56 protein-coding genes and 1 pseudogene (2 of these 57 only partly in view) are annotated in these 55,353 nt (G+C 64.3%); 24 read left to right on the forward strand and 33 right to left on the reverse strand.

What is annotated here, in order from left to right; translation table 11 throughout:
- Nucleotides 1-794 carry the 3' portion of a methyl-accepting chemotaxis protein gene (locus tag F6X40_RS16355; protein WP_187628530.1) on the forward strand. The gene continues 766 nt to the left of window position 1, outside the view, so the window shows 794 of its 1,560 coding nt (coding positions 767-1,560); the start codon falls outside the window, past its left edge; its stop codon occupies nt 792-794.
- 125 nt (nt 795-919) lie between these two features.
- Here F6X40_RS16355 and galE read toward each other — a convergent pair whose 3' ends face one another.
- From galE to F6X40_RS16375, 4 genes are all read right to left on the reverse strand, one after another.
- Nucleotides 920-1,942, reverse strand: coding sequence for a UDP-glucose 4-epimerase GalE (gene galE / locus F6X40_RS16360; RefSeq protein WP_184020893.1), 1,023 nt, complete (start codon nt 1,940-1,942; stop codon nt 920-922).
- 13 nt (nt 1,943-1,955) lie between these two features.
- The gene (locus tag F6X40_RS16365) at nt 1,956-3,104 is read right to left on the reverse strand and encodes a glycosyltransferase family 4 protein (RefSeq protein ID WP_187628531.1); all 1,149 of its coding nucleotides are present in this window, start codon (nt 3,102-3,104) and stop codon (nt 1,956-1,958) included.
- Nucleotides 3,105-3,259: 155 nt separating this feature from the next.
- Nucleotides 3,260-4,090 carry a glycosyltransferase gene (locus F6X40_RS16370; protein ID WP_187628532.1) on the reverse strand — a complete coding sequence of 277 codons (831 nt, stop codon included), beginning with the start codon at nt 4,088-4,090 and terminating at the stop codon, nt 3,260-3,262.
- Nucleotides 4,087-5,349: an oligosaccharide flippase family protein gene (locus tag F6X40_RS16375; protein ID WP_187628533.1), complete on the reverse strand. Its 1,263-nt coding sequence runs from the start codon at nt 5,347-5,349 to the stop codon at nt 4,087-4,089. Before F6X40_RS16375 ends, F6X40_RS16370 begins: the two co-directional genes overlap by 4 nt.
- Nucleotides 5,350-5,691: 342 nt before the next feature.
- Here F6X40_RS16375 and F6X40_RS16380 point away from each other — a divergent pair, with 342 nt between their 5' ends.
- The 4 genes from F6X40_RS16380 to waaA all read left to right on the forward strand — a co-directional run bounded on the left by F6X40_RS16380 (nt 5,692) and on the right by waaA (nt 10,630).
- On the forward strand, nt 5,692-7,086 hold the full coding sequence (locus F6X40_RS16380; protein WP_187628534.1) for a phosphomannomutase/phosphoglucomutase: 1,395 nt from the start codon (nt 5,692-5,694) through the stop codon (nt 7,084-7,086).
- A gap of 175 nt (nt 7,087-7,261) precedes the next feature.
- Nucleotides 7,262-8,263 carry a lipopolysaccharide heptosyltransferase I gene (gene waaC, locus F6X40_RS16385; protein WP_187628535.1) on the forward strand — a complete coding sequence of 334 codons (1,002 nt, stop codon included), beginning with the start codon at nt 7,262-7,264 and terminating at the stop codon, nt 8,261-8,263.
- A gap of 80 nt (nt 8,264-8,343) precedes the next feature.
- Entirely contained in the window at nt 8,344-9,228 is an 885-nt protein-coding gene (locus F6X40_RS16390; RefSeq protein ID WP_184020906.1) for a Kdo hydroxylase family protein, read from the forward strand.
- Between the two features lie 88 nt (nt 9,229-9,316).
- Nucleotides 9,317-10,630, forward strand: a complete 1,314-nt coding sequence (waaA, locus tag F6X40_RS16395) for a lipid IV(A) 3-deoxy-D-manno-octulosonic acid transferase (RefSeq protein WP_187628536.1) — start codon at nt 9,317-9,319, stop codon at nt 10,628-10,630.
- A 345-nt stretch (nt 10,631-10,975) separates the two neighbouring features.
- On the opposite strand, the gene F6X40_RS16400 is transcribed toward waaA, so the two are convergent.
- Complete coding sequence (locus tag F6X40_RS16400) at nt 10,976-11,212, reverse strand: hypothetical protein (protein ID WP_187628537.1); 237 nt, start codon at nt 11,210-11,212, stop codon at nt 10,976-10,978.
- Between the two features lie 181 nt (nt 11,213-11,393).
- Between F6X40_RS16400 and F6X40_RS16405 the strand changes: the two genes are divergently transcribed.
- The 4 genes and pseudogenes from F6X40_RS16405 to F6X40_RS16425 all read left to right on the forward strand — a co-directional run bounded on the left by F6X40_RS16405 (nt 11,394) and on the right by F6X40_RS16425 (nt 14,386).
- On the forward strand, nt 11,394-12,212 hold the full coding sequence (locus tag F6X40_RS16405; RefSeq protein WP_262421471.1) for a hypothetical protein: 819 nt from the start codon (nt 11,394-11,396) through the stop codon (nt 12,210-12,212).
- A pseudogene (locus F6X40_RS43535) lies at nt 12,157-12,683 on the forward strand (N-acetylmuramidase domain-containing protein). The gene F6X40_RS16405 and the pseudogene F6X40_RS43535 overlap by 56 nt, the downstream one beginning before the upstream one ends.
- Complete coding sequence (locus tag F6X40_RS16420; RefSeq protein ID WP_187628581.1) at nt 12,640-12,837, forward strand: hypothetical protein; 198 nt, start codon at nt 12,640-12,642, stop codon at nt 12,835-12,837. The pseudogene F6X40_RS43535 and the gene F6X40_RS16420 overlap by 44 nt, the downstream one beginning before the upstream one ends.
- 739 nt (nt 12,838-13,576) lie before the next feature.
- A complete protein-coding gene (locus F6X40_RS16425; protein ID WP_187628540.1) occupies nt 13,577-14,386 on the forward strand; it encodes a hypothetical protein in 810 nt (269 codons plus the stop codon).
- A gap of 55 nt (nt 14,387-14,441) precedes the next feature.
- On the opposite strand, the gene ureG is transcribed toward F6X40_RS16425, so the two are convergent.
- From ureG to F6X40_RS16520, 19 genes are all read right to left on the reverse strand, one after another.
- Nucleotides 14,442-15,104, reverse strand: a complete 663-nt coding sequence (gene ureG, locus F6X40_RS16430; protein WP_187628541.1) for an urease accessory protein UreG — start codon at nt 15,102-15,104, stop codon at nt 14,442-14,444.
- 20 nt (nt 15,105-15,124) lie between these two features.
- The gene (locus F6X40_RS16435; protein ID WP_187628578.1) at nt 15,125-15,805 is read right to left on the reverse strand and encodes an urease accessory protein UreF; all 681 of its coding nucleotides are present in this window, start codon (nt 15,803-15,805) and stop codon (nt 15,125-15,127) included.
- Nucleotides 15,792-16,427 carry an urease accessory protein UreE gene (ureE, locus tag F6X40_RS16440; protein ID WP_187628542.1) on the reverse strand — a complete coding sequence of 212 codons (636 nt, stop codon included), beginning with the start codon at nt 16,425-16,427 and terminating at the stop codon, nt 15,792-15,794. The genes F6X40_RS16435 and ureE overlap by 14 nt, the downstream gene beginning before the upstream one ends.
- 2 nt (nt 16,428-16,429) lie before the next feature.
- Nucleotides 16,430-18,136: an urease subunit alpha gene (ureC, locus tag F6X40_RS16445; protein ID WP_187628543.1), complete on the reverse strand. Its 1,707-nt coding sequence runs from the start codon at nt 18,134-18,136 to the stop codon at nt 16,430-16,432.
- Between the two features lie 87 nt (nt 18,137-18,223).
- Nucleotides 18,224-18,529, reverse strand: a complete 306-nt coding sequence (locus tag F6X40_RS16450; RefSeq protein ID WP_018419648.1) for an urease subunit beta — start codon at nt 18,527-18,529, stop codon at nt 18,224-18,226.
- Nucleotides 18,530-18,554: 25 nt separating this feature from the next.
- Entirely contained in the window at nt 18,555-18,857 is a 303-nt protein-coding gene (gene ureA, locus F6X40_RS16455; RefSeq protein WP_008923043.1) for an urease subunit gamma, read from the reverse strand.
- A 161-nt stretch (nt 18,858-19,018) separates the two neighbouring features.
- On the reverse strand, nt 19,019-19,831 hold the full coding sequence (locus tag F6X40_RS16460) for a transporter substrate-binding domain-containing protein (protein WP_090803364.1): 813 nt from the start codon (nt 19,829-19,831) through the stop codon (nt 19,019-19,021).
- Nucleotides 19,832-20,045: 214 nt separating this feature from the next.
- Nucleotides 20,046-20,915 carry an urease accessory protein UreD gene (locus F6X40_RS16465; RefSeq protein WP_187628544.1) on the reverse strand — a complete coding sequence of 290 codons (870 nt, stop codon included), beginning with the start codon at nt 20,913-20,915 and terminating at the stop codon, nt 20,046-20,048.
- 71 nt (nt 20,916-20,986) lie between these two features.
- A complete protein-coding gene (locus tag F6X40_RS16470) occupies nt 20,987-21,184 on the reverse strand; it encodes a hypothetical protein (protein WP_187628545.1) in 198 nt (65 codons plus the stop codon).
- A gap of 58 nt (nt 21,185-21,242) precedes the next feature.
- Nucleotides 21,243-21,602, reverse strand: coding sequence for a hypothetical protein (locus F6X40_RS16475; RefSeq protein ID WP_262421472.1), 360 nt, complete (start codon nt 21,600-21,602; stop codon nt 21,243-21,245).
- A gap of 75 nt (nt 21,603-21,677) precedes the next feature.
- Complete coding sequence (urtE, locus tag F6X40_RS16480; RefSeq protein WP_184065223.1) at nt 21,678-22,370, reverse strand: urea ABC transporter ATP-binding subunit UrtE; 693 nt, start codon at nt 22,368-22,370, stop codon at nt 21,678-21,680.
- A 50-nt stretch (nt 22,371-22,420) separates the two neighbouring features.
- On the reverse strand, nt 22,421-23,284 hold the full coding sequence (urtD, locus tag F6X40_RS16485; RefSeq protein WP_184065225.1) for an urea ABC transporter ATP-binding protein UrtD: 864 nt from the start codon (nt 23,282-23,284) through the stop codon (nt 22,421-22,423).
- The gene (urtC, locus tag F6X40_RS16490; protein WP_187628546.1) at nt 23,284-24,483 is read right to left on the reverse strand and encodes an urea ABC transporter permease subunit UrtC; all 1,200 of its coding nucleotides are present in this window, start codon (nt 24,481-24,483) and stop codon (nt 23,284-23,286) included. Before urtC ends, urtD begins: the two co-directional genes overlap by 1 nt.
- Before the next feature lies 1 nt (nt 24,484).
- A complete protein-coding gene (urtB, locus tag F6X40_RS16495; protein WP_187628547.1) occupies nt 24,485-26,119 on the reverse strand; it encodes an urea ABC transporter permease subunit UrtB in 1,635 nt (544 codons plus the stop codon).
- A gap of 291 nt (nt 26,120-26,410) precedes the next feature.
- On the reverse strand, nt 26,411-27,709 hold the full coding sequence (urtA, locus tag F6X40_RS16500) for an urea ABC transporter substrate-binding protein (protein ID WP_184065234.1): 1,299 nt from the start codon (nt 27,707-27,709) through the stop codon (nt 26,411-26,413).
- A gap of 471 nt (nt 27,710-28,180) precedes the next feature.
- A complete protein-coding gene (locus F6X40_RS16505; protein WP_184020941.1) occupies nt 28,181-28,408 on the reverse strand; it encodes a hypothetical protein in 228 nt (75 codons plus the stop codon).
- A 10-nt stretch (nt 28,409-28,418) separates the two neighbouring features.
- Complete coding sequence (locus tag F6X40_RS16510) at nt 28,419-29,300, reverse strand: hypothetical protein (RefSeq protein ID WP_187628548.1); 882 nt, start codon at nt 29,298-29,300, stop codon at nt 28,419-28,421.
- Between the two features lie 334 nt (nt 29,301-29,634).
- Nucleotides 29,635-29,958, reverse strand: coding sequence for a rhodanese-like domain-containing protein (locus tag F6X40_RS16515; protein ID WP_018419659.1), 324 nt, complete (start codon nt 29,956-29,958; stop codon nt 29,635-29,637).
- A gap of 89 nt (nt 29,959-30,047) precedes the next feature.
- Nucleotides 30,048-30,701: a protein-L-isoaspartate O-methyltransferase family protein gene (locus F6X40_RS16520; protein WP_184065240.1), complete on the reverse strand. Its 654-nt coding sequence runs from the start codon at nt 30,699-30,701 to the stop codon at nt 30,048-30,050.
- A gap of 289 nt (nt 30,702-30,990) precedes the next feature.
- Here F6X40_RS16520 and F6X40_RS16525 point away from each other — a divergent pair, with 289 nt between their 5' ends.
- The 6 genes from F6X40_RS16525 (at nt 30,991) to F6X40_RS16550 (ending at nt 37,988) form a co-directional block, all read left to right on the forward strand.
- Nucleotides 30,991-32,079 (forward strand): LacI family DNA-binding transcriptional regulator, encoded by a 1,089-nt coding sequence (locus tag F6X40_RS16525; protein WP_187628549.1) that lies wholly within the window; start codon nt 30,991-30,993, stop codon nt 32,077-32,079.
- Nucleotides 32,080-32,082: 3 nt separating this feature from the next.
- Nucleotides 32,083-33,570 carry a sugar ABC transporter ATP-binding protein gene (locus F6X40_RS16530; RefSeq protein ID WP_187628550.1) on the forward strand — a complete coding sequence of 496 codons (1,488 nt, stop codon included), beginning with the start codon at nt 32,083-32,085 and terminating at the stop codon, nt 33,568-33,570.
- The gene (locus F6X40_RS16535; protein WP_184045512.1) at nt 33,551-34,564 is read left to right on the forward strand and encodes an ABC transporter permease; all 1,014 of its coding nucleotides are present in this window, start codon (nt 33,551-33,553) and stop codon (nt 34,562-34,564) included. The genes F6X40_RS16530 and F6X40_RS16535 overlap by 20 nt, the downstream gene beginning before the upstream one ends.
- Nucleotides 34,565-34,712: 148 nt before the next feature.
- Entirely contained in the window at nt 34,713-35,675 is a 963-nt protein-coding gene (locus tag F6X40_RS16540; RefSeq protein ID WP_018419664.1) for a substrate-binding domain-containing protein, read from the forward strand.
- A 67-nt stretch (nt 35,676-35,742) separates the two neighbouring features.
- Complete coding sequence (locus tag F6X40_RS16545; RefSeq protein WP_187628551.1) at nt 35,743-36,792, forward strand: sugar phosphate isomerase/epimerase family protein; 1,050 nt, start codon at nt 35,743-35,745, stop codon at nt 36,790-36,792.
- Between the two features lie 44 nt (nt 36,793-36,836).
- Entirely contained in the window at nt 36,837-37,988 is a 1,152-nt protein-coding gene (locus F6X40_RS16550; RefSeq protein WP_187628552.1) for a Gfo/Idh/MocA family protein, read from the forward strand.
- 42 nt (nt 37,989-38,030) lie between these two features.
- Here F6X40_RS16550 and F6X40_RS16555 read toward each other — a convergent pair whose 3' ends face one another.
- The 6 genes from F6X40_RS16555 to F6X40_RS16580 form a co-directional block, all read right to left on the reverse strand.
- Nucleotides 38,031-38,291 (reverse strand): hypothetical protein, encoded by a 261-nt coding sequence (locus F6X40_RS16555; protein ID WP_184045518.1) that lies wholly within the window; start codon nt 38,289-38,291, stop codon nt 38,031-38,033.
- Nucleotides 38,292-38,412: 121 nt separating this feature from the next.
- Entirely contained in the window at nt 38,413-39,213 is an 801-nt protein-coding gene (locus F6X40_RS16560; protein ID WP_187628553.1) for a ParA family protein, read from the reverse strand.
- Nucleotides 39,214-39,303: 90 nt separating this feature from the next.
- Nucleotides 39,304-40,302, reverse strand: a complete 999-nt coding sequence (locus F6X40_RS16565) for a zinc-dependent alcohol dehydrogenase family protein (protein ID WP_187628554.1) — start codon at nt 40,300-40,302, stop codon at nt 39,304-39,306.
- A 23-nt stretch (nt 40,303-40,325) separates the two neighbouring features.
- The gene (locus F6X40_RS16570; RefSeq protein ID WP_260336303.1) at nt 40,326-40,832 is read right to left on the reverse strand and encodes a DUF302 domain-containing protein; all 507 of its coding nucleotides are present in this window, start codon (nt 40,830-40,832) and stop codon (nt 40,326-40,328) included.
- A 201-nt stretch (nt 40,833-41,033) separates the two neighbouring features.
- Entirely contained in the window at nt 41,034-42,203 is a 1,170-nt protein-coding gene (locus tag F6X40_RS16575) for an ABC transporter substrate-binding protein (RefSeq protein WP_187628555.1), read from the reverse strand.
- 39 nt (nt 42,204-42,242) lie between these two features.
- Nucleotides 42,243-43,184: a CysB family HTH-type transcriptional regulator gene (locus F6X40_RS16580; RefSeq protein ID WP_184065266.1), complete on the reverse strand. Its 942-nt coding sequence runs from the start codon at nt 43,182-43,184 to the stop codon at nt 42,243-42,245.
- Between the two features lie 226 nt (nt 43,185-43,410).
- Between F6X40_RS16580 and F6X40_RS16585 the strand changes: the two genes are divergently transcribed.
- The 6 genes from F6X40_RS16585 (at nt 43,411) to cobA (ending at nt 49,685) form a co-directional block, all read left to right on the forward strand.
- Complete coding sequence (locus tag F6X40_RS16585) at nt 43,411-45,090, forward strand: nitrite/sulfite reductase (RefSeq protein WP_187628556.1); 1,680 nt, start codon at nt 43,411-43,413, stop codon at nt 45,088-45,090.
- 21 nt (nt 45,091-45,111) lie between these two features.
- Nucleotides 45,112-45,654 (forward strand): DUF934 domain-containing protein, encoded by a 543-nt coding sequence (locus F6X40_RS16590; protein WP_187628557.1) that lies wholly within the window; start codon nt 45,112-45,114, stop codon nt 45,652-45,654.
- Nucleotides 45,651-46,397, forward strand: a complete 747-nt coding sequence (locus F6X40_RS16595) for a phosphoadenylyl-sulfate reductase (RefSeq protein WP_090803400.1) — start codon at nt 45,651-45,653, stop codon at nt 46,395-46,397. The genes F6X40_RS16590 and F6X40_RS16595 overlap by 4 nt, the downstream gene beginning before the upstream one ends.
- 101 nt (nt 46,398-46,498) lie before the next feature.
- Nucleotides 46,499-47,461, forward strand: coding sequence for a sulfate adenylyltransferase subunit CysD (cysD, locus tag F6X40_RS16600; RefSeq protein WP_184065278.1), 963 nt, complete (start codon nt 46,499-46,501; stop codon nt 47,459-47,461).
- Nucleotides 47,462-47,526: 65 nt separating this feature from the next.
- Nucleotides 47,527-48,843, forward strand: a complete 1,317-nt coding sequence (locus F6X40_RS16605; protein ID WP_187628558.1) for a sulfate adenylyltransferase subunit 1 — start codon at nt 47,527-47,529, stop codon at nt 48,841-48,843.
- 86 nt (nt 48,844-48,929) lie between these two features.
- Nucleotides 48,930-49,685 carry a uroporphyrinogen-III C-methyltransferase gene (gene cobA / locus F6X40_RS16610; RefSeq protein WP_090803404.1) on the forward strand — a complete coding sequence of 252 codons (756 nt, stop codon included), beginning with the start codon at nt 48,930-48,932 and terminating at the stop codon, nt 49,683-49,685.
- A 57-nt stretch (nt 49,686-49,742) separates the two neighbouring features.
- On the opposite strand, the gene F6X40_RS16615 is transcribed toward cobA, so the two are convergent.
- The 3 genes from F6X40_RS16615 to lptF are packed head-to-tail and all read right to left on the reverse strand — an operon-like array spanning nt 49,743 to nt 52,411.
- Nucleotides 49,743-50,123: a sirohydrochlorin chelatase gene (locus tag F6X40_RS16615; protein WP_184065284.1), complete on the reverse strand. Its 381-nt coding sequence runs from the start codon at nt 50,121-50,123 to the stop codon at nt 49,743-49,745.
- A gap of 38 nt (nt 50,124-50,161) precedes the next feature.
- Nucleotides 50,162-51,310 carry an LPS export ABC transporter permease LptG gene (gene lptG, locus F6X40_RS16620; RefSeq protein ID WP_184065287.1) on the reverse strand — a complete coding sequence of 383 codons (1,149 nt, stop codon included), beginning with the start codon at nt 51,308-51,310 and terminating at the stop codon, nt 50,162-50,164.
- A 3-nt stretch (nt 51,311-51,313) separates the two neighbouring features.
- Nucleotides 51,314-52,411: an LPS export ABC transporter permease LptF gene (gene lptF, locus F6X40_RS16625; protein ID WP_184065290.1), complete on the reverse strand. Its 1,098-nt coding sequence runs from the start codon at nt 52,409-52,411 to the stop codon at nt 51,314-51,316.
- A 139-nt stretch (nt 52,412-52,550) separates the two neighbouring features.
- On the opposite strand from lptF, the gene F6X40_RS16630 reads away from it, so the two are divergent.
- The 3 genes from F6X40_RS16630 to F6X40_RS16640 all read left to right on the forward strand — a co-directional run.
- Complete coding sequence (locus F6X40_RS16630) at nt 52,551-54,062, forward strand: leucyl aminopeptidase (protein ID WP_184021029.1); 1,512 nt, start codon at nt 52,551-52,553, stop codon at nt 54,060-54,062.
- Nucleotides 54,063-54,114: 52 nt separating this feature from the next.
- A complete protein-coding gene (locus F6X40_RS16635) occupies nt 54,115-54,531 on the forward strand; it encodes a DNA polymerase III subunit chi (RefSeq protein ID WP_187628559.1) in 417 nt (138 codons plus the stop codon).
- A gap of 84 nt (nt 54,532-54,615) precedes the next feature.
- Nucleotides 54,616-55,353, forward strand: partial view of a DUF2486 family protein gene (locus tag F6X40_RS16640; protein WP_187628560.1) — the 5' portion only. Its footprint extends 45 nt past the window's final position; the window shows 738 of its 783 coding nt (coding positions 1-738); the start codon lies at nt 54,616-54,618; the stop codon falls past the right edge of the window.

A 55,353-nucleotide genomic window follows, 5' to 3' on the forward strand; every position in this document is an offset into this window, starting at 1 on the left:
TGCGCGACGGCCTCGTGGAAACGGTCGGCAAGGTGCGCGGCAGCACGAGCGCGATCACGCAGGGCGCGAACGAAATCGCGTCGGGCAATGCCGATCTGTCGGCGCGCACCGAGCAGCAGGCGGCCGCGCTGCAGCAGACCGCGGCGAGCATGGAGCAGCTGTCGGCGACCGTGAAACAGAACGCCGACAACGCCAGGCAGGCGAACCGCCTCGCGCACGGCGCGCTCGATACGGTCACGCGCGGCGGCAAGGTGGTGTCGCGCGTGACCGAGACGATGGACGGCATCAGCGAGTCGTCGCGCAAGGTCACGGAGATCATCGGCATGATCGAGGGGATCGCGTTTCAGACCAACATTCTCGCGTTGAACGCGGCCGTCGAAGCGGCGCGCGCGGGCGAGCAGGGACGCGGCTTCGCGGTGGTCGCCTCGGAAGTGCGCAGCCTCGCGCAGCGCTCGGGCGCGGCGGCCAAGGAGATCAAGGAGCTGATCGGCGAGTCGGCGGCGAAGGTCGAGGAGGGTGCCTCGCTGGTGTCGGATGCGCAGAAGACGATTCAGGAAGCGCTGAAGGCCGTCGAGCGCGTGACCGGCGTGATGAGCGAGATCGAGGCGTCGGCGCTCGAACAGAGCGACGGCATCGAGCAGGTCAACAAGGCGGTGTCGCAGATCGACGAGGTCACGCAGCACAACGCGGCGCTCGTCGAGCAGGCGGCGGCCGCGGCGAAGTCGCTGGAAGAGCATGCGATGGCGTTGCGTGATGCGGTCGCGGTGTTCCAGCTGGAAGGGGCAACGGCGTAACGCGTTCAGCAGCCGCGGCGCTCACCGTTCTGACGAGGTGAGCGCCAAAGCAAACGGCGGCGGCATCCGCGCTACGCGAATGCCGCCGCCATTTTTTTAACGGGATGCGCTGGTGCCGAAGCGCTTTATGCAAACCCCTGCGGATTCGTCGACTGCCAGCGCCAGTGGTCCGCGCACATGCGCTCGATGCCGAACTGCGCGCGCCAGCCGATGATTTTCTCGGCCGCGCTCGGGTCCGCGAAACACTGCGCGACGTCGCCCGGGCGGCGCGCGACGATCTCGTACGGCACCGGCCGCCCCGACGCCTTCTCGAACGAGCGCACCACGTCGAGCACGCTATAGCCCTGGCCCGTGCCGAGATTGACGACGAAGCTCGCATCGCGCTCGACGAGCGCATCGAGCGCGGCGAGATGCCCGCGCGCGAGATCGACCACGTGGATGTAGTCGCGCACGCCGGTGCCGTCGGGCGTCTCGTAGTCGCCGCCGAACACGCGCAGCTTGTCGAGCTTGCCGACCGCGACCTGTGCGACGTACGGCATCAGGTTGTTCGGAATGCCGGCCGGATCTTCGCCGATCAGGCCACTTTCATGCGCGCCGACCGGATTGAAGTAGCGCAGCGTCGCGATGCGCCACGATGGGTCCGACACTTCGAGATCGCGCAGGATCTGCTCGGCGATCAGCTTCGATTGACCATACGGATTGGTCGCCGACAGCGGGAACGATTCGTCGATAGGCGAGCTCTTCGGCACGCCGTACACCGTTGCCGACGAACTGAACACGAACTGCTTGACGTTGCGATCGCGCATCACGCCGAGCAGCGTCAGCAGGCTGCCGACGTTGTTCGCGTAGTACTCGATCGGCTTCGCGACCGACTCGCCGACCGCTTTCAGCGCCGCGAAATGGATCGCGCCGGTGATCGGATGCGCATCGAAAATCCGCTGCAGCGCGGCCGCGTCGCGCGCGTCGTCGTCATAGAAGCTCACCGCACGGCCGGTTATTTTCTCGATGCGCCGCAACGATTCGCGCTTGCTGTTCACGAGGTTGTCGATCACCACGACGTCGTAGCCGCCGTTCAGCAGTTCGACGCAGGTGTGCGAGCCGATGAAGCCCGCGCCGCCCGTTACCAGAATCGTGCCCTTCGTGGTCATGCTGTTGCTCCCATTAAAGTAAAACACCCGTGATTTTTTGCACCAGGTCTTTGTACGTTTCGACGACCATGCGTTCGTCGAATTCGGTTGCGACTTTCTGCCGGCCGCGTTCCGCCATCGTGCGCCGCTCCGCGCCGCTCATGTCGAGCATGCGCGCGAGACTCGCGGCGAGGCTCTGCGCATTGCGCGCTTCGCACAACAAGCCGTTGACGCCGTCGGCCACCACCTCGCGGCAGCCGGGCACGTCGGTCGCGACGATCGGCCGGCCCATCGCCGACGCTTCCATCAGCGTGCGCGGCACGCCTTCGCGATACGACGGCAGCACCACGCAATCGGCATCGGCGATGAACGGCCGCACGTCGTGCGCCTCGCCCAGATATTCGATCACGCCTTCCTGTTCCCACGCGGCGACTTCGTCGCGCGTGATCGCGCTCGGATTGTCGACGCCGACCGGCCCGAGCAGCTGAAAGCGCGCGTGGCGGTAGCGCGCGCGCAATTGCCGCGCGGCCTCGACGTATTCGCCGACACCTTTGTCCCACAGCAGCCGCCCGATCAGCACGAAGCGAAACTGCGCGCGCTCGCGCAGCGGCGTGAACGCGAACTGATCGAGATCGACGCCCTCGCCGTGCAACAGCCGCGCGCGCTCCGGATGCACGAGCAGCTTGCCGTCGATGAACGCGGCCTGATCGTCGCGATTCAGGAACCACACTTCACGCGGAAAGCGGAACGCAAAACGATACAGCCTTTTGGCGATCTGCGCGGCGCGGCTGTGCTGGATGAACACGTAGCCGAGCCCGGTGGTGACCGCCACCGACTGCACGCCAGCCAGCTTCGCCGCGATCGAGCCGTAGATGTTCGGCTTGATCGTGTAGTGAAACACGACATGCGGACGGATGGTCCTGTACTGCCGATACAGCGCGACGAGCGTGCGCAGATCTTCGCCCGGACTCGTGCCTTTCGACGCCATCGGCAGCTCGATGCAACGGCAGCCCATCGCGGCGAGCAACTCGAACGTGCGGTCGCGCGGCGCGAGCACCGTCACGTCGACGCCGCGCCCGATCAGCGTGCGGATCAGCCCTTGCCGATATGTATAGATTGCCCAGGCCGTGTTGCAAACGAGTGTAATGCGTAGCGCGGGCGTCGACTTGAAAGAGGGCTTCATGCGAAGAAATGCCGGGCGTTGAATGAAGTGTGGACCATTGATACGAAGACAGCACCCTACGATGCGGCGCGAACCTCAGCGAATGAAGCGACAGCGACAGCGGCAACGACAGCGACAGCGACAGCGACAGCGACAGCGCTCACACGCGGCGCGACTCAACGGTTCGCGCGCGGCGTGAGCAGCGCGCGCTTGACCCGCTGCAACGTGCGATAAGGCAGCATCAGATGCAACAGATTCTTCGCGAGGCCCAACCAGTCGTACGGGTTGGCCACGTTGAAGTAGCGCAACTGCAAACGCAGCGTCGAACCGATCTGCCGGCGCCGTTTCGTCGCGCTGATGCCGCCTTCGTTCAGCTCATAGAAAAGGCCGGGTTCCGGCAGATTCGCGCAGTCATAGCGTTCCATCAGACGTACGAACAGATCGAGGTCCTCCGCCGAACGATACGCGGCGCGGTAGTTGCCGACTGTGCGGACGGCATCGATACGCAGCATCATCGACGGATGCGCGAGGCACGAGCGGAAAAAGCGCTGGCGCCGGATCACGTTCGGCTCGGCCGGCGGCGTCAGCATGAAAAGCGGCTCGCCCGCGCGCGTGACGACCTGGGTCCACATGCCGAGGCCCGCCACGTTCGGATGCGCTTGCATGAACGCGCGCTGCTTCGCGAGCCGCCGCGGCACCGCGCGATCGCCCGCGTCGATGCGCGCCGCATAGCGAAAGCCGCGCTGCGCGAGCGCGTCGATGCCGGTTCGCAGCGCACGCTCGATGCCGCCGTTCTGCGCCATGCGCAGCACTTCGATCTTCAGGTTCGGCAGCGTGGGCGCGACGATCGGCGGCGTGCTGCCGTCATCGACGATCAGTACGTGCACCAGCGCACTTTCTTCGAACGACGCGAGCGTAGAATCGACGTCCGCCTGGCCGTTATAGGCGGGTATCAGCACCGCGACGTCGTCGAGCGTGGTTTGCGCGGAGGCGGATGAATTCGTCATGGGCGCAATTTGAAACGGATGTAATAAAGATTGACCGAGGCGGCCGCCAGATAGCCGGCCGCGAGGCCGACGAGCGCGCCATACGCGCCGAGCCGCGGGATCGCCAGCAGATTGACCGCGAACGCGACGGCGAGCGCGAGCAGCCACTTGGCGAGCAACACGAACCTGGCCTGATATTTGAGCACGACCAGATTGCCGATCGCCTCGACGCCGGCCGGCACCGACAGCCACACGGCCCAGCGGAAGATTTCGATCGCGCCTTCGAAGTCCGGCCCGAACACACGGCGGATGATGAAGCCCGCGAGCAGATCGAGCACGAACGCGCCGCACACCATCAGCACGGCGGTCAGCGCGGTGAGCCGCCACATGTTGCGGCGCAGTTGCGCGATGCCTTGCACGCGGTAGACGAATGCGGGCGCAATGGTTTGCGCGAGCATCAGCGCGAGCGTGATCCAGTTTTCATTCAACTGCTGGGCGGCCGAGTAGCGACCGAGGTCGGCGAACGAAATCGCGCGCTCGAGCATCAGCCGGTCCAGTTTCAGAAATAGATACATACAGATGAGCCCGAGCCAGAACACGGTGCCCGCGCTCGCGAAGTGCCTGAAGAGCGAACGTTCGACATGCCAGCCCAGCTTGCCGCCATGCCGGCGCATGAAGTAGAGCAACAGCACCGCGCCGATCGCCGCCGATTCGAGCGCCCACAGCCAGCCGAAACGCGCGGGCGCGGCCGTCGCGCGCACCAGCAGATAGACGAGAGCCGCCTTGATCACCGCGGTGCTCATGCTGGTCAGCAATTGCGGCTTGCTGTAGGTCATGCTTTGCAGCCACGCGTTGATCACGCCGACGAACGGCTCGCGAAACAGCATCGTCACCGCGAGGCCGGCGAGCATCGCACCGACGAGCGGTTCGAAGAAGTGCAGCGCAATGCCGAGCCACGTGAGCAGCAGCGCAACGGCCGAGACGGAGAAGCGCAACGCGAACGCGCTGCCGAGGACGGTGCCGAGTTGTTCGGGCGGCCGGTTGACGATGGTCGGTACGAGGATTTCCGCGCCGCAGACCCAGGTGATCGGCGACAGCACCAGCAGCAGCGTATTCGCGTACTGCCATTTGCCGAACGTTTCGGGCCCGAAGTAACGCGCGAGCATGCCGCTGATCACGATTGCGACGCCGATCTGCGTGAGCCGCTCGAGACCCAGCCAGACGATGTTCGTCAACGCTCGGGTGACGTCGGGATTGGCGAAGCGCTTGACCGTCAGCATCCGTTGGCCGCTCGCCGCTGCGCGTCGGTCAAGCCGCCTCGCACGGCCATGCATGCGGCGCTATGCGCATTCGCCCGCCCGGCCGGCAGCCACGGCAACTTTACAAATGGAGGGCGTCTAGGCATTAGAATGGCGGTATTCAGGCTGGTCAGAAAAACGCAATTATAAGTTGGAACCGGACCGCTTCCGGCAAGGGCGCATCGAGGCGCGGTAGCAGGTGTTTTTAAGGTGAGTATTACCGTGGTTTTTAACGCGAATTTTTACCGCGTTTTTACCGGCGATTGTTACCGGTCGAGATCGGTGCGCAGGTCAAAATTTTCCATTGCACGCAAGTGAGCCAACATGATCTCCAAATCCATTTTCAAGGCGTATGACATTCGTGGCGTCATTGGCAAGACGCTCGACGCCGACGCCGCGCGTTCCATCGGTCGCGCATTCGGCAGCGAAGTGCGCGCGCAGGGCGGCGACGCGGTCGTGGTCGCGCGCGACGGACGCCTGTCGGGCCCCGAGCTGATCGGGGCGCTGTCCGACGGCCTGCGTGCGGCCGGCGTCGATGTCGTGAACGTGGGCATGGTGCCCACGCCGGTCGGCTATTTCGCGGCGAGCGTACCGTTGCAACTGGCGGGCGGCGAGCGCCGCGTCGACTCGTGCATCGTCGTGACGGGTAGCCATAATCCGCCGGACTACAACGGCTTCAAGATGGTGCTGCGCGGCGCGGCCATTTACGGCGAGCAGATTCTCGCGCTGCATCAGCGCATCGTCGACGAGAACTTCGCCGACGGCAGCGGCAGCTACGCCGAGTACGACATCGCCGACGCGTATCTCGAGCGCATCGCGAGCGACGTGAAGCTCGCGCGTCCGATCAAGATCGTCGTCGATACCGGCAACGGCGTGGCCGGTGGGCTCGCGCCGAAGCTGTTCAGGAAGCTCGGCTGCGAACTCGTCGAACTGTTCACCGAAGTCGACGGCAACTTCCCGAATCACCACCCGGACCCGGCGCACCCGGAGAACCTCGAAGACGTGATTCGCGCGCTGAAGGAAACGGATGCGGAAATCGGCTTCGCGTTCGACGGCGACGGCGACCGCCTCGGCGTCGTCACCAAAGACGGCCAGATCATCTACCCGGACCGTCAGCTGATGCTGTTCGCCGAAGATGTGCTGTCGCGCAACAAGGGCGCGCAGATCATTTACGACGTGAAGTGCACGCGCAATCTCGCGAAGTGGGTCAAGGACAAGGGCGGCGAGCCGCTGATGTGGAAGACCGGCCACTCGCTCGTGAAGGCGAAGCTGCGCGAAACCGGCGCGCCGCTGGCTGGCGAAATGAGCGGCCACGTGTTCTTCAAGGACCGCTGGTATGGTTTCGACGACGGCCTGTACACGGGAGCGCGTCTGCTCGAGATCCTCACGCGTGTCGCCGACCCGAGCAAGCTGCTGAACTCGCTGCCGAACTCGCACTCCACGCCCGAGCTGCAGCTGAAACTCGAGGAAGGCGAGAACTTCGAGCTGATCGCGCGTATGCAGCAGAACGCGAAGTTCACCGGCGCGGACAACGTCGTGAAGATCGACGGTCTGCGCGTCGAGTATCCGGACGGCTTCGGCCTCGCGCGTTCGTCGAACACGACGCCGGTCGTGGTGATGCGTTTCGAGGCCGACAACGACGCGGCGCTCAAACGCATCCAGGACGACTTCCGCCGCGTGATTCTCGCGGAGAAGGCCGATGCGAAACTGCCGTTCTGACGGCTGATGCGGCGCTGCGCTTCGAAGTTCGTTAAGACGGCTCGAAGCGTCGCCCCTACCGAACGCGGCGCGGGTTGCCTTACCGCGCCGCGTTTTTCATGTCTTTCATGGACGGCGCGCTAGAATTGCGGTCCTTTCAACGCATCTTCGAGCCGGATAGCCGGTTTTCCCACTCTTGAGCGCGCAAAAGATACTGATCGTGAGGGTGTCGTCGCTGGGCGACGTCGTTCACAACATGCCCGTGATCGCCGACATCCGGCGCCGCCATCCCGACGCGCAGATCGACTGGCTCGTCGAGGAAAGCTTCGTCGGGCTCGTGGAACTCGTGAGCGGCGTGCGGCGCGCGATTCCGGTGTCGCTGCGGCGCTGGCGCAAGCGCATCCTGTCCGTCGACAACTGGCGCGAGATCGGCGCGTTTCGCCGCGCGCTCGCCGCCGAGCACTACGATCTGGTGATCGACTGCCAGGGCCTCATCAAGACCGCGTGGGTCGCGAACATGGCGCGCGGACCGCTCGTCGGCCTCGGCAACCGTACCGAAGGCGCCGGCTACGAATGGCCGGTGCGCTTTTTCTACGGGCGGCGCGTGCCGATCGCGCCGCGCACGCACGTGGTCGAACGCACGCGTCAACTGGTGGCCGCGGCGCTGAACGATCCGCCGCCGCAACCCACCGACGACATCGACTTCGGTCTCGACACGGGCCGTGCCGCGCTCGCGCTGTCGCAGGCGAATCTGAATCTGCCGGTGCCGTACGTGGTGTTCGTGCACGCGACTTCGCGCGCCGACAAGCAGTGGCCCGATGCCGCGTGGATCGAACTCGGGCAGGCGCTGGTGCGGCGCGGCGCGTCGATCGTGCTGCCGTGGGGCAGCGACGCCGAGCGCGCGACCAGCGAGCGGCTCGCGAAGGAGTTCGGCGCGGCCGCGATCGTGCCGCCGAAGCTGTCGCTGCCGGCGGTGGTGGGGCTGATCGATGGCGCGGCCGCGACGGTCGGGGTTGACACAGGTCTGGTCCATATCGCGGCGGCGCTGAAGCGGCCCACGGTCGAGTTGTACAATTTCTCGACCGCGTGGCGCACCGGCGGCTACTGGTCGCCGAACGTCGTCAATCTCGGCGCGGCGGGGCAGCCGCCTACGCTGCAGCAGGTGAAGTCGGTGCTTGCCGGCTTCGGGCTGTTGTAACCCGGGCCGGCCGGCATCAGCACCTGCTGCATCCTGTCGGTGCGCTTCGCCTTGCGCACCCTCCGTTCCAAAGGGCGACCATGAACGAAACCCAGATCATCGAAGTAGCGAACGCCGACTGGCACGGCTGCAACCTGTCCGTGCCTCGAGAGACGCTGCTCGCCGGCGTCGAGCGCGGCAAGGTGCTGTACTTCCCGAACCTGCGCTTCGCGATCGACGGTGGCGAGCAGGCGCTGCTCGACCCGGCGCTCGCCGATCCGAACCGCAAGAACATCAGCCTCGAACCGAACGGCGGCGCGCTGCATGGCGTGGCCGGCGATGCGGTCACGCAATCGGCGGTGCGCGCGTTGATCGCGCGTTATCAGGCGAATGCGCGCACGCTCGTCGACGGGCTCTTTCCCGAGTACAGCGGCAAGCTGCGGGTCGCGCCGACGAGCCTGCGGCTGCATCAGGTCGAGACTCGCGAAACCTCGTGGCGCAAGGACGATAGCCGTCTGCACGTCGACGCGTTTCCGTCGCGGCCGAATTACGGCGAGCGCATCCTGCGCGTGTTCACCAACGTCAATCCGCATGGCGTGCCGCGCGTATGGCGCGTCGGCGAGCCGTTCGAGGATATGGCGCAGCGCTTCCTGCCGCGTATCAAGCCGCAGATGCCCGGCTCCGCGTGGCTGCTGAATCTGCTGCACGTGACCAAATCGCTGCGCAGCGAATACGATCATCTGATGCTCAGTCTGCACGACGGCATGAAGGCCGACCTCGACTATCAGAAGACGAGCCCGCAACAGACCATGCCGTTTCCACCGGGCAGCGTGTGGGTATGCTTCTCCGACCAGACCTCGCATGCGGTGATGTCCGGCCAGTTCATGCTGGAGCAGACTTTCTTCCTGCCAGTGAAGGCGATGGCGCAGCCGGAATGCGCGCCGCTCGGCATTCTCGAGCGCCTGAAGGGCAGGGCGCTGGTTTGAGCGCGGCGGTCGATTCGAGGGCCGGGCAGATGCCGGCCCGCATCGCGCGCGTGAGCGCGCTGCGCTTTCCGAATCACGCGGGGCGCCGATGCTAAGGGCGATCTATCGCGCGCTCTGGTGGCTCATCGCGCCGCTTGCGGTGCTGCGTCTGTTGATCCGTTCGCGTAAGGAGCGCGGTTATCGCGAGCATATCGGCGAGCGCTTCGGTTACTCGCGCGGGCGCTTGTTGGAGGACAGCGCGCCGTTGATCTGGGTGCATGCGGTGTCGGTCGGCGAGACGCGCGCCGCGCAACCGCTGATCGATGCGCTGATGAAGGCGCGCCCCGACGCGCACATTCTGCTTACGCACATGACGCCGAGCGGCCGCGCGACCGGCATCGAGATTTTCGGCGACCGCGTGTTGCGCAGTTATCTACCGTACGACATGCCGCATGCGGTACGGCGCTTCTTGCGCGGGTGGCGGCCGTCGCTCGGTCTCGTGATGGAAACCGAGGTGTGGCCGACCCTGATCGACGAGTGCCGTCGCGCCGACGTGCCGCTCGTGCTGACCAACGCGCGGATGTCGGCGCGTTCGTTCAAGCGCGCGGCGAAATTCGGCGGTGCGACGAAAGACGTGTTCGGCGGCTTCGCGCGCGTGCTCGCGCAGAGTCCGTCCGATGCCGAGCGGTTGACCTCGCTCGGCGCGCGCAATGTCGCGGTGCTCGGCAATCTGAAGTTCGACATGAGCACGCCGCCCGAACTCGCGGCACGCGGCCACGCGTGGCGCGCGGCGATCGGCACGCGGCCCGTGTGGGTCGCGGCGAGCACGCGCGAGGGCGAAGAAGCGCTCGTGCTCGAGGCGTTCGCGGCGCTCGGCATCGACGATGCGCTGCTGCTTCTGGTGCCGCGTCATCCGCAGCGCTTCAATGAAGTCGCGGCGCTCGTCGAGAAAGCGGGGTTGCGGCTCGAACGCCGATCGAGTTGGGCGCCCGATGCGAAGGTCGCGTCGGCGGCGCGCACCGCTGACGATGGCGTGGCGCCGCTGCCTCGCGACGTGAACGTGCTGCTCGGCGATTCGATGGGCGAGTTGGGCGCTTACTACGCCGCGTCGGATCTTGCGTTTATCGGCGGCAGTCTGTTGCCGCTTGGCGGACAGAACCTGATCGAAGCGTGCGCGGTCGGCGTGCCGGTGCTGATCGGGCCGCACGTTTTCAACTTCACGCAAGCCACCGCCGATGCGGTCGCGGCCGGTGCCGCCGTGCAGGTGCAGGACCCGGCCGATCTGGCGCGCGCGCTGCGCGAGCTGTTCGGCGACAAGTCGCGGCGGCTCGCGATGGGCGGTGCGGCTGCCGCGTTTGCGGCGAGGCATCGCGGGGCGACGGCGAGGACGGTGGATGTGTTGGCGGCGTTGTTGCCGGAGTAGAGGTGAGCGGGTGTCGTGCAATGCGGCGTGTTGCGTTTTGCTCGATGCGCAACGATTCCGCTGGACGCTCTCTCTGGCGATGCGATCAAACGACGCCACGAATCTCTCAAACGCCTTGCCATGACTGTTCAGTCGAAAAGCTCGGCAGGAAATGGCTCTCCGGTGCGCTAGGTCACCTCCGGAAAGTCCTGAGGATGCTGCGGCTTCTTTATGTCTTTTTCTCACGGTGTTGTTTAGCCACAGCGTTGCGGCCAATGCTGACGTGTTGCATCTCCAGAGATACACGATCGCTGTAACGATCGATGCGAAGGTCGGTACATCGATGCCGCGCCATGGTCCGGACAATCAGATACATCGCATGGAAAAACGTGCGAGCAGCGCTGTGATGCCGCCGATGTAGAGTCTGACGCGCGGCGAAAGCGTGCTGACGGTGGGCAGGCCTTCGACCGGCTGCCGTTCGACGTGTTGCGCTTCTGCCGGGAACAGGTCGAGGTGAGCCGGTGGGGCCTTGGCGAACCGCTGTTCCTGTGGCCGCAAGGATACGGCTGGGTGATACCCGAATTGCGGGTCTTGCTTGCGCATCTACATTTCGAGAGCGAACAGCCGCGCGACTGAATTCCCGTAGCGCGCGACCGGACGCGCCGCAGCTTGCGGCAAAAGCGTTTGACAGTTGTTCGCTTAAATTCAGATGTCGGCTAATTGACGCTGCTTGTCTGTGTGTCATCGTGGTGCGGCCCTATTCATCCAGGAGCGCACCGAATCCATGACGAGCAATCCCGCACCGAATGCACCACCGACACCACAGCCACATGTAGCGCGTCTCAAGCAACCGGCATTCGCCTTTCCCTTCCTCCGCAAGCCGCAAGGCAATACCACGGCATCAGCACAGTTCACTGATGAGCAGGACGTTTTCCGGCTGCTCGCGGCAAGCGAGCCGTCCGGCTCGTATCTCGTTAGCCGCAAGGGTATGTGGCATGGTGGGATTCACGTCACTGAGGGCGGCGCAGGTCAGGCGCTGGACCTTGACGCGGGACTACGCTGCATCGCAGATGGCGTGCTGGTCGCCTACCGCGCCGACAGCGATTATCCGGTCAGCGAACTGGCACTGGGCGGCAGCAACATGCCGTTTCAGGCGCCCTACAGTACGGGCTTTGCTCTCGTGCGCCACGAGATGGAGTTTCCGCGCGGCACGAAGCTGACGTTCTACAGCCTGTACATGCACCTGATGTCCAAGGCCGACTATGACAGCAACTTCCCTAAGCGGCAGAAACCGGCGTACTGGTCGCGGCAGTGGCAGCTAACGCAGTACGCACAGGACAAGCCCCTGCCGGGTCGCAGCGGCCAGATTGCCGACCCGTCGCAGGTAGGTTTGCACGTGCGCAAGACGCCTAACGGCTCCGTTCTCGGCATCCTTCCGCAGGGTGCGAGCGTCAGCATAGGCAAAATGCAAACGGTGCACGGCGCAGCGTGGGGCCAGGTAACCGGCCTGAACGGTGCGACGCTGCACGCGCCCGTAGCGGGTGACTATGTCGCGCCCGCCGTGGCTATCAACGGAAACAGGTTCGTTAGGCCCGTACCTTAAACCCGACCAAGAATTGGCTTCGGGGGATGATTTGGTGCCAACTATTCTCTTCGAACGACATCTGTTTCATCGCGCAACCCACGGTAAATACGATCAAAGCCATCCTCACATTTCCAATCCCCTACAAGGCGGTTACGGGAGAAAAACGGTTCAATACGAAAAATTATTGGAAGCATATGCGCTCGACTCAAATGCGGCACTGCTTTCTTCATCTTGGGGACGATTTCAGATATTAGGAAGCAATTTCAAGGCGACGGGCTTCCATAATGTGCAAGACTATGTTGCGTCGGTGAGTGAGTCTGAGCTTAATCAACTTCAGGCGTTTGTTTTTTTATCAAGGCAGATCCGGTCTTGAAAAAGGCTCTGTCCAGTAAAGACTGGCATGGGTTCGCAGTGAGATACAACGGTCCAGCGCAAGAGGGCTACGATGAAACTATCGCAAGAAATTATAGGGAGCCAGGTGAGCGATGAAATCAATAAAGTATGTAATCTACGCGATGACGCTGTTTGGCGGCGCTTTTTGCGAGTTGGCTATAGCTGCGCCCTCGCTATGCAAGTCACCGGAATCGGTGGTTTTTTCCTGCTTGACTATGGCTTCAAAAACTATCGCGTTGTGCATGGATAAGCGAACTCAAACGATAACTTATCGATTTGGGAAGCCTGGAGAAATAGAGATGTCCTATTCTGCAAAACAAGGAGATGAGGGGGAATTTTATTATAATCACTATTTTCGACAGAATGTTGATTACACGCGGATTCATTTCATAAGGGCGGGGTACGAATACTCGGTATTCCGGAATTATGACGCTACCGAATCTCAAGTTTCCAACTATGGTGTGGCGGTATCTAAGAATGGGGGCGATGAGCGGCAGATTAAATGTCAATCGCAAGTGATTGATAACATGTCAAGAATCCTTAAGCATTTGAGGTGCGATGAGAGTAGCGCACTTGGCTGCTCTTGAGTTTCATTGGCTTTGTTGCGATTAGGGCCGATGCTAAATCACTCCTCCATACACATGCGCTGCCTCGCGCTTCAGTGGGACAACACGCGCCGCGCGCGTGCACGGCACGCGTTACGATTGGCAAAGGCGTTTCGAGGTGGGGTTGCGATGCGTGCCGCCCATTCTCCGCAACCGAAGTGGGGTGGCGTGCTGCAAGCGAGAGCCAGATGCGAGCGGTGTTTGATCGAATTCGCCTACAGAGCACCTACATGGCCGTAGCAAGCAAAAAGCAAAAAGCTCAGCTGGTTAAAGTCCTAGGCATTCCCCGAATGCGATGTGTTCACGTCAATCCGAATGGGCTGTCGATGAATTTCCTGCGGGGTACCCATTCGCAACGTATTGCGGAAGCAGTCGAGGCAGTTGATGCTAAAAAATCGACAGTTTGATTTCGCAATAAGATCTTTGCTGCTCATCGCTTTGATTTTCGTCGCGTCTACTGTTGCGAGGGCGGAATCGGTGCACGGAAGATTCTTCAATGGACAGACATATATCGGAGAGTATCTCATCGCCGAAAGCAGTGACGCGGATGGAATGCGGGTTAGTCCCGTGGCGATAAAATTGAAGGTCGAGAAAGAAAAGAATCTTTTGCAGTATACGTACGTTGCGAATGATCTTCCTTCAGTAAAAGCAAGTGGTATGGGATTCCTGTCCATTGTCGTAAATTCAGGTGGGATGGAGGGGAGTGTCACGTATAATTATGTGATTCCTGGTCATGGAGTGCTGACATCAATTGGCACCGTTCAAACGCATCTCCATCTTGGAAAAATCGAAAGCATAGATGCACGATCAAACAAAAATTTTTCAATAGATGAGGTTAATTTTTTTGTGAGGCAGATTGGTGCGTTTAATCCATCAGCGTTGTCAGAGCCATCAAATGCATATTCTGCGGCGATGCTGCTGCTACTTGGCCAGGGAAAATTTCTGACGCCAGAGGACGAATTGAGGTTGTCGGCTCTTTGCGGGAACAAAGAAATATCCGATGATCCGGTCTTGTTGCAGGCAATGAAGAGAGTGATTGGTTGTGATGCTCAAGCCTATGGCAGTATTCAGGCGCCAAATGAGAGGGCGGTAGTTAGTAATAGGGTATTCTTTTTTAACTCCCCAAAATCACTAAGCATTGAAAAATCTTACTTGATTAAGGGGATATGGATCAATTTCGAATGTCAAGACTAGGACCACGATCCGCCGCACACAATTTTCGCGACAACAGACATTCCCAAACCCACCCTCACACCTTCAACAACCCCTTCTTTTCAATAAACTTCACCACATCATCAAGACCCTCGAGCGCCTTCAGATTGCACATCACAAACGGCCGCTCGCCGCGCATCTTCTTCGCGTCCGATGCCATCACATCGAGGTTCGCGCCCACCAGCGGCGCGAGATCCGTCTTGTTGATCACGAGCAGGTCCGACTTCGTGATCCCAGGTCCGCCCTTGCGCGGAATCTTCTCGCCGCCCGCGACGTCGATCACGTAGATCGTCAGGTCCGACAGCTCCGGGCTGAAGGTCGCCGCGAGGTTGTCGCCGCCCGATTCGATGAACACGATGTCCGCATCCGGAAAACGCGTGAGCATGCGGTCGACCGCTTCGAGGTTGATCGATGCGTCCTCGCGGATCGCGGTGTGCGGGCAGCCGCCCGTCTCGACGCCCATGATGCGCTCGGCCGGCAGCGCGCCCGCGACGGTCAGCAGACGCTGATCCTCTTTCGTGTAGATGTCGTTCGTGATCGCGACGAGGTCGTACTGGTCGCGCATCGCCTTGCACAGCATTTCGAGCAGCGTGGTCTTGCCCGAGCCAACCGGGCCGCCGACGCCCACGCGCAGCGGCGGCAGCTTCTTCGTGCGGATCTGGCTCGCGGTATGGGAAACGGAATGATGAGATGCGTTCATGATGGATCGTGGGAATCGTGCTACGAGCGGAAGAGCCGCGAATACTGCGACTCGTGGCGCGCCGACAGAATGCCGAGCTGCGGCGCGAACGTGTTGAGGTCGTCACGCGAGGTCGCCAGCGCGCGCGCGACGGCCGCGACGATCGGCTCACGCAGCGCGACGATGATGCGTTGCCCCGCGAGCTGGCCGAGCGGCACCGCCTTCAACGCGGCGGCGGCCTGGTTCTCGACCCAGCTGAACGCATAGGCGGCGAGCGCGGCATCGACCGGAGCATTGTGCGCGTGAGCGGCGAATGCGAACGCGCTCGGCTGCGCGAGTGGCGTCAGCGACGCGAGCGTTTCGCGCCTCGCCACGTCGCCCCATTCGAGCGACACGCACAGCTGTCGCAGCGACCAGCCCATCTGCTCCGTTTCGCGGCGCAGTTCGGCGGACTCGCGACTCGCGAGGAATTCGGCGTTGGCGTCGGCGAGTTCCACTGCGTCGTGCGTGCGCCAGCGTTCGATCTGCTGCGCGAGGAACGGCAACTCGCCGCGCGCGAGCACGTCGGTCAGGCCGCGTTCGATCCATATGCGCGCGGAGTCGGCATCGGTGATGAGCTGCGCTTCAATCGCCGCTTCGAGACCCTGCGAATAGCTGAACGCGCCAATCGGCAGTGCTGGCGACGCGAGATGCAGCAGCGCGGTGAATTCAGCGATGCGCATGACGATGCGGGTGGTGTCCATGTCCGCACGATTCGTCGTGCACGTGGTCATGGTCGTGATCGTGCGAGTGCGAAGAGCCCTCATGGGCATGAGCATGCTCATGCCCATGATGCTCACCAAACACCTGCTGCGCGATCGCATAGTCCTCGGCGAACGTCTCGTCGTGCCCATGCTTATGTCCACCGCCATACGCCCCGGCTTCAGGCTGAAACGGCAGCGACACCTGCTCGACCGTCGCGCCGATGCGCTTGAGCATGTCGGCGAGCACCGGATCGTATTCGAGTTTCAGATAATCGGCGCCCACTTCGACCGGCGTATGACGATTACCGAGGTGATAGGCGGCGCGCGTCAACGTCAACGCGTCGGATGCGCGTACGACAAGCACGGCTTCATCAGCCGCAACGACACGCACGAGCCCGCCATCATCGGCGACGAGCACGTCGCCATCGCGCAGCACGGTGCCGCGCGGCAACAGCAATGCGATTTCCTCGCCGTCATCGAGCGTCGCGGCGAGACGGCTCTTGCGACGTTCATCGAACGCGAGCGTCAAGGTCGGCGCACGCTTGACGAGTACCGGCGCGAGCTTCAGATGCGGCGCGAGAAGTTTGTTCAGTGTACGCATGATCAGAACAGGAAATAGCGTTGCGCCATCGGCAGCACGGTGGCCGGATCGCAGGTCAGCAACTGGCCGTCGGCGATCACCTGATAGGTTTCCGGATCGACGCTGATGTTCGGGCGCCACGCGTTGTGAATCATGTCGGCCTTCGTCACGTTGCGGCAGTTCTTCACCGCGACGATGCGCTTGTGCAAACCATAGCGTTCGGCCACATTCGCATCGGCGGCGAGTTGCGACACGAAGGTCAGCGACGTGCGGCCCAGCGCTCCGCCGCGCGCCGCGAACATCTCGCGATAGTGCACGGGCTGCGGCGTCGGAATCGACGCATTCGGATCGCCCATCTGCGCCATCGCGATCATGCCGCCCTTCAGGATCAGCGACGGCTTGATGCCAAAGAACGCCGGCTCCCAGAACACGAGGTCGGCCCACTTGCCCGGTTCGATCGAACCGACTTCATGCGCGATACCGTGCGTGATCGCCGGATTGATCGTGTACTTCGCGACATAGCGTTTCGCGCGGAAATTGTCGTGACGCGCGTTGTCCTCGGGCAGCGCGCCGCGTTGCACCTTCATCTTGTGCGCGGTCTGCCACGTGCGGATGATCACTTCGCCGACGCGGCCCATCGCCTGCGAATCCGAAGAAAGCATCGACAGCGCGCCGAGATCGTGCAGGATGTCCTCGGCGGCGATCGTCTCGCGGCGAATCCGCGATTCGGCGAACGCGATGTCTTCGGCAATCGACGGATCGAGGTGATGGCACACCATCAGCATGTCGAGATGCTCGTCGAGCGTGTTGACCGTGTAGGGCCGCGTCGGATTCGTCGACGACGGCAGCACGTTCGCTTCGCCGCACACCTTGATGATGTCCGGGGCGTGGCCGCCGCCCGCGCCTTCGGTGTGATACGTGTGGATCGTGCGGCCCTTGAACGCGGCGACGGTCGCTTCGACGAAGCCCGCTTCGTTTAGCGTATCCGTGTGGATCGCGACCTGCGTGTCGGTATCGTCGGCGACGTCAAGGCAGTTGTCGATCGCCGCGGGCGTCGTGCCCCAGTCCTCGTGCAGCTTCAAACCGATCGCGCCCGCGGCGATCTGTTCGGTGAGCGGTGCCGGCTGGCTCACGTTGCCCTTGCCGAGAAAGCCGAGGTTCATCGGATAGCCGTCGGCCGCTTGCAGCATGCGTTCGAGATGCCATGGCCCCGGTGTGCAGGTGGTCGCATTCGTGCCGGTCGCGGGGCCGGTGCCGCCGCCGAGCATCGTCGTCACGCCGCTCGCGAGCGCTTCCTCGATCTGCTGCGGGCTGATGAAGTGGATGTGCGTATCGATGCCGCCCGCGGTCACGATCAGCCCTTCGCCCGCGATCACTTCGGTGGCCGCGCCAATCGCGATCGTCACATTCGGCTGGATGTCGGGATTGCCGGCCTTGCCGATCGCCGCGATGCGGCCGTCCTTGATGCCGATGTCGGCCTTCACGACGCCCCAGTGATCGAGGATCACCGCATTCGTCACGACGGTATCGACGACCTCGGCATGCACGCGCTGCGACTGGCCCATGCCGTCGCGAATCACCTTGCCGCCGCCGAACTTGACCTCTTCGCCGTAGGTCGTGAAGTCGCGCTCGATCTCGATCAGCAGTTCGGTGTCGGCGAGGCGCACGCGGTCGCCGGTGGTGGGGCCGAACATCTCCGCGTACGCGCGGCGGCCAATGCGTAGTGTCATGGTGTGGGTCCGGAATGAGCTACAAGCGAGCGACAGGCAAGGCAAGGCGCAGCAGGGCGGTCGAAACGCCAGGGCGCGGGCAGCGCATCACAGCTTGCCCATCACCTTGCCGTTGAAGCCGTAGACGATGCGCTCGCCGGCCAGCGCGACGAGTTCGACCGTGCGCTCCTGACCGGGCTCGAAGCGCACCGCGGTGCCCGCCGCGATATTCAGGCGAAAGCCGCGCGCCGCTTCGCGATCGAACGACAGCGCGTCGTTCACCTCGTAGAAATGATAATGCGAGCCGATCTGCACGGGACGGTCGCCGGTATTCGACACGACCACCGTGACCGTCGCGCGGCCCGCGTTCAGTTCGTGCTCGCCGTCGTCGATGAGGAGTTCGCCGGGAATCATGGGGCCTGCCTTGACGAAGAGGAGTTCAGGGAATCGGGTGATGGACGGTGACGAGCTTGGTGCCGTCGGGAAACGTCGCTTCGACCTGGATGTCGGGGATCATCTCGGGCACGCCCTCCATCACGTCGGCGCGCGTGAGCAGCGTGGTGCCATAGTGCATCACCTCGGCGACGCTCTTGCCGTCGCGCGCGGCCTCCATCAGCGCGGCGGTGATGAAGGCGACCGCCTCCGGATAGTTCAGCTTGAGGCCGCGCGCGCGGCGCCGTTCGGCGAGCAGCGCGGCGGTGAAGATCAGCAGCTTGTCCTTCTCGCGAGGTGTCAGCTTCATCGGGTGTGGGTCTCGGCGTTTGATGTGTCGTGGCGGCGTCGTGGTCGCGTCGCGGTGACGGGGGCCTGGCGTCGCGCGATCAGCCGGTCACGGTATCAAGTCCGGCTAACGGCGCGCTTACAACTACGTTTGCGACCGCGCATGCCACCGCGTTTGCGAAGTTACAGATCGGCGGGCAGCGGTGCGCCGAACCACTTCTTCGACATCGCACCGAGCGTGCCGTCGTGTTTGGCCTGGGCGATCGCGGCATCGACCTTCTGTTGCAGGCGCGGCTCGTTCTTGTTCATGCCGACGAAGCACGGCGAGTTCTTGATCACGAACTTCGGCTCCGGACGGCGCGGCGGATTCTTCGCGAGGATCGCGGCCGCGACGATGTTGCCGGCCGCGATCAACTGCACCTGGCCGGACAGGAACGCGGCGATCGTCGCGTTGTTGTCCTCGAAGCGCTTGATCGTCGCGTTCGGCGCCATCTGCGTGAGACCGATTTCCTCGAGCGCGCCGCGCGTCGCGCCGACGGTCTTGCCGGTGAGATCGGCGGGACCGCTCACCTTGATGTCGGCGGGACCGAACACGCCTTGGTAGTACGGCGCGTACGCGCTCGAAAAGTCGATCACCTTCTCGCGCTCGGGCGTTTTGCCGAGCGACGAGATCACGAGGTCGACCTTGCCCGTTTGCAGATACGGAATGCGGTTCGCGCTGTTGACCGGCACGAGTTCGAGCTTCACGTTCATCGCTTTGGCGAGCAGCGCGGCCGTGTCGATGTCATAGCCCTGCGGCTTCATGTCGGGGCCGACCGAGCCGAACGGCGGATAGTCCTCGGGCACGGCGACCTTCAGCACGCCGGCCTTGGCGATGTTGTCGAGCGTGTCGGCGTGCGCGGGGCCCGCATGAAACGCGAGATCGGCGACGATGGGCAGGGCGAGCAATGCGGCCAGCAAGGCGCGGCGCGCGGAGCGGGAGAGAGTGCGGGTCATGGGCGTGAGCAGTGGTGGTGTCGTGGGTGTTGGGTCGTCGCTGGCTTCATCGTGGCCGGCCGCGAAGTGGCGAGTGCCATGCAAGCTGTGTGCCATCCCTCTACCGCGTGGCGCGGCGGCGTGCTACGCCAGTTCGCGCACATGGTTGGGGCGTGCGCGTGCGCCGCCTTGGTGCGCAAAGAGCGTGATGAAGACGAACGCGGGAAGCGCGCTGTCAGGTCGACCAGATCCGCAACGGCACCGCCGCGACACCATGCACGACCGGCCGCAATTGCAGCCAACAGCGCGTGAGCGCGTGCTGCAGCGTTTCCATCGAGCGCGACACCGCACGCACGAGCAGCACGCCGTTCGTCACGCACGAGGCGGCCGCTCGCAACGTGTCGTCGAACGGCAGTTGCGCGCTCAGCGATTCGGCGAGCGCGTCGTCGCAAGCGGCGCCTACGGCCCACAGCGTGCCGTAGGCCGGAAAGCCGGCGAGCCCCTGCGGCGCGTCGCGCAGCGGATCGTCGGCGGTGAGGCTCGCGCGTTCGAACCACAGCAGCTCGCCATTCGCGCCGACGATGCGCGACACCGCGCGCAAGCTACCCGCCGACCAGCGTTCGCCGGCCGCCTGACGTCCGAGCTGGGTCGCGTCCCAGCCGATTGCGCTCGCGCCGTCGGCGAGCGTCAGCGAAAAATCGAGGTGCGCGTTCGCGTGATCGAACACGATGTTGTTCTGCGGCAGCCAGTCGAGCTTCGCGTGCTCACCGACACGCAGCGCGATGCGCTGCCGCGCCGCGCGGCCGTTCGACTTGTACCACTTGGTTGCGCCCGGCGTCGTCAGCACCGCATGCGTTTGCGCGGCGAGCGTGATGTCGATGTCGAGCTGATCGCCACCCGCGACGCCGCCGGGCGGATGCACGATCACCGCGTGACAGATCGACGGGCCTTCCGGATAGAGCGGCCGTTGCACGCGCAGCGGTCCGTCGTGCAGCCGGTGCGCGAGCGTCGTGCGAGCGTCGCCGACGACGAAGCCGAGTTCGAGTCGCGCGCGCCACGGCGTGTGCGCGGCGGCGAGCGTGGCGTGGTTTTCGTGAAGCGACATGCGGATGGATGGGTGAATCGGCGTGCGACGAGGATAGCACGCGTGTCGAAGCGCGGAAGCCGTGGCAGCGGCTATGACGCGGTACTTTCGGGCGAGGCTTCGGTCACCGACAGCACCTTGATGCCCTCCCACTGCGGATGCAACAGTCGCAGCAACGCAAGGATCGCGCGGGGGGTGTTTTCCTGGACGGTCAACGAGTCGCTGCCTGGCTGGATTGCTTTCTTGCCATGTTGGCAATACTGATATTCGACGTGAACCGTCACGGACATGCTTTTCTCCCTCCATATCGATGTTGTGTCGCCGACCCGGGCCGTATCGCGGCGGCGTCTAGCGTACAAGTGTCGGCTCGGCGTGATCGTCCACGCCCCGTTCCGCGCGATCGATGAATCCGCAGTCGAGCAATAGCTGACAGAAAGCTTCCGGCGAACACGACGGACCGGTCGTCCCGGCCATTCTCGCGAGAACGTCGGGGAACGACGCGAGCACGTGCCAGCTGTCGTAATACGCGTGCAGCTGCGGCGCGAGTTCGTTGCCGAGCTTCTCCCAGCGCACCGACAGCATGCCGACCGTACCGCCGCTGTCCACTTCGAATAGACCAAAAGTGACCGCCGACACGACGTTCATCACCCTGCAATAGGAGGCTGGGTTTCTGTAAAACTCGCGTCTGACCTGCTTGTTGTCGTCCATGGTGTCCACCTCGTCGAACCGTTGCGGCGTTGCCTAGCCTGTGTAACGGTTGCGCGGCGGATTACTTGAGCTCGCTTACACGGCAATCAACCCCCTTACCCCATCCGCATCCATGTTCGCCCCCTCGCCGCCCGCGACGATCTCGCCGCGACTCATCACCCAGTAACGATCGGCGATCGCTTTGGCGAAGTCGTAGTACTGCTCGACCAGCAGCACCGTCATGCCCATGTCCTCGACGAGCTGCCGCAGCGTGCGGCCGATGTCCTGAATGATCGACGGCTGGATGCCCTCGGTCGGCTCATCGAGGATCAGCAGTTGCGGCTCGCTCATCAGCGCGCGGCCGATCGCGAGCTGTTGCTGCTGACCGCCGGAGAGATCGCCGCCGCGCCGGTTGCGCATATCCTTCAGTACCGGGAAAAGCTCGTAGATGCGCTCGGGGATTGTCTTCGGCGCCTTTCTGCTCGCGGCGCCCACCAGCAGATTTTCCTCGACGGTGAGGCGCGGAAAGATATCGCGGCCCTGCGGCACGTAGGCGAGCCCCTGAGCGACGCGGGCATGGGTCGGCAGTTTCATCAACTGTTCGCCGCGCCATGCGATCGCGCCGCTTTTCGCGGGCACGACGCCCATCAGGCAGCGCAGCAGCGTGGTCTTGCCGACGCCGTTGCGCCCGAGCAGCACCGTCAGCTTGCCGTCGGGCACCGTGAGTTTCACGTCGCGCAGAATATGGCTGCCGCCGTAGTATTGGTTCAGTCGGTCTACTTCGAGCATTGTTCAGTCGTCCTGTCGGGTTGACGATGCGGTGCCGCTTCCAGCAGCAATCAGCGGCCTAGATAAGACTCGATCACCGTCTCGTCGCGCTTGACTTCGTCGAGCGTGCCGTGCGCGAGCACGCGGCCTTCGGCCATCACCGTCACCTTGCCTGTGTCGCCCGCGAGCGCCGCGACGAACTCCATGTCGTGCTCGACGACCATCATCGAGCAGGTGCCGCGCAGGTGGTTGAGCAATTCGGCGAGTTGCATCGTTTCGTCATCGGTCATGCCGGCCGCCGGTTCGTCGAGCAGCAGCAGCGCCGGTCGCTGCATCAGCAGCATGCCGATTTCGAGGCGCTGCTTCTGGCCGTGCGATAGCTCGCCGGCGAGCCTTCGCGCTTCGCTTTCCAGCCCGATCAGCGCGAGCGTTTCCTCAATGCGGGCCTGCGCGTCGCCATCGAGCCGCGCGCGCAGCGACGCCCACCAGCCCTTGTCGGTCTTCATCGCGAGTTCGAGGTTTTCCCACACCGGATGCTGCTCGAACACGGTCGGCTTCTGGAACTTGCGGCCGATGCCGGCGCGCGCGATCGCCGGTTCGTTCATGCGCGTGAGATCGATCGACTGGCCGAGAAACACCTTGCCGTGATCGGGCGCGGTCTTGCCCGTGATCACGTCCATCATCGTCGTCTTGCCCGCGCCGTTCGGGCCGATGATGCAGCGCAGTTCGCCCGCGTCGATCGCGAGCGACAGCGCGTTCAGCGCGCGAAAGCCGTCGAAGCTGACCGTCACGTCTTCGAGGTAGAGGATCGTGCCGTGCGATACGTCGATCTCGCCGGGCACGACCGCGTGTCCCATGCTCGCGACGCCGCTCAGCGAGCGTTCCGGTGGTGCTTCGGGTAAAGCCAGATCGGGAACCATCGGGTTTTCGTTCATCAGCGGTTCCTTTTACGCGTCAGCAGATCGGCGAGCCCCATGATGCCGTTCGGCAGCAGCAGCGGCACCAGCACGAAGATCAGGCCGAGAAAGAACAGCCAGTATTCGGGGAAGTTCGCCGTGAAGAAGCTCTTCGCACCGTTCACGGCGAACGCGCCGATGATGGGGCCGATCAGCGTGCCGCGTCCGCCGACCGCCACCCAGATCGCCATTTCGATCGAGTTGCCCGGCGACATCTCGCCCGGATTGATGATGCCGACCTGCGGCACGTACAATGCGCCCGCGATGCCGCACAGCACCGCCGACACGGTCCACACGAACAGCTTGTACGCGAGCGGGCTGTAGCCGAGGAACATCAGCCGCGTTTCGCCGTCGCGCACCGCGGTCACCACGCGGCCGAGCTTCGACGTGACGATCGCGCGCGCGCCGATGAACGCGGCGATCAGCACCGCGAACGTAATGAGCAGCAAGGCGGCGCGCGTGCCCTGATGCGTGATCGGAAAACCACCGATGCGCTTGAAGTCGGTAAAGCCGTTATTGCCGCCGAAGCCCGTCTCGTTGCGAAAGAACAGCAGCATCGCGGCGAAGGTCATGGCCTGCGTGATGATCGACAGATAGACACCCTTCACGCGCGAGCGGAACGTGAAGAAGCCGAACACCCACGCGACCACGGCGGGTACCAGCACGACGAGCAAGAGCGCGTAGCCGAGATGTTGCGTGCCCTGCCAGTACCACGGCAACTGGTGCCAGTCGAGAAACACCATGAAGTCGGGCAGATCGCTGCCGTACTTGCCATCGTGGCCGATCGCGCGCATCAGGTACATGCCGATCGCGTAGCCGCCGAGCGCGAAGAACAAAGCGTGACCCAAACTCAGGATGCCGCAGTAGCCCCACACCAGATCGAGTGCGAGCGCGGCGATCGCATAGCACATGAACTTGCCGGTCAGCGTCATCGCATACGCGGACAGATGCAAGGCGCTCGTCTCCGGAATCACCAGCGCGGCGAACGGCACGCCGAGGCCGAACACGATGATCAGCGCGATCAACGCGAGCCACGCGCGACGCGACAACAGCGCGGGCCGCGGTGGCAGGCCGAGCGCGAAGCCGGTGTTGGACTCGCGCGGGCCGCCAGCGCCAGCGGCACCGGCGCGCGACGACGAAGCGGAAGCGGGGTCTGCCGATGATGTAGCCGATGTCATCTCATGCCTCCGCGCTACGGCCCTTCAAGGCGAACATGCCCTGCGGACGCTTCTGGATGAACAGCACGATCAGCACGAGCACCGCGATCTTCGCGAGCACCGCGCCCCAGAACGGTTCGATCGCCTTGCTGACGAGTCCCAGCCCGAAGCCGCCGAGCACGGTGCCCGCGAGCTGGCCGACGCCGCCGAGCACGACCGCCATGAACGAATCGATGATGTAGCTCTGGCCGAGGTCCGGCCCGACATTGCCGATCTGCGACAGCGCACAGCCGCCGAGCCCCGCGATACCCGCGCCGAACGCGAACGCATACGAATCGACGCGCGCGGTCTTCACGCCGACGCACGCGGCCATGCGACGGTTCTGCGTGACCGCGCGCACGAACAGACCCAGCCGCGTGCGCGTGAGCACGGCCCACGCGATCGCGACGACGATCAGCGAGAACGCGAGAATCGCGAGCCGGTTGTACGGCAGGATCAGATTCGGCAGCACGGTGACGCCGCCGCTCATCCACGACGGATTGACGACCTGGACGTTCTGCGCGCCGAACAGCATGCGGGTGGCCTGAATCAGGATCAGGCTCACGCCGAAGGTGGTCAGCAGCGTTTCGAGCGGGCGGCCGTACAGGTGCTTCAGCACGAGCCGTTCGAGCACGATGCCGACCAACGCCGCCGCGACGAACGCGGCCGGTATCGCAAGCAGCGGATACCAGTCGAACGCGTTAGGCGCAAAACGCTGAACGAGGTTCTGCACGACATAGGTCGCGTACGCGCCGATCATCAGGAATTCGCCGTGCGCCATGTTGATCACGCCGATCAGGCCATATGTGATGGCGAGGCCGAGCGCGGCGAGCAGCAGCACGCTGCCGAGCGACAGCCCCGCGAACAGCGTGCCCGCGATCTGGCTGCGGCGCTGGAGCGCATCGAGCTCATCGATGCCGCTCTGCGCGGCCGCGCGCACGCGTTCGTCGGCTTCGGCAAACGTGCCGTCGGCTTTCTTCGCGACCAGCGGGCGCAGCAGTTCGTTCATTTCGAGGTCGTGGCGTGCGGCGACCAGTTGCACCGCTTCGAGGCGCTTGGCCGGATCCGGGTCGTGCAATGCGCTCATCGCCCACAGCGTGTCGAGACGTTTCTTCAGAGCGGGATCGGTTTCTTTGGCGCGCGCCGCGTCGACGAGTGGCTTGATCGACGGATCGGGGTTTTGCAGCAGCGCATCGACGGCGGCTGCGCGTGTCGCCCGATCGGGCGAGGCGAGTTGCAGACCCGACAGCGCGCCCGCCACTTTCGAGCGCAGCAGGTTGTTCAGCGTGACCGGTTGCGCGTCGCTCGTGGCGACGGGCTGGCCGGTGACGGCATCGCGGGTGGCGTCGCCATCCTGCAGCAGTACCGCGCCTGCGTCGGTGGCGAGCGCGTTGTCGTCGGCGAGCGCCTTGAGCACCGCGAGCGACGCGGCATCGTGCGTCGAGATCAGCTTGTCGATCGCGGCGGACTTGGCCTCGAAGTCGTCGCCCGCGAGCGGCGCGACGTCGGCCTGGGTCAGCGCGAATGCGGCGCCCGGCGCGGCGGCGAGAAGGACCGCGAGCGGCAGCAGGAGCGTCGCGCCGCGTCGTCGTACGGAAGTCGGAAATGAAAACGCCATGATGGCCTTTTGCACTGGGTTGAATCGATGAGCCGCCCGAGAGCGCGAGGGCGTCGCGTCAGACGTCGCCGCCGCTTCAGCGGGACGTTGCCGCGCATTGGCGTGCGCGGTCACGCCGCGCGACGCAGCGAACGCGCGGCGTCGGCGCGAAGCGCAGGGGGGCCGGGTCATGCGCGAGCCGCGCGCGCGTCGGCACGCAGGTCGCGCGTCGCGACCGGAGCGGCGCTACCCGCGCGGTGACCCGCGCGCGACACCGCCGCCGCGAGCCGCAACGAGGCTCACGCCGACACGTCATGCGACGCGCGAGCGCCGCAGGAACGCCGGAATCGAGCTGACCACATCCGGCTTGCCAGCATTGCCGGCGATGAACGGGCTCCACGGTTGCGCGCGAATCGGTCCCTTGGTGTGCCACACGACGTTGAACTGGCCATCCGCGCGTACCTCGCCGATCATCACCGGCTTGTGCAGATGGTGGTTGCCGTCCATCTCCAGCGTGAAGCCCGACGGTGCGGCGAAGGTCTGGCCGACCATCGCGACGCGGACCTTGTCGACCTCGGTGCTCTTTGCTTTCTCGACCGCCTGCTTCCACATATGCATGCCGACGAAGGTCGCTTCCATCGGATCGTTGGTCACGCGCTTCGTGCCGCCCGGCAGGCTGTTGTCCTTGACCCACGTGGCCCATTGCTTCTTGAACTTCTCGTTGGTCGGATTGCGCAACGACATGAAGTAGTTCCAGGCCGCGAGATTGCCGACGAGCGGCTTCGTATCGATGCCGCGCAGCTCCTCTTCGCCGACCGAGAACGCGACGACCGGCACATCCGACGCCTTCAGCCCCTGGTTGCCGAGCTCCTTGTAGAACGGCACGTTCGAATCGCCGTTCACGGTCGAAATCACCGCGGTCTTGCCGCCTTGCGAAAAGGTCTTGATGTTCGCGACGATGGTCTGATAGTCGCTGTGACCGAACGGTGTATAGACCTCCTGAATGTCGGCTTCTTTCACGCCCTTCGATTTGAGGAACGCGCGCAGGATCTTGTTGGTCGTGCGCGGATACACGTAGTCGGTGCCGAGCAGGAAGAAGCGCTTCGCGCCGCCGCCTTCGGCGCTCATCAGGTATTCGGTCGCGGGAATCGCCTGCTGGTTCGGCGCGGCGCCCGTATAGAACACGTTGCGCGACATTTCCTCGCCTTCGTACTGCACCGGATAGAACAGCAGGCCGTTCAGCTCCTCGAACACCGGCAGCACCGACTTGCGCGACACCGAGGTCCAGCAGCCGAACACGACCGCGCACTTGTCCTGCGTCAGAAGCTGGCGCGCCTTCTCGGCGAACAGCGGCCAGTTCGACGCGGGGTCGACGACCACCGGCTGGATCTGACGGCCCATCACACCGCCGTTCTTGTTGATGTCGGCGATCGTCATCAACGCGGTGTCTTTCAGCGACGTTTCGGAGATCGCCATCGTGCCGGACAGCGAATGCAGGATGCCCACCTTGATCGGGCCGCTATCGGACTGCGCGTGCGCGAACGGCACGCGGCCCGCGAGCGCGAGCGCGCCGGACATGGAGCCGAACTTCAACAGACTGCGACGTTTCATGTGCTTTCCCCTTGTCATTGATGGTCCCTGTTTATGAGCGTCGATTTCAGCCAGCCTGGCTGAGCTCGCACGACTAGCCAATCGTCTACTGCAAGGCACATGCCATGTGACACATTCGGTGCGATGCGCGTGCGATGCCGTTGCGGCGCGGCTATCGGCGCGAGTGCGGCGCGTCGGGGCATCGATGCCGCGGCGCGAAAGTGGTGCAGTCGCGCGCGCCGCGCCTCGTTCGGGTGCGTGTCGCGCCGCGACGACGCGCACTTCGCCGCCAGCGAAGCGCCGCTGGCGCGCGCTGGGCATCGGCGGTGCATCGGCGGCATCGGTACGCCGCGTCTTTGTGCATGTCGTGCGCTCTGCCTACTCTGGATGGCCACTGATGCGGAACAAGGAGGCTCGACATGAGCGAACGCGCCGCGGGTGCTCGCGAGCGCGAAGGGGATGTATTACACGACGCACGATGGCCGCGCGAGCTTAGCCAAGAGCAATGATTGAGTCGATCAATTCCGCGCCACCCTCGATGTCTTCGTGGCCAATAAAACGAGACACTTCCATATGCCCATCGCCGAATACATCAATTTCGACGCGCTGGCCGACCACGGTGATGGAAAGAAGCACGCTACCCAGTCGTTGTCGGCTTAAGGAATAGTGAATTTTGGCATCGTCAAGCTTGTCGAGCAGGTCATACAGTGGATGAGGCATGGCTGTCGTCCTATTTCTTGAATCTTCCGTCATTGAGTAGCTTGAGCGCCTTCCGGGCATCTTTTACCCCGTCCTGCGCATCGCTCCGAATATCGTCCAGTGTTGAGTTTAGGTATTGGCCAGGAAACTCACGCAACACGGACCCTTTGCACTCTGCTGAAATGATGTCGCATGCATACATGTCGCCGCGACTGCCAATACCGGCCAGATACGCGGCGTCACCACTCACCGCGTCCTGCCTATACTCGAACGGCTCTGCATCGCCGAGCAGCGTTAAGGTGAGCCCATCATTGGCCAGGCCGCTGCCATTTGCGCTATCCGCGTCACTCTCAGCGGCCGGCGCACCGACCATGTCGACAGCCGCTTCGAGCAGGGCGCCCACGTCGCTGCTACCGACATGCATTGCTGCGCGTGCGGTTGTCAACCCCGTTTGCCGTGTGGCCGGATGATACGGGCCGACCAACATGGGTCCGCCGTTCGTGAGATCGACTGCCCTCGCCGCGAGAGTCCTGATTGGCGTGACGTGTGACTGCGAAAACAGGTCGGTACGACGCCCCTTAATGGCAAGCAGGGAGCCCCTGCGCACCTCGTCGAGAAGCGCACTGATAACCCACCAGCCATCTGTCTCGGGGTTCCGGTCCCGCACATTATGAAACCACAGCCAGCGATGCTTCATGATGCGCTCGACCAGCCCCCGGTCCTCCCCCCAGTCGCGACAGTTCAGTTCGGCAATACCGAGAAATTCCCGCGTATCTACTTTGGCCTTCTCGGCGTCCGCTGCCTTGCGCAGGCACGCCTTGTAGTGCCACTCGTCACAGATCACATAACATGCACCCAGAGGCCTATGGCAGAACATTTCCAACGAGTGCATCTCGAATACTGACAAGGACATAGGCGTGCCGACGATCTATTTGAAGGCGCTGCCCGGATCGGCAGCGATCAGATAATCACCGCGCGATCGGTTGTCCGTATATGGGCGACGGCCCAAAATTTCCGCTTGCTTTTGCCAGCGTGCGCAATAGTCATCGGTCGGCAGGGACGTCCACGAACAACCGTTAGTCCCTGCTCAATGATGGGCTGAACGTTCGCTCACAAAAAACAAAACACCCCACAAGCCGTCGATCTTGCGGGGTGTTCGCCACCATTTCTGGCGTAGCGCCAACGAAAAGCGGCGCAAGGACCGTCAGCCCTTGCGCCGCTTCAACGCGCTACCTTCGCGCCGAATCTCAGTAAGTCGGAACCGACGGATCGACCTGACGCGACCACGCGTCGATCCCGCCTTGCAGATTGAACACGTTGGTGTGTCCGCGCGATTCGAGGAACATCGCGACCTGCGCGCTGCGCGCACCGTGATGGCAGATGCAGACGATCTGCGCGTCGTCATCGAGTTCTTCGCTGCGCGCGGGAATCTCGCGCATCGGAATCGACACGATGCCGGCGATCGACGCCGTTTGCAGTTCCCACGGCTCGCGTACGTCGAGCAGCACGGGTGCGGGGCGCGAGGTATCGGCGAGCCATTCGGCGAGTGCGGGAGCGGTCAGGTTTTGCATCAGCGAGACATCCAGTTCGTGGGACGGCGGCTTGCTCGCCGCCCGTCCAGATCAACAATACAGCGCCAGGCGCAGCGAAAAAGAGCCGCTTAGAACCTGAACCGCGCCGGCTGCACCGCGTTGGCGAGCGGCTCGACATAGGTTTCGAACACGTCGGAGATGCGGTATTGCTTCTCGTCGATGCGCGTGATGATTTGCGCCTTCATCACCGGCGCGCTGCCGACGAACGCCGCGAGACGGCCGCCGACCTTCAACTGTTCGAGGATTTCCTGCGGCAGCACCGGCAGACCGCCCGACACGCAGATCACGTCGTACGGTGCCGCGCCGGTCCAGCCGCGCGCGGCGTCGCCGGTCGCGACTTCGACGTTCAGCACGCCGTTGGCGATCAGGTTGCTCTTCGCGAACTCGGCCAGTTCCGGTTCGATGTCGACGGTCAACACGTGTTGCGCGCGATGCGCGAGCAGCGCCGCCATGTAACCCGAGCCCGCGCCGATTTCCAGCACGCTTTCGTGCTTCTTCACCGCGAGTTCCTGCAGCACGCGCGCCTCGATGCGCGGCGCCAGCATGTGCTGGCCGGCCGGCAGCGGCACTTCGAAGTCCGCAAAAGCCAGGTCGCGGTAAGCGGCGGGGACGAAATTCTCACGTTTGACGATCGACAGCAGATTCAGCACGTCCTGGTCGAGCACTTCCCAGGGGCGGATCTGCTGTTCGATCATGTTGAAACGCGCTTGCTCGATGTTCATGGTGGATTCGGCGGTTTTGGTTTGGCGAGCGGGCGGCGGCGGCCGCAGACTTTTGTCCTGACCCGGCCCCGGCGGATTGCCGGCGGCCGCGGCTTCGGAGCAAGGTATTCGCATCGCAAGCCGCGTCAGGGGAACTGCGGGATTGTACCAAATGGCGGACTCGCGCCGGCCGCTCGCGGGCAAGCGCCAGGCCGGGCGGCCCCCGTGTTAATCCCTAGCGATCCGTCCTTGCGATTCGCATCGCCATCGCCACAAAATGTAATCGATTACATTTTTGCTGCGAGGTCGTGTGTCCCGAACGCCGTCCCGATCGTCGCCGGCCGTGGTGTCCGACGCGAGCAGTCAACCGCAACCTCAGCCGCAGAGGCGCTCGCCGCGCGCGGCCGACGGGCCGTCGATCGCCGGCGTGGCCGAGCAGGCGGGCGTGTCAGTCGCGACGGTGTCGCGCGTGCTGAACGGCCACGAGAACGTGCGGACCGCTACCCGCGACAGGGTGCTCGCCGCGATCGACGCGAGCGGCTACCGCGTCAACGAACTTGCGCGCAATCTGCGCACCGCCGAAAGCCGCCTGCTGCTGACGATGGTGCCGGACTTCGGCAATCCGTTTTACGCGGAGATCGTGCGCGGTATCGACAGCGTCGCGCGTCAGCACGGCTATTTCATGCTGCTATGCGACACCGGCGCGGACCCGGGGCGTGAGCGCAGCTACTTCGACATGCTGCGGCGGCGCCGCGCGGACGGCGCGATCTGCCTCGATCCGGCGACCATCCAGCAGGCGCTCGGCGAAGCGTCGCAGGCGCTGCCGTGGGTCGCGTGCTGCGAGTTCGATCCGCAGATGGGCGTGCCGTACGTCGGCATCGACAACTACCGCGCGGCGGGCGACGCGGTGCGCCACCTGCTCACGCGCGGCCACCGGCGCATCGGCTTGATCAATTCCGACGTCGACTATCTGTATGCGCGCCAGCGTCAGCAGGGCTACCTCGACGCCTTGAGCGACGCAGGCATCGCGCCCGACCCGCGCTGGCGCATGAATCTGAACAGCCTCGATTACGAGGCGGGTGCCTCGGCCGCGGCTGCGTTGATGCGGCAGCCCGATGCGCCGAGCGCGATTTTCGCGGTGTCGGACACGCTCGCGATCGGCGTGATCCACGGCTTGCGCAGCGTCGGCAAGCGCGTGCCCGACGACGTCGCCGTGGCCGGCTTCGACGACATCTCGCTCGCCGCGCAGATCGATCCGCCGCTCACGACGATCGCGCAGCCGATGCGCGAGCTCGGCGAGACCGCCGCGCGTCTGCTGCTGCAACGCCTCGCGAATCCGCAGGCCAACGTGCCGGGCGTGCTGCTGCCGCATCGCCTCGTGATCCGTGGGAGTGCGTGAGCCATGAGCCTCGCGATCCGTTTCGACGACATCCGCAAGGACTTCGGGCCCGTGCGCGTGCTGCACGGCGTGAGCTTCGAACTCGCACCCGGCCGCATCTACGGTCTGCTCGGCGAGAACGGCGCGGGCAAGTCGACGCTGATGAAAATCCTCGCCGGCTATGAAACGGCAACGTCAGGCAGCGTGCTGGTCGACGGCCACGCGCAGCGCTTCGCCGGCTCACGCGACGCCGAGGCGCAGGGCATCGTGCTGATCCACCAGGAGTTCAACCTCGCCGAGCATCTGACGATCGCGCAGAACATGTACCTCGGTCACGAGAAGCGCCGCGGCTGGTTAGTCGACGATGCCGCGATGCGCAGCGACGCCGCGCGCTATCTCGCGCAGGTCGGGCTCGAGCGCGCGCCGGACACGAAGGTGCGCGAGCTGATCGTCGCGGAAAAGCAGATGGTCGAGATCGCGAAGGCGCTCTCGCGCCGCGCGCGTCTCCTGATCATGGACGAGCCGACCGCGACGCTGACGCCCGCCGAGACCGAACGGCTCTTCGCGCTGATGCTGAAGCTCAAGGCCGATGGCGTGACGATCGTCTACATCTCGCACAAGCTCGATGAAGTGGAGCGCATCACCGACGAAGTGATCGTGATGCGCGATGGCCGCTTCGTCGCGCGCGGTGAAACCGCGGGGCTCGCGCGTCAGCAGATGGCGAACCTGATGGTCGGGCGCGACGTGTCCGACATGTTCCCCGACAAGCAGACGGTGCCCGCCGACACGCCGATCGCGTTGCGTGTGAACGGCCTGACGGTGCCCGACTGGGTCGAGGATCTGAGCTTCGAGGTGCACGCGGGCGAAGTGCTCGGCTTCGCGGGCCTCATCGGCGCGGGCCGCACCGAGGCGTTCGAGGCGATCATCGGCTTGCGCAAACGCACGGGCGGCACGATTGAAATCGCCGGCCGGGCAGTCGATCTGAAGAACCCGCGCGACGCGATGCGCCACGGTCTCACGTATCTGAGCGAGGACCGTAAGGGCAAGGGTCTGCACGTCGACCTGAGCCTGCAGGACAACGTCACGCTGATGACGCTCGAACGCTACGCGCATCCGCTGCTCGACATCAAAGCGGGGCGCGCGGCCTTGCAGAAGGCCGTCGGCGAATTCGGCATTCGTACCGGCGACCTGTCGAGCCGCGCGCGCATGCTGTCGGGCGGCAACCAGCAGAAGCTCGCGCTCGCGAAGTTCCTGCAGCCCGACCCGAACGTGATCGTGCTCGACGAGCCGACGCGCGGCGTCGACGTCGGCGCGAAACGCGACATCTACTTCCTGATTCATCGTCTCGCCGCGCAGGGCCGCGCGGTGATCGTCATTTCATCCGAACTGGTCGAGCTGATCGGCTTGTGCCATCGCGTCGCCGTCATGCGCGCGGGACATCTGCAAGCGACGCTGACGCTCGAGCATCTGACTGAAGAGGAGTTGATCGCTCATGCGACCGGCACCCACTGAAGCCGTGCAATCACGGCGCGCGCTGCGCGTCGCGCAGCGGCTCTACACGCTCGGGCCGCTCGCCGGGCTGATCGTGCTGTGCATCGTCGGCACGCTGCTCAATCGCGACTTCGCGACGCTCGACAACCTGATGAACGTGCTCACGCGCACGTCGTTCATCGGCATCATCGCGGTCGGCATGACCTTCGTGATCATCTCGGGCGGCATCGATCTGTCGGTCGGCTCGATGGCCGCGCTGATCGCGGGCATCATGATCTGGCTGATGAACGGGCTCGCGGCGGGCGCCGCCGGTCATGCGTTGCCGCCGCTCGTGATCGTGACGATCGGCATCGTCGCGGCGTTCGTGCTCGGCGCGCTGTTCGGCTGCGCGCATGGGCTGTTGATCACCAAAGGGCGCATCGAGCCGTTCATCGTCACCCTGGGCACGCTCGGGATTTTTCGCGCGGTGCTGACATGGCTCGCCGATGGCGGCGCGCTGACGCTCAATGATTCGCTATCGGACCTCTACGGTCCCGTCTACTACGCGAGCCTGTTCGGCGTGCCGGTGCCGATCTGGGTGTTTCTCGTGGTCGCGGCCGGCGGCGCGCTGATCCTCAATCGCACCGCGTTCGGCCGGCACGTGCAGGCGATCGGTTCGAACGAACAGGTCGCGCGTTATGCGGCGATTCGCGTCGATACGGTGAAGATCGTCACTTATGTGCTGCTGGGGATTTGCGTGGGCGTGGCCACCGTGCTCTACGTGCCGCGCCTCGGCTCCGCCACGCCGACCACGGGCCTGTTGTGGGAGCTCGAAGCGATTGCGTCGGTGGTGGTCGGCGGCACCGCGCTCAAGGGCGGCGAGGGACGCGTGATCGGCACCGTGATCGGCGCGATCCTGCTGTCGGTGATCGCGAACATCCTGAACCTGACCAGCATCATCAGCGTGTATCTGAACGCGGCGGTGCAGGGCGTCGTGATTATTTTCGTCGCGTTCGTGCAGCGTGGGCGGCGCTAGCCGCGCACTTCCAGGCGGCGCGAGCGCAGTGAAAAAAGCGCGCTGAACAAATCGCAGCGAAGCAGGCGTAGCAAAGCAGGCGCGGTAAACCAACGGCAGGTCCGAAAAATCGGGGCGAGCGAACGCCTCATGATTGGAGACACACACCATGAAGCAAGTCATTCGAGCGATCGGCGCCGGCGTGCTGGCGTTGGGGATACTGGGCACGAGCGGCGCGGCGCGCGCCGACGACAAGGTCACGCTGGGCGTCGCGATTCCGACGGCCGATCACGGCTTCACCGGCGGCATCGTCTGGTGGGCGAACAAGGCGAAGGCGGATCTCGAGAAGGCGCATCCCGATCTGAAAGTGATCGTGAAAACGGCCGCCAACGCGCCCGAGCAGGCGAACCAGTTGCAGGATCTCGTGACGGTCAACAAGATCAACGCGCTCGTGATCTTCCCGTACGAATCGGCGACGCTGACACAGCCGGTCGAGCAGGTGAAGAAGAAAGGCGTGTACGTCACGGTGGTCGATCGCGGCCTGACGAACACGAGCGCGCAGGACGCCTACGTGGCCGGCGACAACACCGCGTTCGGCAAGATTCCGGCCGAGTACCTGGCAAAGGCACTTGATGGCAAGGGCAACGTCGTCGCGCTGCGCGGCATTCCGACCACGCTCGACAACGAGCGCTGGACCGCCTTCACCGGCGTGATGAAAAACTATCCGGACATCAAGATTCTCGACGCGAAATACGCGAACTGGAATCGCGACGACGCGTTCAAGGTGATGCAGGACTACCTGACGCGCTTCAAGCACATCGACGCCGTATGGGCCGCCGACGACGACATGGCGGTCGGCGTGCTGAAGGCGATCGATCAGGCGAAGCGCAACGACATCAAGATCGTGTTCGGCGGCGCGGGCTCGAAGGGGATGGTGAAGAACGTGATGGACGGCGCGCCGATGATCAAGGCTGACGTGTCGTACTCGCCGAAATTCATCTACGACGCGATCAAGCTGACGGCCGAAGCGCGGCTGAAGGGCGACAAGCTGCCGGCCACCACGATCATTCCGTCGGTGCTGATCACGAAGGAAAACGCCCAGCAGTTCTATTTCCCCGACTCGCCGTTCTGAGCGGCGCGCCGGGCATCGTCTAGCACGCGCGGGCGCGGCCCGCGCGCAAAGTTCGAGGAACCGTACGATGAAAACCATCAAAGGGCCGGCGATTTTTCTCGCGCAGTTCGTGGGCGACGACGTGCCGTTCGACAACCTCGGGCATCTCGCGGATTGGGCCGCGGGTCTCGGCTTCAAGGGCATCCAGGTGCCGTGCGACTCGCGCCTGATCGATCTCGACAAGGCGGCCGCGAGCGACGCGTATTGCGACGAACTGCGCGAGAGCGTCGACAACGCGGGCGTCGCGATCACCGAACTATCGACCCATCTGCAAGGGCAACTGGTCGCCGTGCATCCGGCTTACGACACGCTGTTCGACGGCTTCGCCGCGCCGCAGGTGCGCGGCAATCCGGCGGCGCGCACCGAATGGGCGATCGCGCAGATGAAGCTCGCGGCGCAGGCGTCGCGTCGTTTGGGCCTGAGCACGCACGTGTCGTTTTCGGGCGCGCTCGCGTGGCCGTATCTGTACCCGTGGCCGCAGCGGCCGGCCGGTCTCGTCGAAGCCGCGTTCGAAGAGCTCGCGCGCCGCTGGACGCCGGTTCTCGATGCGTTCGACGTGGCCGGCGTCGATGTCTGCTACGAACTGCATCCGGGCGAAGACCTGCACGACGGCGTGACGTTCGAGCGCTTTCTCGCGGGGGTCGATCAGCATCCGCGCGCGAACATCCTGTACGACCCGAGCCACTTCGTGCTGCAACAGCTCGACTATCTCGCGTTCATCGATATCTACCACGAGCGCATCAAGGCGTTTCATGTGAAGGACGCGGAGTTTCGTCCGACCGGCAAGCAGGGCGTGTACGGCGGCTACAGCGGCTGGGTCGAACGCGCGGGGCGGTTTCGCTCGCTCGGCGATGGGCAGATCGACTTCGGCGCGATCTTCTCGAAGATGGCGCAGTTCGATTTTCCGGGCTGGGCCGTGCTCGAATGGGAATGCGCATTGAAGCATCCGCACGACGGCGCGCGCGAAGGCGCGGAGTTCATTCGCCGGCACATCATCCGCGTGGCCGAGCGTGCGTTCGATGACTTCGCGGGAAGCGGTGTCGATACCGCACAGTTAAAAAGCGTGCTCGGCATCTGACGGCCGGGCGGTGACAGCCGACGCAACACATGGGAGCGCAAACAATGCAGCGAAGAAGGTTCAGGCTGGGGATGGTCGGCGGCGGCCAGGGCGCGTTCATCGGCGCCGTGCATCGGATCGCCGCGCGGCTCGACGATCGTTTCGAACTGGTGGCGGGCGCGTTGTCGTCCGATTCCGAGCGCGCGCGGGCGAGCGCCGTCGAAGCGGGCATCGCGCGCAGCTACGCGGATTGGCGCGAGATGGCGCGCGCCGAGGCCGCGCGCGAGGACGGTATCGACGCGGTCGCGATCGTCACGCCGAATCATCTGCACGCGCCGGTCGCGACGGCGTTTCTCGAAGCCGGCATCCACGTGATCTGCGACAAGCCGCTCGCGGTTTCGCTCGCCGAAGGCGAAGCGCTCGCGAAGCTCGCGCAGTCAAAAAAGCGGCTGTTTGCGTTGACGCATACCTATTCGGGCTACCCGCTCGTGCGGCATGCGCGCGAGCTGGTCGAACGTGGCGAACTGGGCGAGATTCGCGTCGTGCAGGTCGAGTACGCGCAGGACTGGCTCGCCGAGCCGGTCGAAACAGGCGGTGCGAACAGGCAGGCGGGCTGGCGCACCGATCCGGCGTTGGCGGGGCCGGCCGGGTGCCTCGGCGATATCGGCACGCACGCGTATCAACTGGCCGCTTTCGTGACGGGGATGATGCCGCGCGCGCTGTCGGCCGAGTTGCACACGTTCGTACCGGGGCGTCGTGTCGACGATCACGTGCAGGCGATGCTGCGTTATGCGAACGGCGCGCGCGGCATGTTGTGGGCGAGCCAGGTGGCGAGCGGCGCGGAGAACGCGCTGCGCTTGCGCGTGTATGGCACGAAGGCGGGACTCGCGTTCGATCAGGAGGAGCCGAACGCCTTGTGGTTCACGCCGTTGGGCGGCGCTGCCGAACGATTGACGCGCGCTCGGGTGAATAGTCAGGTTGCCGCGCATGCGACGCGCGTGCCGGCCGGGCATCCGGAAGGCTATCTGGAAGCGTTCGCGCAGTTGTACCAGGATGCGGCGTTGCAGATCGATGCGTTGAACGATGGTCGCGCGCCGCCAGCCGAGAGCCTGCTGTTGACGACGGTCGATGATGGCGTCGACGGTTTGCGGTTTATCGACGCGGTGCTGAAAAGCAGTGCGGCGGATGGGCGGTGGGTGCAGATGGAAGGGGCATGAAGCGTTGCAACAAAGCGCCAGGTCGACGAAGCTGCCGAAGCGTCAACCGCCCTTGCTTTTCTTGATCTGCGCTTCGAACGCGATATCGAGCTTGCTGGCCTTGCGCGGCTTCTGCGGGCCGTACGCGTCAACGAACTTGACGAAGTCGTCGAGCGTCAGCGGGTCGGACACTTTCTGGTCGACTCCGCTCGATTTGTCGACCAGATAGAACAGGCCGCCGGACAGACTGATCGCGGCGAAGCGCGGGTTGCCGCTGCGCGTTTTCAGGCGCTCGACGGCGTGGATGGCTCGGGTGGTGCGCATGATGGGGACTGCGGCGGCTGATTGACGAGAGCGTTACTTTAACAATTTTGCCGACGGTATGCGGTTGGGGACTACGGACGAAAACACGCGATGAACCACGACCCGCTCAGCGACGACAAGATCATCGCTTGCTGGCAGCGCAACGCGTCGCTCCGGCGTGCTCGCTCAACTCCCGATGCAACGCCCGATACTCCTGCGCGAGCTTATGCCCCGGATCGAGATGAATGACGGGTGTCGCCAGCTGATGCGACTCACGGATCTTCACCGACGATGACAAGCGCGACCCCAGCACCGGCAGGCCTTCGCCGATCAGTTCGTCGACGAGCTTTTGCGGCAGGCTCGCGCGAGGCTGGAACTGGTTGATGACGATGCCCTCCACCTGCAGCGCGTGGTTGTGATCCTGCTGGATCTCCTTGACGTTTTCGAGCAGCGTGTAGAGCGCGCGACGCGAGAAGTCGTCGCAGTCGAACGGAATCAGACAACGCTCGACGGCGATCAGCGCCGAGCGCGTGTAGAAGTTCAGCGCGGGCGGCGTGTCGATGTAAATCGCGTCGTACATGTCGAGTTCGTTCAGCGCGTCGCGCAGCTTGTAGATCTTGTAGCGCGATTCGAGCTTGCCGTGCAGCGTGTCGAGGTCCGGATGGGCGGGCATCACGTCGAGATTCTCGAAGCGCGTCGGATGGATGAACGAGGTCGCTTCCACGGGTTTGAAGCTGAAGCCGAGCGCGGTTTCGAAGAAGCCCGCGACAGTGGGGTTGACCTCGCTCGCCTGGGCGCCGAGCAGATACTGGGTCGAATTCGCCTGAGCGTCGAGGTCGATCACCAGCGTACGCAGACCTTCGCTCGCGCTGATGGCCGCCAGGTTGCAGACGATGGTCGATTTGCCTACGCCACCTTTCTGATTGAATACAACGCGCCGCATGGTCTCCCCTTGAACGGAAGCGGTTACAAAGGGCCCAGCATACCTGAGTCGGATGACTGCGCTGATTTCGACGGGTTGTTCATGACCGGGTCAGCGTTGCGCGGTATCCACGTCGACCACCACCTTCACACGTCCAGTCCCACTGCCGACGAGCTGATAGGCCTCGTCCGCGCTGCGCAAATCGAACCGTGTCTGATCGACCACGGGCGCGAGCGCGCCGCTTTCCACGAGCCGCGTCGCTTCGCGCATCATCTCGCCGAGGTGCGCGCGATATCGACCGGTCAGCAACGGATACAGCGTGAAGATCCCTGAATAGCTGGCTTCACGAAACGACAGCGGCGCAAGCGCATGCGTCCCCCAGCCAAGCGCACTGACCACGTGCCCAAAATGCCGGACCGCGGCGAACGACGCATCGAGCGAGGCCCCCCCTACCGTATCGACGACCAGATCGAAGCCTTCGCCATCGGTCAAACTCGCCACATACTGTTCGACCGTCTGCGCGCGGTAGTCGATCGGTGTCGCGCCGAGCCGCCGCACCAACTCGGCATTGTGTGCGCTCGCGGTTGCATAGACGTCGGCGCCGAGCGCGCGCGCCAGTTGCACGGCGATGTGGCCGACCCCTCCGGCGCCACCCTGGACCAGCACTTTGGTTCCGCCTTGCAGACGCGCGCGATCGACGATACCCGCATACGACGTGATGAACGCGAGCGGCAACGCGGCGGCCTCGCGCAGCGACAGATTGCGCGGCGCATGGGCGAGCAGGGCGGCATCGACCGCAGCGTACTCGGCGAGTGACCCCTGGATGCCGCCGACGCCGCCGGTCATGCCATACACGTTGTCGCCGACAGCGAACCCGCCGACGCCATCGCCGAGCGCCTCCACCGTGCCCGCGAGGTCGATACCGAGGACGAGCGGCAACGGGTGTTGCGCGTGCCCGGCCTCGCCCGCGCGAATCTTGATGTCGAGCGGATTGAGGCCGCTCGCGGCGACGCGCACCAGGACCTGGCCGGCAGCGGGTTCCGGGCGGGGCAGCGGCGTGTATTCGAGCGGGCCGTTGTATTGGCTGAGGACCAGAGCGTGCATGGACATGGCGGTCTCCTTCGTTCGACACGTTACCGCGCGGCCGCATCGACGAGGGCGGCCACACCGCTCACCGGCTTCATCAAGTCGTCCGGCAGACCATGCCGCTCACGAAGATAGGCCGTCGAGTTGAAGGATAGCCACGCACGGCCGTCCGCGTCCTCCCAGACAAGCACCTTCAAAGGAAGATCGAGCGCGGCGGTCGGCGCGAGTTGCATCAACGGTGTACCGGCTTTGGGATTGCCGAAGATCAGGAGCCGGCTGAACGGCATCGCCAGTCCCTCGCGCCCAGCGTCACCGCTGAAATCGATGCAGGCGAAAACCGTCAGCCCTCGCTCCAGAATCAAGGTTTGAAGACGCTCGGCGGTCGCGTCGCCCGCATGGGTGCTTGCAACGGTGACGATGCCAGCGCTGGCGTTCTCTGTGATCGAAGCGGTGGCCATCATGCCTCCCGTGCGGATGTTGTGCTCCGGCAGCGTTCGCGTGATCAGGTCTGCCGGACGGGCAACGCGTTGACCGTGACGCAGCATGCGTCGCATGCGTGCAATGCGCCAACGGAGAAGCGGATCCATGCAGTGTAGGCGTTCGCTGGCGCGGTGTGGCCGATCGTGCGGACGCGCTGTGAGGGAAGTTCTACCGAAAGGCGAAAGAAAGCGGATGGGGTGCGCGCTGAACGAACGGCGGCTTCCACATTCGCGAAGCCGCCGTCAGGGGCGCCTGATCGGCGCCCCGATGCCAGATTACTGGCTCAGGTAAACAAACTTGCCATTCTTGATGGTGCCCATCACGCTCGCCCGCTGATCGAGACCGACGTGATCCTTCGGGGTCGTATTGACGACCCCGTTCGGCACCACCAGCTCATGCGCGTGTTCGAGCTCGTCGCGCAATGCGACGCGAAACGCCGGCGTACCCGGCTGCGCGGTCTTCAACGCGCGCGCGACGGCGTCCTGCAGGCGCGGGTACACGCCGGCCGCGTCGCCCGCGAACTGCGTGACGTTGCCGGGGCCGTACTTCGCCTCGTACGCGTCGACGAACGCGAGCGCCGCCTTCTTCGACGGATGATCGGCCGGCAGCGTGCGCGCGACGACGACCGGTTGCGTCGGGAACAGCGTGCCTTCCACGTCTTTACCGCCGAGCTTGATGAACTCCGGCGTCGCGATGCCATGCGTCTGATAGATCGGGCCCTTGTAGCCGCGCTCGATCAGCGTGCGCTGCGGCAGTACCGTTGGGGTGCCCGCGCCGGCGATCAGGATCGCGTCGGGCTTCGCGGCCATCAGCTTCAGGATCTGGCCGGTCACGCTCGCGTCGGTGCGGTTGTAGCGCTCGGTCGCGACCAGCCGGATATGGCGCAGCGCAGCGAACTTGCTGAACTCGTTGAGCCAGCTTTCGCCGTAGCCATCCGCGAAACCGATGAAGCCGACCGTCTTCACGTCGTGGTTCGACATGTAGCGCGTCATCACGTCGGCCATCGCGCTATCGGTCTGCGCCATCTTGTAGGCCCAGATCTTTTTGCCTTCCTGCGGCTCGACGACGATCGCCGAGCCGATCAGCGTGATCATCGGCGTCTGGCTGTCGGCGACCGGATCGAGCGCGGCCATCGCGGCCGGCGTGATGTTCGGGCCGACGACCACGTCGACGTGGTCCTCGTCGATCAGCTTGCGGATGTTGCGCACGGCGTTGCCGGGGTCGGACGCGTCGTCGAGGAAGATGTAGTCGGCTTTCTGGCCGGCGATCGTCTGCGGCCACATCAGCATCGCGTTCTTGCTGGTGATGCCGATCACGGCGGCCGGTCCGGTGTACGACAGATCGATGCCGACTTTCAGGTCGGCGTGCGCCGCGCCGGCGACGAGCAGCGCCGCGGCCGCGAGGCCGCGCAGGGTGTTGCGTACTTTATTGTTATCCAACTTCATCGGAAGGTCTCCGTAGCGAGAGAGCGGTATGGAAGCGGTTCAGAGCTCATAGGTTTCGTGTTCGCCCTTCAGCGCCTGCTCGATCAGCTTGCGGCTCAGGCTCGGCGACAGCAGCTCGACGAGCGTGTACACGTAGCTGCGCAGATACGCGCCCTGTTTCAGCGCGACGCGCGTCACGTTGCTGCCGAACAGATGGCCGACCGGCATCGCGCGCAAATGGCGGTCGCGCTCGGCGTTGAACGCGATGTCGGCCATGATGCCGACGCCGAGGCCCAGCTCGACGTAGGTCTTGATCACGTCGGCGTCGATCGCCTCGAGCACGATGTCCGGATGCAGACCGCGCAGACGGAACGCTTCGTTGATCTTGGTGCGGCCGGCGAACGCGTTGTCGTACGTAATCAGCGGGTACTGGGTCAGGTCGTCGAGCGACAGCAGCTTGCGCTCGAGCAACGGATGGTCGGGCTGCAGCACCGCGACGTGGTGCCACTGGAAGCAGGGCAGCGACACCAGATCCTTGTAGTTCGAGATCGCCTCGGTCGCGATCGCGAGGTCGGCCTGGTCGTGCAGCACCATTTCGGCGACCTGGGTCGGGCTGCCTTGCAGAATTGAAAGGTGAACCTTCGGAAAGCGCTTCTTGAACTCGGCGATCGCCGCGGGCAGCGAGTAGCGCGCCTGCGTGTGGGTCGCGGCGATCGTCAGGTTGCCCTGATCCTGCGCCGCGAAGTCCTTGCCGACCCGCTTCAGGCTTTCCACTTCCTGCAGGATTTTTTCGACCGACTCCAATATGATGCGGCCCGGCTCGGTCAGCGAGCGCACGCGCTTGCCGTGGCGGGTAAAGATTTCGACGCCAAGTTCGTCCTCCAGCTCGATGATCGCCTTCGAGACGCCCGGCTGGCTCGTAAACAGCGCCTTGGCCGCTTCGGTGAGGTTGAAGTTCTGCCGCACAGCCTCGCGGACGAAGCGGAATTGGTGCAGGTTCATATATAACCTCGCCGCATATAAAAAGAATTTTTTAGTCGTTTGAAATATAAGGCGAGTTTATTACGATCTGTCCATCTTTTTCAATATGGATATCTGTATTTGTTATAAGCAAATGAGCGATGGGTCTAAACGCTCGCTTGCGATAGCTGACAAAGCCGGTATTCAAGCCGCGGCCGATCCGGACGGTCGCGTGTCACGCAAGTTTCGAAAAAATTGGGGCCCCCGAATGTACCAATACGATCAGTACGACCAGACCATCGTCGATGAACGGGTCGCGCAGTACGCCGATCAGGTTCGCCGCCGCTTGTCGGGCGAATTGAGCGAAGAGGAATTCCGTCCGCTGCGCCTGCAGAACGGTCTGTATTACCAGCGCCACGCGTACATGCACCGCATCGCGATTCCGTACGGCAACTTGCGCAGCGACCAGATGCGCGTGCTCGCGCAGATCGCGCGCGAACACGACCGCGGCTACGGCCATTTCTCGACGCGTTCGAACATCCAGTACAACTGGATCAAGCTCGAAGAAACGCCGGAGATTCTGCGCAAGCTCGCCTCGGTGCAGATGCACGGCATTCAGACCTCGGGCAACTGCATTCGCAACATCACCGCCGATCAATTCGCCGGCGTCGCGCCCGACGAAGTCGTCGATCCGCGTCCGTGGGCCGAAATCCTGCGTCAATGGTCGACGTTCCACCCCGAATTCGCGTGGCTGCCGCGCAAGTTCAAGATCGCCGTGTCGGGTTCGAAGGAAGACCGCGCGGCTGTGCAGATTCACGACATGGGCGTGTATCTGCGCAAGAACGAACAGGGCGAACTGGTGGCCGACATCCTCGCCGGTGGTGGTCTGGGCCGCACGCCGATCGTCGGCGCGGTGATCCGCCGCGATCTGCCGTGGCAGCACCTGCTGACCTATAGCGAAGCCGTGTTGCGTGTGTACAACCGCTACGGCCGCCGCGACAACATGTACAAGGCGCGTATCAAGATTCTGGTGAAGGCGCTGTCGCCGGAGAAGTTCGCCGCGCAGGTCGAAGAAGAGTGGCAGCACCTGAAGGACGGCCCGTCGACGCTCACGCAGGCCGAAGTCGATCGCGTGACGCAATACTTCGCGCCGCCCGCTTACGACAAGCTGCCGGACACCGATACGCCGTTCGAAAAGCATCTGCTGGAAAACCGCGCGTTCGCGCGCTGGGTCGAGCGTAACGTGCGTCCGCACAAGGTGGCGGGCTACGCGTCGGTCACGCTGTCGCTGAAGCCGACCACGGTTGCGCCGGGCGACGCGACGGACGTGCAGATGGACGCGGTCGCCGACTGGGCCGACGAATACTCGTTCGGCAAGGTCCGCGTGTCGCACGAACAGAACCTGATCCTCGCCGACGTCAAGAAGCGCGACCTGTTCGCGCTGTGGGAAAAGGCCAGGGCGCAGGGTTTCGCGACGCCGAACATCGGCTTGTTGACCGACATCATCTCGTGCCCGGGCGGTGACTTCTGCTCGCTCGCGAATGCGAAGTCGATTCCGATCGCGCTCGCGATCCAGGAGCGTTTCAACGATCTCGACTACGTGCACGACCTCGGCGACGTGTCGCTGAACATCTCGGGCTGCATCAACGCGTGCGGTCACCATCACGTCGGCAACATCGGCATTCTGGGCGTCGACAAGGACGGCTCCGAGTGGTACCAGGTGACGCTCGGCGGCGAGCAGGGCACCGGCGCGACCGGCGCTCACCTTGGCCGTGTGATCGGCCCGTCGTTCTCGGCCGAGGAAATGCCCGACGTGATGACGAAGGTGATCGATACGTTCGTGGAAAACCGCCAGGAAGGCGAGCGTTTCATCGATACGTACACCCGTATCGGCATCGTGCCGTTCAAGGAGCGCGTGTACGCCGCGCGTCAACCGGCTCACGCGTAACCGCGAAAGGATACTGAACAGATGGCTTCAATCATCAAGAACCGCGCGATCGTCAACGACGACTGGAGCGTCGTGCGTGCCGCGGAAGACGGCGCTTTGCCGGCAGTGGCCGAACTGCCGGCCGGCAAGGTCATCGTGCCGCTGGCGCTGTGGCAGGCCGAGCGTGAAGCGCTCGTGGCCGCGCGTCAAGCCGCCGACATCGGCGTGTGGCTCGCGCCGGATAACGAACCGGCGGACCTCGTCGGCGACTTCGACAAGCTCGCGCTGATCGCCGTGGACTTCCCGGTGTTCCGCGACGGCCGTGGCTACAGCATCGGCCGTCTGCTGCGCGAGCGCTATGGCTACAACGGCGAACTGCGCGCGATCGGCGACGTGCTGCGCGACCAGATCACGTTCATGTTCCGCTGCGGCTTCGACGCGTATGCACTGCGCGCCGACAAGGACATCAACGACGCGTTGAAAGCGTTCGACGACTTTAGCGTGCAGTACCAGGGCGCCGTGGACACGTCGCCGCTGTTCCGCCGCCGTGCCGCGCAGGCTGGCGCCGCCAAGGTCCCGGCATGAGCACCGCGCAATCGTTGAGCCCGGAGCTCGCAGCGAAGGTCGAGCGTCTCGACGCGCTGCTCGACTCGATCGCCGCGCGTCACGCGAACGTGAAGCTCGCGAGCAGCCTCGCGGCCGAAGACATGCTGCTCACGCATGCGATCCTGTCGCGCGGCGTGAAGATCGGCATCTTTTCGCTGAACACGGGGCGTCTGCATGCGGAAACGCTCGGCATGCTCGACCGCGTGAAAGAGCGCTACGGCTACGACATCGAGCAGTTTCATCCGCAGGCGGCCGCGGTCGAGCAGTATGTGAACGGGCACGGTCTGAACGCATTCTATGAAAGCGTCGAGCTGCGCAAGCGCTGCTGCGAGATCCGCAAGGTCGAGCCGCTCAATCGCGCGCTTGCCGAGGTCAGCGCCTGGGTGACCGGGCAGCGTCGCGAGCAATCGGTCACGCGTGCCGAGCTGCACGAGGAAGAGCACGACGGCGCGCGCAATATCGCCAAGTTCAATCCACTCGCGGACTGGACCGAAGCCGAAGTCTGGGATTATCTTAGTGCGTTCGACGTGCCGGTCAATCCGCTGCATGCGCGCGGTTATCCGAGCATCGGCTGCGAGCCGTGTACGCGTGCGATCCGCCCCGGCGAAGACAGCCGGGCGGGGCGCTGGTGGTGGGAGTCGCGCGATACGAAGGAATGCGGCTTGCATATCACGGCGATTACTCCGATTGCGGTCGAGCGCAACGAAAACGCGTCGGCCTGAGCGCCGCGTACCGAGCTTGCGGCGCATTACCGCCGAAACCGATCTGAATATTTTCGCCCGTGCGAGCAGCGCTTGCCGGACGAACCAACGAAGGACCCGCTATGAGCACCACGCTCGATTCCTCTGTCAACGCTCCGCTTGCCAACACGGTCAACCGGATGGATCACCTCGATTGGCTCGAAGCCGAGTCGATTCACATCCTGCGCGAACTGGTTGCCGAATGCAGCAAGCCGGCGCTGCTGTTTTCGGGCGGCAAGGACTCCGTGGTGGTGCTCGCGCTCGCGCTGAAGGCGTTCGGCCTCGGCGCGAACCGCAAAACGCAGCTACCGTTCCCGCTCGTGCATATCGACACGGGCCACAACTACGACGAAGTGATCGACTTCCGCGATCGTCGCGCGCAAGAGATCGGTGCTGAACTGGTGGTCGGCCATGTTGAAGATTCGATCAAGCGCGGCACCGTGCGTCTGCGTCGCGAAACGGATTCGCGCAATGCCGCGCAGGCGGTGACGCTGCTCGAAACCATCGAGCAGTACGGCTATACCGCGATGATCGGCGGCGCGCGCCGCGACGAGGAAAAGGCCCGCGCGAAAGAGCGCATCTTCTCGTTCCGTGACGAATTCGGCCAGTGGGACCCGAAGGCGCAGCGCCCGGAACTGTGGAGCCTGTACAACGCGCGTCTGCACAACGGCGAACACATGCGCGTGTTCCCGATCTCGAACTGGACCGAGCTCGACGTGTGGCAGTACATCGCGCGTGAACAGCTCGAACTGCCGTCGATCTACTACGCGCACCAGCGCGAGATCGTGCGCCGCAACGGCCTGCTCGTGCCGGTCACGCCGCTCACGCCGATGCGCGAAGGTGAGACGAGCGAACAGGCGCTCGTGCGTTTCCGCACGGTCGGCGACATCAGCTGCACGTGCCCGGTCGAAAGCGACGCGGACGTCATCGAGAAGATCATCGCCGAGACGGCCGTCACCGAAATCACGGAACGCGGCGCGACGCGGATGGACGACCAGGTCTCGGAAGCGGCGATGGAGCAGCGCAAGAAGCAGGGTTATTTCTAAGCACACTTGGGACCGGAGTAAGCGCTGAAGCGCTAACTCCGGCCGACAGAGGGACAAGGAAAATCATGAGCAGTATTCATCAACCAGAAGACCTCGGCGTGCTGCGTTTCATCACTGCGGGCAGCGTCGACGACGGCAAGAGCACGCTGATCGGCCGCCTGCTGTACGACAGCAAGGCGGTATTGAGCGACCAGCTCTCGGCGCTGTCGCGCGCGAAGAACAAGCGCACCGTCGGCGATGAAATCGATCTGTCGCTGTTGACCGACGGCCTCGAAGCCGAGCGCGAGCAGGGCATCACGATCGACGTCGCCTACCGCTACTTCGCCACCGCTAGGCGTAAGTTCATCATCGCCGATACGCCGGGGCATGAGCAGTACACGCGCAACATGGTGACGGGCGCGTCGACCGCGCATGCGGCGATCATTCTCGTCGACGCGACGCGCGTGACGTTCGACAACGGCGTCGCGCAACTGCTGCCGCAAACCAAGCGTCATAGCGCGATCGTGAAGCTGCTCGGTCTGCAGCACGTGATCGTCGCGATCAACAAGATGGACCTCGTCGACTACAGCGAAGCGCGCTTCAACGAGATCCGCGACGCCTACGTCGAGCTCGCGCGTCACCTCGGTCTGCAGGACGTGCGCTTCGTGCCGGTGTCGGCGCTGAAGGGCGACAACATCGTCACGGCGAGCGAGCGCATGCCGTGGTATGCGGGCGAGCCGCTGCTCGACGTGCTCGAAGCGCTGCCGGTCGAAACCGCGAGCGGCGAGGCGCTGCGCTTTCCAGTGCAGTGGGTCGCGCGCCAGGACGGCAGCCGGGCCGACGATTTCCGCGGCTACATGGGCCGGGTCGAATCGGGCGAAGTGAAGCTCGGCGACACGATCGTCGTGTTGCCGGCCAATCGCGAAGCGACCGTGGCCGAGATCATCGCGCCGGTGGTCGGCGGCACCGCGCAGGTGGACCGTGCGTTCGCCGGTCAGACGGTGACGATCCGTCTCACCGAAGACGTCGACGTGTCGCGCGGCGACACCTTCGTGCTGCGCGAAGCGGCGCCGGAGCCGGCGAACAAGCTCGAAGCCGACCTCTGCTGGTTCGACGACACGCCGCTGTCGACGCAGCGCAAGTATTTGCTGAAGCAGACCACCAGCACGGTGTTCGCCAGGATCGGCGCGATCAAGGAAGTGCTCGACGTGCATACGCTGTCGCAGGCGACCGATCGCAAGGAACTGGCGATGAACGACATCGGTCGTGTCGCGCTGACCTTGCAGAAGCCGCTCGTGTGCGACGCGTACGACTCGCATCAGGGCACCGGCGCGTTCGTGCTGATCGACGAGGCGACGAACCACACGGTCGCCGCCGGCATGATCCGCGCGTTTTCCGCCTGAGCACGGCAAGGCTGGCAGGCGACGGATGGGCCACACAGGCGGCGCAACGCGCCGCCGCGTACGCTCCAACGAACAGGTTGATGTCAATGGGTAAGGTTTATCTGATCGGCGCGGGACCCGGTGCCGCGGACCTGATCACGGTGCGCGGCGCGCGGCTGCTCGGCGCCGCCGACGTCGTGCTGCACGACGCGCTGGTCGAGCCGGCGATGCTCGACTACGCGCCCGCGCGCGCGAAGCGCATTGCGGTCGGCAAGCGCTGCGGCCAGCTATCGACGGCCCAACAGTTCATCAACAAGCAGATCGTCGATGCGGCTTTGGAGCACGACGTAGTCGTGCGTTTGAAGGGCGGCGATCCGATGCTGTTCGGCCGCGCCGACGAAGAGATGCGCGCGCTCGAAGCCGCGGGCATCGAGTATGAAGTCGTGCCGGGTATCACCGCCGCACTGGCGAGCGCGGCCACGCTGAAGCGTTCGCTGACGCTGCGCGGCGTGTCGCGCAGCGTCGCGCTCGCGACGTTCAGCCGCGCGCCAGGTTCCGATGAGATCCGCGAGCAGGTCAACGCCGATTCGCTGGTGTTCTACATGGGCCGCGACAGCGGCGTCGAAATCGCGCAGCAACTGATCGATGCTGGCAAGCCCGCGACGACGCCCGTGGCGATCGTCGAGGCGTGCAGCACGCCGCGCGAACGCATGCTGACGCTGACGTTGGAAGATCTTGCGGCCGGCGAAGCGCAGCGCTGGGTCGATGCGTCGCAGCCGAGTCTGTTGATGATCGGCGAGGCGTTCGCGGCGCGGCAGACCGAGGCGAAGCGCTCGTCGAATGGGATGCTGGTCGCGGCCTGAATATCCTCGGTGGGGCCGACCCGAGAGCGGCGAATCTGAGCAACCAGAACGAAAAAATCAGAGCTGCCGCAGGCAATACTGCGCGAGCGCATCCAGCACCGAATCATCCTCGCCGACTGCCACCGCGCAGTGAATCTCGACACCGGGATGCGCGGCGCGGCAATGATCGACGATCGCGGGCAAATCCTTGCGGACATGACCGCCTTGCCCGAAGAACACCGGCACCACGGTGATCGCATCGCAGCCTTGCGTGACGAGTTGCGCGACTGCCGTCGGCAGGTCGGGTTCCATCAGTTCGAGAAAGGCGAGCGTAACCGCAGGAGCTTCGCCCGTCGCCGCGCGCGCGGCGCGCAGCTTGTCGGCGAGCCGTTCGAACGGCTCGCGCCAGCGCGCATCGCGCGCGCCGTGGCCAAACAGAATCAGTCCGTGCATAGCCATCGCATCAGCTCCTGACGATGCCCCTCAACGCACTGGCGTTAGTGCCGGTCGACCCACTTCAACCCGACGAGCCCCAGCACCAGGTAGACGAGCCCAGGTGTCGCCGCGGTCAACGGCGCGGGCCACGTATTGAGCGTGCCGATATGCGAGAACAGCGTGTTGAACAGCTGGAAGCTCATGCCGAGCATGATGCCGCCGAACACCTTCACGCCGACCACGCCCGCGCGCGTATGCAGATACGCGAACGGCAGCGACAGCACCAGCATCACGAACACCGCGAACGGATACAGCACCTTGCGCCACAGCGCGATTTCATAGCGCTGCGTGTCCTGATGGTTTTCGGTCAGATGCTGGATATAGCGGAACAGATTGAACATCGACATCCGGTCCGGCGACACCAGCAGCACCGACAGGATCTGCGGCGTCAGCTCCGAGCGCAGCGAATACTCGGGCAGCGTGACCTGCTTCGCGCGATAGACCGGATTGAGCGCATCTGCCGGCGTACCCGGAGCGGGGGCCACGTCGAGCAGTTGCGTATCGGTCACGCCGGTCAGCAGCCAGTGGCCCGGCGGCTGATAGCGGCCGCTCTGCGCGATGCGAATGTTCGTCAGGCGGAACTTCGAATCGAACTCGTAGATGCGCACGTTGCTGATCGTCGCGTCGGGCTTCAGCTCGCCGACGTTGACGAAGCGCGTGACCTGCTCGCCGTCGGCGCGCTCGGTCAGCGTGTCCTTGACCCACACGCCCGACTGGAAGTTGCTCGACACCGACGAGCCGAGCGCCTCGAGCCGCACGCGCTCGGAGAGCTGATCCGTATACGGGCCGACCACTTCGCCGATCAGATAGGTGACGATCACGAGCGGAATGCCGATCTTCAGCAGCGAGCGCAGCGCCTGATTCGTCGCGAGGCCTGATACGCGGAAGATCGTGTATTCGGAGTTCGCCGCCATCTGCGCGAACACGTAGATCGCGCTGATCAGCGCCGCGACCGGAATGATTTCGTAGAAACGCGACGGCGTTTGCAGCGCGACGCGCAGCACCGCGTACTGAAACTTGTAGTTGCCGTGGCCGACCGAGTTCAGTTCGTTGATCAGGTCGAAGAAGAAGAACAGACCTGAAAATGCAAACAGGATGAACACGAACGTGAGATAGATCTGACGCGCGAAATACCTTTCATAAATGCGCATCGCTCAGGCTCCCTGCGAACGGCTGAACATGGCGCGCGTAAATAGCGGCCGGTTGCGCACCCGCATCCAGAAGATGAACGCGACGATCCCGAGCACGATCACATGCAGGATCACGAGCCCGACGCCGAACGACATCTTGCCCTGCTCGATCCACGCCTGCACGACGTTCAGCAGATTCGAATAAGTGAGGTAGATCAACACGGCCATCACGAGGTTGATCGTGCGGCTGCGCCGCGGGTTCTGGTGCGCGAGCGGAATGGCGAGCAGCATCAGGTTGATCGCGATCAACGGAAGACCCGCGCGCCACGCGAATTCGGCGAGGTTCTCTTTAGTGGGATTGCGCAGCAGCGTGAGCGTCGGCAAGCCGGTGGTGGTCGGCGTATTGACGACCGGCTGGCTCTGGATCTTCACGCCGTAGCGCTCGAACTCCATGATGCGGAAATCGGGGTGGCCCGGTTCGCCGTCGTAGCGGCGGCCGTTTTCCAGCACGACGAAGCGGTCGCCGTTCTTGTGCGTCTCGATGTGGCCGTTCTTCGACACCACGACGTTGATCTTGCCGCCCTCGGTGCTCGTCACGAACACGTTTTCCACATGTCCCTGGTCGGGCGACATCTTCTCGATGAAGAACACGCGATGCGTGGTCGGCGATTCGCGGAACTGCCCCGGCGCGAGCAGCGAGACTTCGTCGCGCTGCTGGAAGCGCGCGCGGATCAGCTTGCTCTGCTGGTTCGACCACGGCCAGCCGACGAACACGAAGAACATGATCAGGATGATGATCGGCGTGGCGAAAATGCCGATCGGCTTGATGAATTGCGTGAGACTGACGCCCGAGGACAGCCACACGACCATCTCGGAGTCCTGGTACCAGCGCGTGAGCACGAACAGGATCGACACGAACAGCGTCGCGACGAGCATGATGGCCAGATAGCCGATTACGGTGAGGCCGATCAGGACCAGCACGTCGCGCGGGTCGACCTCGCCCGAGGCCGCGAAGCCGACGATGCGGATCATCATCGTCGTCAGCACGAGCGTGAGGAGAACCATGAACACGGCGCCAGCCGTGTACGCGAGCTCGCGCTGGAGGGAGCGTTCAAAGATCATTGTTGATGACGAGAGGGGGCGCTCACGGCGACGCGGGGGTGTTCGTTCCCGTCACGCCTCCGGTGCAGCCGCCGCGGGAAAAATAGCGGATAATTGCGGCTTTCATCTTAAGCCCAGATTTTATCCGAGGACAAGCGCGATGGACTTTAGCATAAAAGCCTGTGATTGGACCAAAGGCTCGACGAACGGTTTCCTGACCGGGAAATCCGATTGCATCGTGATCGGTGTGTTCGAGTCGCAAACGCTGTCGGGCGCCGCGCTGGAGATCGACGCGGCCACCAAGGGCCTGCTCACGCGCGTCATCAAGGCAGGCGACATGGACGGCAAGGCGGGTACCACGCTGTTCCTGCACGAGGTGTCGGGCATCGGCGCGTCGCGCGTGCTGCTCGTCGGCCTCGGCAAACAGGACGCTTTCAGTCAGAAAGCCTACGGCGAGGCGGTCCGCGCCGCATGGCGCGCGCTGCTCGGCACGAAGATCGTGCAGGTCACGTTCACGCTCGCGCAACTGCCGGTGCTCGAACGCACGGCCGACTGGTGTGTGCGCGCCGCGATCCTCGCGCTGCGCGAGTTGACCTACCGCTTCACGCAACTGAAGAGCAAGCCGGACAACACGCCGCGCGCGTTGAAGCGCATCGTGTTCAGCGTCAACACCGGTGACGAGAAGGCCGCCAAGCTCGCCGCCAGGCAGGGCGGCGCGCTCGCCAACGGCATGGACCTGACGCGCGAGCTCGGCAATCTGCCGAGCAACGTCTGCACGCCGACCTATCTGGCGAACACCGCGAAGAAGCTCGCGAAAGACTGGAAGCTGAAGGTCGAGGTGCTCGGCGAGAAACAGTGTGAAGCGCTGAAGATGGGCTCGTTCCTGTCGGTCACCGCGGGCGCGGTCGAGCCGGCGCAGTTCATCGTGCTGCAGTACCAGGGCGCCGCCGCGAAGGCCGCGCCGGTCGTGCTGGTCGGCAAGGGCGTCACGTTCGACACGGGCGGCATCTCGCTGAAGCCGGGCGAGGGCATGGACGAGATGAAATACGACATGTGCGGCGCGGGCTCGGTGCTCGGCACGCTGCGCGCGGTCGCCGAGATGGGCCTGAAGATCAACGTGGTCGGCATCATTCCGGCCGTCGAGAACATGCCGTCGGGCACGGCCACCAAGCCGGGCGACATCGTCACCAGCATGAAGGGCCTCACGATCGAGGTGCTGAACACCGACGCCGAGGGCCGCCTGATTCTGTGCGACGCGCTCACCTACGCGGAGCGCTTCAAGCCGGCCGCGGTCATCGACATCGCGACGCTGACGGGCGCCTGCATCATCGCGCTCGGCCATCACAACAGCGGCCTGTTCTCGAAGGACGACGCGCTCGCCGGAGAACTGCTCGACGCGTCGCGCGAAGCGGCCGACCCGGCGTGGCGCCTGCCGCTCGACGACGAGTACCAGGACCAGCTGAAGTCGAACTTCGCGGACGTCGCGAATATCGGCGGGCGTCCGGCGGGCAGCGTGACGGCCGCGTGCTTTCTGTCGCGTTTCACGGATTCGTACCCGTGGGCGCATCTCGACATCGCCGGCACCGCGTGGAAGAGCGGCACCGCGAAGGGCGCGACGGGCCGTCCGGTACCGCTGCTCGCGCAGTTCCTGATCGACCGCGCCGGCCAATGACGCAGTGCGGTAAGCGCGCGCACGGCGCGCGGCAAGCGGGGCGGAGCGGCCGATGACGAGAATCGACTTTCACTCGAACGTCGGCGATTCGCTGCTGTACGCGTGCCGCCTCGTGCGCAAGGCGTATCTGGCGGGCCAGCCGCTCGTCGTGCTGGCCGAGCCCGCGCGCCTGCGCGCCTTCGACGAAATGCTGTGGACCTTCTCGCCGCTCGACTTCGTGCCGCACTGCATGGCGGGCGCGCCGCTTGCCACCGACACGCCCGTCGTGCTGGCCACGAATCTCGACGACGTGCCGCATCATCAGGTGCTGCTCAATCTGGGCGCAACGGTGCCGGCGCAGTTCGCGCGCTTCGAAAGATTGCTCGAAGTGGTCGGTAACGCACACGAGGAACTCGCCGCGGGCCGCGAGCGCTATCGCTTCTATCGCGATCGCGGCTATGCTTTGAACAACTACAAGCAGGGCGGCTAGTTCGTTGCGCTGCGCGTCATGGCCGCGAGGAACGCGGCATGCGGACCGCCTGCCCTGGCTTCGACTCAAACACGGAGAGCGCACGTGTCCGATCCCCACGACAATTCGATTCCGGTCCTGAACGAGGTCCTCGTGCCGGGCCGCGCGCGCGAGACGCGCGAGGCGTCGACCGATGCCGCCGCGCCTGCATCCCAGCCGGGTGCCGAGCCCGCAAGCCCAGCCGTCGCGCAACCGGCGGTGGTGCCCGAGCCCGCTTCCCGCACGGAGCCCGCGTTCGTGCCACCGCCCGCGCATCGAGCCGACCCGACGCTGGCGCCCGAGCAACTGAGTTCGCCGGAGCCCGTGCTCGTGCCGGAGCCGATGCCGACGCGAGAAGCCCCGCATGCGGCGGAGCATCAGCCTCTCGCGCAGACCGAGCTTCATCAGCCGCACGTGGCTGATCACACGCGCCCGAGAAAACACGCACGGCCGCATCACGGCATTCATGTGCGACATGGGCATGACGACTTGCATGAGGACGTGGAGGTGTCGCCCGGCGTGTTCGATCGTACCGAGCCCTTCATACCGCTCGAAGCCGGCGCGACCGTGCCGCCGGATATCGACCATGAAGGCGCGCACGAAGCCGCTCCCGCTCAGCCCACACTCGATGCCGACGCGCTCGCCGCACGTTTGCACGGACGCTTCCAGCGTTTTCTGACGGGCGAGGGGCGCGGCATCATCGAGGCGCGCTGCCGTGATGCAGTGCAGCAGCACACCAGTCTGCTCGTGAGCCAGATCACGCGCGAGGTCGCGCAGACGCTCGAAGCCGAGATGACCGACTGG

The sequence above is a fragment of the Paraburkholderia sp. UCT31 genome (assembly GCF_014397655.1).
In the GTDB taxonomy this organism is placed as follows: domain Bacteria; phylum Pseudomonadota; class Gammaproteobacteria; order Burkholderiales; family Burkholderiaceae; genus Paraburkholderia; species Paraburkholderia tuberum.

What these genes read in the sequence shown, in the direction of transcription:
- F6X40_RS16575 (WP_187628555.1), bottom strand. Translation starts at nt 42,203, where the DNA reads ATGAAGTTGGATAACAATAAAGTACGCAACACCCTGCGCGGCCTCGCG.
- urtE (WP_184065223.1), bottom strand. Translation starts at nt 22,370, where the DNA reads ATGCTCGAAGTAGACCGACTGAACCAATACTACGGCGGCAGCCATATT.
- galE (WP_184020893.1), bottom strand. Translation starts at nt 1,942, where the DNA reads ATGACCACGAAGGGCACGATTCTGGTAACGGGCGGCGCGGGCTTCATC.
- F6X40_RS16400 (WP_187628537.1), bottom strand. Translation starts at nt 11,212, where the DNA reads ATGCGCAAGCAAGACCCGCAATTCGGGTATCACCCAGCCGTATCCTTG.
- F6X40_RS16470 (WP_187628545.1), bottom strand. Translation starts at nt 21,184, where the DNA reads ATGTCCGTGACGGTTCACGTCGAATATCAGTATTGCCAACATGGCAAG.
- F6X40_RS16425 (WP_187628540.1), top strand. Translation starts at nt 13,577, where the DNA reads ATGCTAAAAAATCGACAGTTTGATTTCGCAATAAGATCTTTGCTGCTC.
- F6X40_RS16405 (WP_262421471.1), top strand. Translation starts at nt 11,394, where the DNA reads ATGACGAGCAATCCCGCACCGAATGCACCACCGACACCACAGCCACAT.
- F6X40_RS16450 (WP_018419648.1), bottom strand. Translation starts at nt 18,529, where the DNA reads ATGATTCCCGGCGAACTCCTCATCGACGACGGCGAGCACGAACTGAAC.
- ureC (WP_187628543.1), bottom strand. Translation starts at nt 18,136, where the DNA reads ATGACACTACGCATTGGCCGCCGCGCGTACGCGGAGATGTTCGGCCCC.
- ureE (WP_187628542.1), bottom strand. Translation starts at nt 16,427, where the DNA reads ATGCGTACACTGAACAAACTTCTCGCGCCGCATCTGAAGCTCGCGCCG.
- F6X40_RS16580 (WP_184065266.1), bottom strand. Translation starts at nt 43,184, where the DNA reads ATGAACCTGCACCAATTCCGCTTCGTCCGCGAGGCTGTGCGGCAGAAC.
- F6X40_RS16545 (WP_187628551.1), top strand. Translation starts at nt 35,743, where the DNA reads ATGAAAACCATCAAAGGGCCGGCGATTTTTCTCGCGCAGTTCGTGGGC.
- F6X40_RS16630 (WP_184021029.1), top strand. Translation starts at nt 52,551, where the DNA reads ATGGACTTTAGCATAAAAGCCTGTGATTGGACCAAAGGCTCGACGAAC.
- F6X40_RS16550 (WP_187628552.1), top strand. Translation starts at nt 36,837, where the DNA reads ATGCAGCGAAGAAGGTTCAGGCTGGGGATGGTCGGCGGCGGCCAGGGC.
- F6X40_RS16560 (WP_187628553.1), bottom strand. Translation starts at nt 39,213, where the DNA reads ATGCGGCGCGTTGTATTCAATCAGAAAGGTGGCGTAGGCAAATCGACC.
- F6X40_RS16590 (WP_187628557.1), top strand. Translation starts at nt 45,112, where the DNA reads ATGGCTTCAATCATCAAGAACCGCGCGATCGTCAACGACGACTGGAGC.
- lptF (WP_184065290.1), bottom strand. Translation starts at nt 52,411, where the DNA reads ATGATCTTTGAACGCTCCCTCCAGCGCGAGCTCGCGTACACGGCTGGC.
- F6X40_RS16515 (WP_018419659.1), bottom strand. Translation starts at nt 29,958, where the DNA reads ATGCAAAACCTGACCGCTCCCGCACTCGCCGAATGGCTCGCCGATACC.
- F6X40_RS16505 (WP_184020941.1), bottom strand. Translation starts at nt 28,408, where the DNA reads ATGCCTCATCCACTGTATGACCTGCTCGACAAGCTTGACGATGCCAAA.
- F6X40_RS16555 (WP_184045518.1), bottom strand. Translation starts at nt 38,291, where the DNA reads ATGCGCACCACCCGAGCCATCCACGCCGTCGAGCGCCTGAAAACGCGC.
- lptG (WP_184065287.1), bottom strand. Translation starts at nt 51,310, where the DNA reads ATGCGCATTTATGAAAGGTATTTCGCGCGTCAGATCTATCTCACGTTC.
- F6X40_RS16475 (WP_262421472.1), bottom strand. Translation starts at nt 21,602, where the DNA reads ATGGACGACAACAAGCAGGTCAGACGCGAGTTTTACAGAAACCCAGCC.
- F6X40_RS16365 (WP_187628531.1), bottom strand. Translation starts at nt 3,104, where the DNA reads ATGAAGCCCTCTTTCAAGTCGACGCCCGCGCTACGCATTACACTCGTT.
- F6X40_RS16540 (WP_018419664.1), top strand. Translation starts at nt 34,713, where the DNA reads ATGAAGCAAGTCATTCGAGCGATCGGCGCCGGCGTGCTGGCGTTGGGG.
- F6X40_RS16615 (WP_184065284.1), bottom strand. Translation starts at nt 50,123, where the DNA reads ATGGCTATGCACGGACTGATTCTGTTTGGCCACGGCGCGCGCGATGCG.
- cysD (WP_184065278.1), top strand. Translation starts at nt 46,499, where the DNA reads ATGAGCACCACGCTCGATTCCTCTGTCAACGCTCCGCTTGCCAACACG.
- urtB (WP_187628547.1), bottom strand. Translation starts at nt 26,119, where the DNA reads ATGGCGTTTTCATTTCCGACTTCCGTACGACGACGCGGCGCGACGCTC.
- F6X40_RS16530 (WP_187628550.1), top strand. Translation starts at nt 32,083, where the DNA reads ATGAGCCTCGCGATCCGTTTCGACGACATCCGCAAGGACTTCGGGCCC.
- F6X40_RS16520 (WP_184065240.1), bottom strand. Translation starts at nt 30,701, where the DNA reads ATGAACATCGAGCAAGCGCGTTTCAACATGATCGAACAGCAGATCCGC.
- F6X40_RS16375 (WP_187628533.1), bottom strand. Translation starts at nt 5,349, where the DNA reads ATGCTGACGGTCAAGCGCTTCGCCAATCCCGACGTCACCCGAGCGTTG.
- F6X40_RS16605 (WP_187628558.1), top strand. Translation starts at nt 47,527, where the DNA reads ATGAGCAGTATTCATCAACCAGAAGACCTCGGCGTGCTGCGTTTCATC.
- ureA (WP_008923043.1), bottom strand. Translation starts at nt 18,857, where the DNA reads ATGAAGCTGACACCTCGCGAGAAGGACAAGCTGCTGATCTTCACCGCC.
- urtD (WP_184065225.1), bottom strand. Translation starts at nt 23,284, where the DNA reads ATGAACGAAAACCCGATGGTTCCCGATCTGGCTTTACCCGAAGCACCA.
- F6X40_RS16565 (WP_187628554.1), bottom strand. Translation starts at nt 40,302, where the DNA reads ATGTCCATGCACGCTCTGGTCCTCAGCCAATACAACGGCCCGCTCGAA.
- F6X40_RS16510 (WP_187628548.1), bottom strand. Translation starts at nt 29,300, where the DNA reads ATGTCCTTGTCAGTATTCGAGATGCACTCGTTGGAAATGTTCTGCCAT.
- F6X40_RS16465 (WP_187628544.1), bottom strand. Translation starts at nt 20,915, where the DNA reads ATGTCGCTTCACGAAAACCACGCCACGCTCGCCGCCGCGCACACGCCG.
- F6X40_RS16635 (WP_187628559.1), top strand. Translation starts at nt 54,115, where the DNA reads ATGACGAGAATCGACTTTCACTCGAACGTCGGCGATTCGCTGCTGTAC.
- F6X40_RS16370 (WP_187628532.1), bottom strand. Translation starts at nt 4,090, where the DNA reads ATGACGAATTCATCCGCCTCCGCGCAAACCACGCTCGACGACGTCGCG.
- cobA (WP_090803404.1), top strand. Translation starts at nt 48,930, where the DNA reads ATGGGTAAGGTTTATCTGATCGGCGCGGGACCCGGTGCCGCGGACCTG.
- F6X40_RS16390 (WP_184020906.1), top strand. Translation starts at nt 8,344, where the DNA reads ATGAACGAAACCCAGATCATCGAAGTAGCGAACGCCGACTGGCACGGC.
- F6X40_RS16435 (WP_187628578.1), bottom strand. Translation starts at nt 15,805, where the DNA reads ATGCGCATCGCTGAATTCACCGCGCTGCTGCATCTCGCGTCGCCAGCA.
- F6X40_RS16595 (WP_090803400.1), top strand. Translation starts at nt 45,651, where the DNA reads ATGAGCACCGCGCAATCGTTGAGCCCGGAGCTCGCAGCGAAGGTCGAG.
- F6X40_RS16585 (WP_187628556.1), top strand. Translation starts at nt 43,411, where the DNA reads ATGTACCAATACGATCAGTACGACCAGACCATCGTCGATGAACGGGTC.
- F6X40_RS16380 (WP_187628534.1), top strand. Translation starts at nt 5,692, where the DNA reads ATGATCTCCAAATCCATTTTCAAGGCGTATGACATTCGTGGCGTCATT.
- F6X40_RS16420 (WP_187628581.1), top strand. Translation starts at nt 12,640, where the DNA reads ATGAAACTATCGCAAGAAATTATAGGGAGCCAGGTGAGCGATGAAATC.
- ureG (WP_187628541.1), bottom strand. Translation starts at nt 15,104, where the DNA reads ATGAACGCATCTCATCATTCCGTTTCCCATACCGCGAGCCAGATCCGC.
- F6X40_RS16535 (WP_184045512.1), top strand. Translation starts at nt 33,551, where the DNA reads ATGCGACCGGCACCCACTGAAGCCGTGCAATCACGGCGCGCGCTGCGC.
- F6X40_RS16570 (WP_260336303.1), bottom strand. Translation starts at nt 40,832, where the DNA reads ATGCGACGCATGCTGCGTCACGGTCAACGCGTTGCCCGTCCGGCAGAC.
- urtC (WP_187628546.1), bottom strand. Translation starts at nt 24,483, where the DNA reads ATGACATCGGCTACATCATCGGCAGACCCCGCTTCCGCTTCGTCGTCG.
- F6X40_RS16460 (WP_090803364.1), bottom strand. Translation starts at nt 19,831, where the DNA reads ATGACCCGCACTCTCTCCCGCTCCGCGCGCCGCGCCTTGCTGGCCGCA.
- waaA (WP_187628536.1), top strand. Translation starts at nt 9,317, where the DNA reads ATGCTAAGGGCGATCTATCGCGCGCTCTGGTGGCTCATCGCGCCGCTT.
- urtA (WP_184065234.1), bottom strand. Translation starts at nt 27,709, where the DNA reads ATGAAACGTCGCAGTCTGTTGAAGTTCGGCTCCATGTCCGGCGCGCTC.